We start from the raw sequence: 57671 nt of genomic DNA, 5'->3' as shown, positions 1-57671 counted from the left end.
CAACTCCCGCTCGCGGCCGACCACGCAGTCGGTCGCACGGTCCAGGCTCGCTGCCATGCCACCGTGGACCAACCAGGGGTTTTCGGACGGAGCAGCCATTGTTCACCGCACTTTCTTCGATGGCGCATGCCAGGCGGGCGCTGACGAACCCGGGTACTCCGAGCGTCTCCGACCGGCCCGGCGTCCGGGCCCCCGACCGGCGCCAGCCATTATGGTCATTTCCGTCGGGCAGCGGACTCGGGAAGCGCCGTGCCACACCGTGAACACCCGCGCCCTTGTGGGCCGTTCACATGCGACGCACCGGACCGGGAGGAGTGGGCGTGCGGGACACCGAATCCGTCATCGGCAGGTACAGCGAGCTCCGGGAAGTGGCGGACACGCTGCTGTCCACCGGCGCCTCGGCGCGTACCCTGCTGGTCATCGGCGGAGCCGGAACGGGCAAGACCGCCATGGTGGAGCAGGCCCGGCGAGCGGTGGTCGAACAAGGCGCCAGGGTCTTACCGTTACGCTGCCACGACGGTGAGAGCCCGCCCGGTGCGGCCGCCCTGGCCGATGGCGTCCACGGCGTGCTCACCAAGATCCACGACCGTCGGAGCCCGGTCCGCATCGGCGCCGTCCGCCGGATTCAGCGGCAAACCACCGGCCACGACGACGAGTTGACGCTGCTGTCCGCCCTGAGCGAGGTACTCGCAGACGCGGCCCGGCACACCCCCTTCGCGCTGGTCGTCGACGACGTCGAACGGTTGCCGTCGCCGACGGCCTCCGCCCTCGGCCTGCTGCTCCGCGTCTTCCGCCCGGTCGACGTGCCCATGGTGATGGCCGGTCGGCCGGCACACCCGGGAGACGGCGGCGCCGCGCAGCTGACGGCGGCGGCCGACCGGCTGCTCGAACTGCCGCCGCTGCGGCCCGCCGACATCAAGGCCCTCGTCGTACGGCGGCTCGGCCGGCCTGTCGAACCGGCGCTGGTGACGGCGGTGCTGGGTGCGCTGGGCCCGATGGCGGGCACCCCCGAGGCCGTATTGTCCGTGCTCGACTCGATGGACGAGCACGGCGACTTCCTGGAACTCGGCGGCCAGATGTGCCTGACAGCGCCGGAGCGAGCACTGCGACTCACCGCGGACGTGACCCAACTCGGCCGGCTCTGCTGGCCGGGCACGCCACCGGACGCCGCCACCCTGGACTCGGCGGCCGCGGTGGCCCGCAATCTCGCGCACACCGAGATACGGCTGGACGATCTGCGCCGGCTGAAACCCGGAGGCCCACGGCGGGCCGGCATCGTCGACCGAACGCTGAACTCGCTGGTCGGGGAGGGGATTTTGACCGCGGACGAGGACGGCCGGATGTCGTTCGCCGTTCCGGCACTGGCGGCGGCGCTGCGCACACTTCCCACCCACCACGAAGTGCGGTCGCTGCACGCCCTGATCACCACTTCGTTGACCGACCGGCTGGGTGCGGAGACCGCGGGGGGCGGCTATCCCCGCCTGGCCGATCACGTGACAGCCGCCGGGAGCCGGCTGGACGACGCCCTCGCGGTGGATCTGCTGCTGGCGGCGGCCCGTACCGATGCCAGGGCCGACTGGCCCCGATCGGTCCGCGCCTACTCCTCGGCGCTTCGGCGACTGGCGCCGCACGACCGCCGAACGCCCGGCGTGCTGCGCGAGTCCGCCGAGCTGAGCCTGCGCCATGGCGACCACCCCGGTGTGCTGGCGTTGAGCGAACCACTGTTCGCCTGCCTGGACGCGTCACCCGCCGAGCAGGACCGGGACAGTCTGGAATACGTCACCGAGGTGTGGGCTCTCTCGGCACTGCACGAGCACCGGTTGCCGTACGCCCCTGACCCCGGTCCCCAGGACCGCGATGTTCCGGAGCACACGCCCGCCGCGGCCGCGTTGGCCGGTCCCTACGGACTCGACTCGTACGGACGGCTCGGCCGGGTGACGGGCCACCCGGGTGGCGAGGCGCACCGTGTGCCGGCCGCCGACCCCGTCGCGGCCGGATCCGGGCCGCTGCCCTCACCGGCGGAACTGCGGCTGCTGGCCACCGCCGCGGGCAGCCGCGCCGACCTGCTGAAGGCGCTGCACGCCCTGCCGCCCGACCCCAACGGCGCGCAGACCCTGGACCGGCTGCGGAGCGCGGCCGCACACGCGGACCTGGCCGACGCCCTGGCCACCGTGCTCGGTGACCGCTATACGGGGGCCGGGAACAGCACCGCCGCCCGGTACCACTCCATGGTGCGCGACTACCTGAAGGGGGACTGGGACCAGGCCCTGGCCACCGCCCGCCGGATCGAGGCGCGGAGCCGGACCCGCGGCACGGCCGCCGCCGGCGCGCATGCCGCCCGGGCGCTGGCAGCCGAGATCCACTGCGCACGCGGGGAGTTGGGGCACGCCCGGGCATGGCTGGAGTTGATTCCCGACACCGTGTCCCACCCGCTCGTCGCCTGGGTGAAGATGGGTCTTCGGTACTGGTCGGGCCAGGTGGAGGAGGCACTGGAGGAGGCGCGCGAGGACGTGCGCCGGGCTCGCGGGAGCGGTCTGCTCTCGGGTGTCGAGAAGGTGCTGCTGCGGTACGTGTCATTCGCCATGCTGGAGAACATGCCCAAGGCCATGCGGGAGGCACTGGACGAACTGGAGGCGCTGCACGAGGAAGTGGGCTCCCCCATGACGCGCGAGGCGGTGCTCTGGGGCCATGGCCTGGTGCACGGCGACGTGGACAGCGCCGTTGCCGCCCTCCGGTTGATATCCCGACGGGGCGACGTCTACCTGGGCCTGCTCTGCCGTCTGTGTCTGGTGGAGATCGGCGACGACTCCGAACAGCGGCTCGCCGAGGCCTCGCACATCGCCCAGGCGCTGGGGATCGGGCGCGCCACCCGTACGACGCTCGGTCACATGGCACAGCGGCGGAGCATCGTGCTGCCGAGGCTGCGTCCGAGCAAGGAGGAGTTGAGCGAGGAAGAGGTCAGACTGACCGCGATGGTCAGCGACGGGGCGACCAACCGGCAGATCGCGGCGCGGCTCGCGTGGAGCGAGAAGACCGTGGAGCGGCGGCTGACGCAACTGTTCCAGCGCACCGGGTGCCGCTCCCGGGTGGAGCTGGCCGCGGCCTGGCTGGACGGCAGCCTCGCGGGCCGCGACCTGGTGCCGGACGGTGTGCACGGTGCAGCCGGGGGTTCCTTCCCCGATCCCGGCCGAGCGACGCCGGCCGGCCGGCAGTGACGTGGTGTGTGCGCGGCCGTGGCGCCCGGCGGATGCCTCCGGCCGGGCGTCCGGCGTCGTGGCCGCCGTGCGCTCCTTCCACCGCGCCCGGAGGGCCACCTCTCGATGATCGACGGGTCAGGACAAACGACCCGTGTGGGTGTCGATGAGCACACCGAGTCGGCCGGTGTCCAGGGAGCCGTCGGCGTTCACCTGGAAGCACCAGCCCGCGTCGCGGATGTAACCGAGCACCAGAAGCACATCCGTCCCGCGCAACGGGCTGTCCGCCCACCTCTCGTCGCGGAACTGGGCGGCGGTCACCACGAACAGCCGGCGGGCATGCGTCCCGGTGGGCGCCGCGCCGCTGCCCTTGTACATGTGCAAGGTCGGGGAGACCGGTGCCGGGACGGATCCGGACGGCAGGTTGTCCCCGCAGGTCAGCGCCTCGTCCCGGGTGGCCGCGGTGTACAGGCGGGCCGAGCGCGCGCCCAGTCCGTCGGTCACCGAGGGAGTGGCCGCCGAACCCACCAGGACGACCTTGGCGAGTAGCCCGACCGGTCCCGAGACGAGCTCGGTGATGAGGGCCTGAGCCAGCCGCAGGACATCGTCGTCGTCGCCGGTGAGGGCGATCACCCCTGGCAGCCGCGAGAGGTCGACCAGCACCCGGTCGCCTCTGTACAGGCCGAGGGTGACGGTGAGGGAGTACGGATGCGTGGGCCCGCCGGTCCCGTTGCCGGTCCGGCGCAGGCTCGACGACTCCACCGACCACTCCTTCCCCGAGACGTCCGCGGTCCACGGTGCGGGCGCGGGCGCGTCGGCACCGGCGAGCCGTAACGTCAGCAGCCGCCCCGAGTAGACGACGACGTGCACCTCGGGCAGCGGGCGCGCGCCGTGCGAGCGCCCCTCCGCCACGGCCCGCAGCCCCAGGGCGACCGTCTCAAGTGCCTTCCGCCTGTCGGCACCCGGCCCCGCGGCGCGGACCTGTCCGGAGGAGGAGATGCGTTTGCCCCGGGTCAGTGCGACAGCGGCGCCGAGCAGCACCAGGCCGAGCACCACGGACAGGACAATGGACGCGATCATGCGGCCATCCTTGTTGCTAGAAGTTGCCAGGAAGGATGCGCGGGGCGTGCGTCCGCGCGGTTGCGTATCCGGATGGTGTTCGTGCCCGCACCGGAAGGTTCTCGGGAACCGTCAGAACCGTGTCCTGGGTGCAGGTGCCGGGAATGACGAATTCCGTTTTGTGACGGCCACGGGCGGCACGGCATCCCGTAGACCGGACTGCGCTGTTCGGCAGCCACGCCCGACCGACAGTGAAATCCGCGAAGATCGGGCGCACGGGCTTCACTCCTGATGTACGTCGAATCGGTTCGAGTGCCTCGCGCCGCCACCCGTCGGGACGGGCCTGCACCGGTCGGCCTGTCGCACGCTCCGACAGTGACGAAGCGCCAGGAGCGCGCTTTCCACGACATGGTTGTGCGCTCTCCGCTTCCGGTGAAAGCCGAATCCGCGAACCTTGCCGATCTGTACAGAGAGGTCGTGGGGCCTTCTTCCGGGATGGCCACGGGCTTCCACGCCGAAGGCTGCCGGCGGCGACCAGGCAGGGGATCCACGACTCGTACAGCCGGTTCACAGGTGCGCGAGGGCCGGTCGGCCGCTCGTGCCAGATTTCCCTCTGTTAGCGGACGGCAGCGATTTGGCACGGATGTTCGGCCTCCCCGGGTGGCAGCATCGGCCTCCTAAACCCCACGGGCGATCTCAGTTGTGAGACGACCTCCGTCGTGAGTTGGGAGGGGGCGCATGCCTCAGCAAGTACTCATCGAGACCGTGCGCGTGGTGCTGCACGCACCCGCCCCCCTGATCGGCGCCGCACTGGCCGGCTTCGTCGCACTGGACCCGCGTCTGCGCGAGCTGCCGCGCGACAGGATCCGGGAGGCCGACGTGATCGTCGTCGCCGTGGACGTGGCGGACGCCTCCGCCCTGGACCTGCTCCGCAGCCTGTGCGACAAGCCCGGCGCACGCTTTCTCGTGGTGGTGGGCAAGCAGTGGCAGGCCGATGTGTCGGCGGCCCGGAACCGGGGCGTCCGCGCCGTCGTCTGGTGGGACTTCTGCAGCCCGGACGTCTTCGTCCGCTCTGTGCGCGCGGTGGCCGACAGCGACGAGAGCGGGCCCTCTTCCCAGCGCGTTCCGACCCGCCAGGTGCGGCACTCCGAGCGGGCGGAACAGAAAGTCGTCGCCTCCCGAAGCCGGTCCGCGTCCAAGCTGAGCGCGCGTGAGGTGGACGTGCTGCGCCTGATCGCCGAAGGGAAGCACTGCGACGAGATCGCGACGGAGCTCTCCTATTCCGAACGCACCGTGCGATACATCCTGTACGGAGCGATGAAGCGCATGCGGTCGCGCAACCGTGCCCACGCCGTCTCCCACGCCATACGGACCGGACTGATCTGAATCCGACGCCGTCAGGGCCGGCGCCCCCGAAGCCTCCCGACGGTACTGGGCAACTGTCCCGGTTTCACCGGGACATGAACCGGGACCGCAGGGCCGCCCCGCACTGCACACTGTTGGCATGCCTACGCGTGCGGTCGTCTGGGGCGGCGTGCTGTGCAGCGCCGCGTGTACCGGCTTCGCGCTCTGGGTGCTGACGCTGCCGAGAACGGAGCCGGGCGGGGTGTCGTCCGAGCCCGCCTATGTGATCTCCCTGGCCGTGGTAACCCTCGCGGAACTCGGCATCGGTTCGCTCCTGATCCTGTTGCGGCCCCGGAACCTGATCGGGTGGCTCTTCGCCGGCATGAACCTGGCGGCCGCCGTGGAACAGGCCCTGGTCGCGTACGGGGGCTACGGACTGGCCGAAGCCGATCCACCGTGGCCGGGCGCCACGCTCGCCGTCAACGTGGCGTCGGGTCTGTTCGTGCCGGGCTGGGTGGCCACCCCCACGCTGGTGATGGCCTTCTACCCGGAGGGGCGGCTCTCCGCCCCCTGGTGGCGGTGGCCCGTCGGGGGCGCCATCGCGGGAACCGTCGCGCTGACGTTCGTCGCGCCCTTCGATCCGGAGGTGCACGCCGATCTGTTTCCCGGTCTCACCGTGCCCCTGACGATGTCCCCCACCCTTCTCACCTGGCTGTCGTGGGGAGTGTGCCTGCCCGTCCTGGCGCTCTCCGCCCTGTCCATCTGGGTCGGCACGATCGTCCGGCTCCTACGGGCCCGGTCACCCGAGCGGCAACTCCTGGTCTGGCTGGTGTGCACGGAGGCACCGGCCATGACCGCCTCCTTCTACGCGTCGATGATCTCGAAAGAGCCGGTCTTCTCGGTCCTGCTCGCCTTCCCGGTCGTGGTCGCCGTGGCCGTGGGCGTCCTGCGCTACCGCCTCCTGGGCATAGAGCTCGTGCTGCGGCGCGGGCTGGTGTACGGGGTGCTCACCGCGGTGGTGATCGCCGTGTACCTGGTCGTGACCGTCCTGGTGGGTTCCGTGCTGGAGCGCGGTCTCCTGCCCGGAGTGGTGGCCGCGGCCCTGGTGGCGGTCGTACTGGCGCCGGTCCGGGACCGGTTGCAGCGGGCGGTGAACTGGCTCATCTACGGCGAGCGGCACGACCCGCTGCGGGCCATCGCCCGTCTCGGCGATCAGGTCGCGGTGGCCGGGGAGCGGGACCTGCTGCCCGCCGCGCTCACGGCCGTGATGCGGGCGGTGCGCGCTCCCGGTGCCGAGGTGCACGCACCCGGCGGGCGGAGCGTCGGCTGCCAGGGGACCATGTCCGCGACGGGGCCCGTACTGCCCTTACGGGTCGGGGGCCACGACCTGGGCACCCTGACGGTCGCCGATCGCCGGTCCGCGGGACCCTACGACGACGCCGACCTCCGGCTGCTGGCCGCACTGGCCCTGCAGATCGCCACGCTGCTGCGGGCGTTGGAGCTCACCGAGGCCCTGGAGGCGGAGCGCGATCGGGTGGTGACGGCCACCCATGCCGAACGCGACCGCATCCGGCACGATCTGCACGACGGTCTCGGCCCCTCGCTGTCCGGCATGGGGCTGGGGTTGCAGGCGCTGGCCGACGTGCTGGACACCGATGAGTCGACGCCCGCCGGGGCGCTGCTGTCGCGTATCCGCGAGGAGGCCACGACCGCCGTCGGTGAGATCCGCCGGATCATCGACGGGCTGCGCCCGGTCGTGCTGCACAGTCTGGGGCTGGCCGAGGCGGTCCGCCAGCACGCCAAGACGATCTCCGAGGCCGTGCCCGTCGAGGTCGAGATCGGTGAACTACCGCTCCTTTCCCCGGACGTGGAGGCCGCCGCCTATCGCATCGTGACCGAGTCCCTCAGCAACACCGCACAGCATGCCGGGGCCCGCCACGCCCAGGTGCGGATGGCGGCCGTCGACGACGCTCTGCACATCACGGTCACCGACGACGGCCACGGCATCACCGACCTGGCCACACCGGGCATCGGTCTGTCCTCCATGAACCGCCGTGCCCGGGCCCTGGGAGGCACCTTCCGTGTCACGTCCGCTCCCGGACGGACCACCGTCACCGCCACGCTGCCGCTGGAGACCGTATGACTGCCAATACCCCCATTCGGGTGGTTATCGCCGACGATCACCCCATGTTCCGGTACGGCCTGACGGCCGCGCTGGCCGCGTCCGACGAGGTCCAGGTCGTCGGGGAGGCCGCCGACGGGGACGAGTTGCAGCGGGTGGTGGACGAGGTCCGACCCGACATCGTGATCACCGATCTCGCCATGCCGGGGACCGACGGCGCCACCGCCACCCGCTCCCTGCTCGCCAGACACGCGGAGGTGGGCGTGCTGGTGCTGACGATGCACGAGGACGACGAGGCGCTGTTCGGCGCGTTGCGAGCGGGCGCCAGGGGCTATCTCCTCAAGGGCGCCGACCGTACGGAGATCATCCGTGCCGTTCTGGCGGTGGCCTCCGGGGACGCCGTCTACGGCGAGGCCGTGGCACGCCGCATCGTGGCGTTCTTCACCGGCGCCCACCAGCATTACGCGTCGCGGGTCTTCCCCGACCTGACCGAACGGGAGCTGGAAGTACTGGAGTTGGTGGCCGAGGGGCGCGGCAACCACGAGATCGCACGGCAGTTGTTCCTGGCCGAGAAGACCGTACGGAACCATGTGTCGGCCATCATCCTCAAGCTGGGCGTCCGCGACCGTGCCGCCGTGGTGGCCGTGGCGCGCGACGCGGGCCTCGGCACGACCGGGGGCCCGGGCGCCGGCCATGGCTGAGAGCGGCGGCCGGTGCCCTGTCCGGTCCCGGCTCCGCGGGCAAAACGCCGGGGAGTGTCAGGACTCCTGCCCCGGGACCGCCGGAAGCCCGCGAAGGCACCGTGGGGGCGTCCATCCACAGGCCCTGCGAAGGAGTACGACATGGCCTCAGGAACTTTCCAGTCGCTGCCCGTGCCGCCGACGGCACTCGACGGCCGGATCAGCGCGATCGTCCTGGACCCCGATGACACACCCGCCGACATCGTCAAGAACGGCACGCCCGTGACCGTCCAGACCGAGTGGCATCTGTCCGGCTTCCTGGTACCGCTGCTGGCCGGCAACTGGACGCTCAAGGTGAGCGTCGACGAGGTCGGCGGCCAGGACGACTACCCCTTCCCGAACCCGCCGCAGCCCATCCCGCTCAACGGGGGCCCGGACTACCGGCAGGACATCGTCCTCAGGAACCTCAGGGCGGGCCGCACCTACTCGCTGATCGCCTCCCTCGGCTACCAGAACCCGGCCGGCGCCTTCGCCGCACTCGGCGGTTACGTCAACGTCGGCACCGTCAACGTACTGCCCTGACGGTGCCCTTCTCGGGCCCTGGTCACCGGAACCACACGGGGTTGGATCCGGCGGCCGGGGCCCGCTCCTGTGTGCCGCCGCACCGGGCCCCACGGCTCCCGCGACCCGGAGACGACCGGCGGAAACCCCGCTTCCGCTCACCATCCCAGGAGTCCCGCTGAGCACTTGGACTGGAGGCTTCACTGGCCACGTGCCGCCCTGGGAAAGGGAGCACGCCATGTCTCAACAACAGCTGGGGCGCGGTTCGTTGAGACCCGGACCGCTCTGCGATCGCCGTGGTCAGCGGTCTGGGCACAACCGCCGCGGCCTGGCTGTCGGCGGCGCTGGTGCGGGCCCGTACGGCGGATCCCGACCGCCTCCCCGTCCGTGTGGTGACCACCGGGCTCTCCTTCGAACCCGGCCCGCTCCCCGAGGTGTGCGCGGCCGCGTACCGCACCCTCACCGAACAGGTCTCCGTGGTGGACGACCCCGTCAAGGGGCGGCTGACCGGCTGGCCGCACTCGCTCGGCGAGTCCGCGCAGCAGACCGCCCCGGTGCGCCCCACGTCGGTCGGCACAGCGTACGGACTGCACACCATGCTCGACCTCGGCATGCCCGAAGGGCGGCTCCGCACAGGTGAGTTGGTGGAGACGCTGTGGCGGCTGCGGCTGCCCGGCGGCGGCTGGTCGGCCCGTTCGCAGGGCGCGGAGGCACGGCCGGAGGTGACGGCGCTGGTGCTGGGCGCGCTGGCCCGCGCGGGCGCCGCACCGGAGCGCCTCGCCGAGGAAGTGGTCCGCTGCGAGTCCGATTTCACACCCGAACGGGGCCGTACGGGCGCGGAGTTGACGCATGTCGTGACGACGGTGCCGCGCGGGCTGTTGCGCGCGGCCCCCGGGTCGAGCACCCTGCCCGCGCTGAGAGACGCGCTCATCGGCGGCACGATCAACGATCCGCGTCGCCTGCACCGTCGCTGCTGGGGCTACCGGCTCGCCCCCTTCCACGGTTCGCCGTCCCCGCTGCACACCGCGCAGACCGTGGTGGCGCTGGACCGCACGGCCCGCGTCCTGGGCGAGGGCGGCAACGCCCGTGCCGCCCGCGAGGACGGACTCGAAGAGGCCTGGCGCGAGCGGCTGGACGGCGAACTGCCCGAGCAGGAACTTGTGCCGGCCGCTCGTGCGGTGATCGCCGAACTCGGCGCCCCCGAACGGCCGTTGGAACTGGCCGCCGAACTCGCCTCCGGGGAGGGCGAGCCAGAGGACCGCGCCCGGCTGTCGTACCGCCATGTCCTCGGCTTCGGCAAACTGCTGCCGGAGCCGACCGGTCCCGCGCGGCTACGGCTGACGCAGATGGCGGAGTACACGGCCGGCAGCACCTATGCGCTGCCCGCGCACACACCGCACCGGGCGCGGTGCGACACGCCCGAGCCGACGGTGACGCTGTTCCTGGAGACGGGAAGCGAACGGCCGTGCCACACCGATGTGTTCACGGCGGCGGGCCCGCACCCGGGAGCGGTGCCGAAGGTGCCGCTGGACGTGGCGGACTATCTCGCGGAGCTCAACTCCCTCGCGGAGCTGCTCAGAAGCTCATGACCCGGCGGCTCGGGCATGGTCGAGCGCCTGCCGCACGATGTCCAGGTTGTACTCGTCGATGTCGACGGTGGTCAGCTCGCCGGGGGCGAGCCAGGCGTGGGCCTGGTCCGGCTCGGGGCGGACGATGTGCCGGGAGAGGGGCCTGACCAGGAAGTTGTCCTGCCAGTTCGTGATCTCGCACCCCTGATACTCGCTGACGAAGGAGGACTCGCCGACCTTGCGAACGACCTCGCCGAGCAGCCCGGTCTCCTCCTTGTGCTCCCGCAGCACTCCGTCCTCGGGGCTCTCGCCCGGTTCCAGCTTTCCGCAGGGCACGCCCCACACCCGGGGCAGGAACCGCTCGGTCTCGCTGCGGCGCACGAGCAGAACACGTACCGTGCGGGACCCGAAAAACCGCCGCCTTCGGCCACCGAAGGCAACCTCTGCCCCGGCGACAACAAGCACAAGAGCCCATGGGCCCATGGGCTCACGGGCTCACGGGCTCACGGGCCGATGGCTGCCATGGCCCGTGAGCTCTTCCCAGGCTGGTCAGGCCACCTGTGGGGTGGGGCGCAGCGTCAGGGCCGGGACGTCGGTGGGGTGGGGGTACGCGGCTGACCGGTGCTGGAAGGAGAGGATCTTCGGGTTCTGGACCACGCCGTCGCGGATCTCGATGGCGTTTCTGACCGTGGCGTCGGCCTCCCAGGCGACGGGGCCGCTCAAGACCTTGCGGAGATAGGGAAGGAGCGCCTCGCTGATCTCCCATGTGGCCGAGTTCCACAGGTGGGACGGGCTGTGATCCACCGCGTAGTAGTGGCAGTCCGGCCCCACCGTGGGCATGGGCTCGCCGAAGGTGGTGGGACGGGCCCATTCGAAGCCCATGCCCGCGTCGCAGGAGACGTCGACGAAGAAGGTACCCGGCCGGAACAGGGCGAGTTCCTCGTCGGTGACGAACATCAGCGGCGCGTCGGTGTCCTGCCGGATGCAGTTGACGATGATGTCGAACCCGGCCAGATACTCCGCGAGCGGCACGGGACCGGCCGCGGTGAGTGCCCGAAGCCGCGACGGATCGTCATCCTGCTCCTCGAAGTGGCCCATCACGACGGACGGCATCGGTGAGGCCACGGCCGCCGCGGCGCGTTGGGTGAGCACCGTGACGTCGGACACCCCCATGGCGCCCAGGCCGGTGACCGCTCCGCGCGCCGTGGCGCCGAAGCTGATGACCACCGCACGCAGACGGCGGCCGTAACTGCCGGTCAGCCCACCGAGCTGCAGGGCGTGCAGCACCGAGCAGTAGCCCGCGAGTTCGTTGTTCTTGTGGAACACATGGACGCTGAAGGCACCCGTGGACGTCCAGTGGTTCATGGCCTCCCAGGCGACGAGGGTCAGCCTCCGGTCGATGCCGATCTGGGTCATCTTCTCGTCCTGCACACAGTGCGGCCATCCCCACAGCACCTGGCCCTCGCGCAGCTCGGCGATGTCCTCGTGCATCGGTTTGGGCAGCAGCATCACATCGCACTCGGCGAGAAGCCGTTCCCGGGAGCGCACGCCTCCGACGAGCGGTCGCAGAGCGTCGTCGCCGACGCCGAACCGTTCGCCGTAGCCTTCTTCAAGGAAGATCTTTTCGCGTAGGTCCGGGGCGATCCGGTCGAGGTGGCCGGGGTGCAGCGGCAGCCGGAACTCGTTCTCCTTGCGGGAGGAGGCAAGCACTCCCACGCTCATCAGGCTCATGCGCTTCCTTGTCATTTCACTCTTGTTCGTCGCGGATGTGTGAAGCGCAGGCTGCGTCCCGGAGTGCGCCGGTCGCGTCTACGGCCCGGCGCCCTGTACGGGGTGTCCGCGTCAGGAGCGGTCGGCCCGGTGTCTGCGCATGCGCTCGGCCAGCGGGAGGGGCGTCTCGTCCAGACCGGTGACCGACCCGCTCGCCAGCCGTGCGCACGTCCCGTGGCAGGCCAGCAGCTGCTTGTCGTCACGATGCGAGACCACTACCGCGTTCGCGTCCGCCTCGGGTGCGTTACGGAAGTCGGTACCGCAGATGAGGCAGGCCAGTCCGGAGAGCATCTCCGCGGTCGGTTCGGGGCGGCCCCGGCGGCGGCCGGAGATCGCGTCTTGTGAATACATGAGCTCCGCGTTCTCTTGATCGGTCATCGGTCATCGGTCATCGGTCATCGGTCATCGGTCATTGCTCATCGGTCATCGGTCATCGGACTGAAAGCGCGCGCGAGGTGCCGGAATGCCCGGAAACACCTTGTGAACCGAGAAATTCGCTACCACGGCGCGCGAAAAGCGATGCGGAACAACGGGGTGCGGAAGAACGGAGTGCGGAACAACAGCACACGAAAGCCGGCGTGACCGTACGAGGCAGAAGACATGGGGCGGCTCATTTCCGGTCGGACCACATGTGCTCCGGCCTTGCCGTTCCCCGAGAGCGACGCCGAAACGGATGACGGCATGCGAGGTGCGCTCGGTAGCACCACCGTACTCCCGTCCGCAGCCCGGAGCCGACCACGGGCGAGCCGCTGGGAGACCGGTGAGCGGACCCCGAGCCGGTCGGGAAACCCCCTCCTGCGGAGTTTCGCTAGATCATTGTTACGGTTCACCGGTGGCTGACTCTTCACGCGACACCGCCGAGGGCGCCGGCTGGGGTATCGACGAACGCGGCGTCTACAAGAATCTGATGCCGGATCGAGTCGAGAAGCTCTCGTGGCTCAGCCCGAGAACACTCTGGCAGGCTCGCAACGGTGTGCTGGCCTCCTGGTTCGGGGATCCCACGGGCCGGACCCGCGGCCGCTGGGTGAAGCAGCGGACGGACGCCGGGGCTCCCGCCGACATGGTGGTGCGGCGCGACGATCCGGACCGCTTCTCCTTCATGGTCCTCGGGGACACCGGGGAGGGGGACGACCCGCAGTACGCCGTCGTGCCCGGCTTCCTGGAGGTCAGCCAGGACACCAGGTTCGCGGTCGTCGCCAGCGACGTGATCTATCCGGTCGGCGCCGTCGGCGACTACGGGACGAAGTTCTTCCGCCCGTACCAGGACTACCAGGCACCGATCTACGCCGTTCCCGGCAACCACGACTGGTACGAGGATCTTCACGGCTTCATGCGCGTCTTCTGCGACGCGCCGCCCCTCGCGCGGGAGGCCACGCCCCGTCCGCCGACGCCCTCCTGGCTGCGGTCACTGCTGTGGCACAAGCCCCGCGTCACTGGCGAGCAACGTCTGGCCGAGGCCCTTGAGTTGCGCTCCGCACCTGCCCAACAGGCCGTCCAGCCGGGCCCGTACTGGGCGATCGACGCCGGACCAGTACGCCTCATAGGCATCGACACCGGTCTGCTGGGCACGCTGGACGCCGAACAGGGACGCTGGCTGCGCGAGGTGTCGCAGGGCGACCTCCCGAAGATCCTGATCACCGGCTCCCCGCTGTACGTGGACGGTGAACACCACCCCTGCCCCATCGAAGGCGGCGGTACCGTCGACGACATCGTCCGCGACCCGGACCACCACTATGTCGCGGCGATAGGCGGCGACATCCACAACTACCAGCGCTATCCGGTGCGGTTGAGCGGCGGCCGCACTCTGCAGTACGTGGTCTCGGGCGGCGGCGGGGCGTTCATGCATGCCACCCACACCATCCCGCGGGTCGACGTCGCCGGTGTCACCGAGGACGACTTCCGCTGCTATCCACTGCGCGGCGACTCCTTGGCCTTCTACAGCAGGCTCTACGGACGGCGGCTGCGGCTGCGCCGCTTCTTCACCCTCACCGCGGCGGAAGCGACAGCGGTCCTCGCCGGGCGTCTCGGCATCCCGCCGGCCCGGGCCCAGGCCGCCCCTGGTGCCCGGATCACATGGCGTACGCGTCTGGTGGCGAGCCTGTTGGGCGCCGGGCGCCGCCCGGACCGGCCCTCACGGTTCCGGCTGCCCGTGCGCAAGGTGTACACGCAGTTGTTCTCGCCGAGCTCGGCAACGTACAGCCCCCCGTTCTTCAAGTGCTTCCTGCGTCTGGACGTCACCCCCGAGACCGTCCGCCTGCGCTGCTTCTCGGCGACCGGCAACCGCAGACAGGAACTCGATCCGCCCGTCGAGGACGACGTCACCATTCCTCTGATCTGAGGGCCGGGGACGCGGAGCGGACCGGGTGCGGGGCGGGTCGGGTGCGGGGCGGGTCGGGTGCGGGGCGGGTCGGGTACGGACCTGGCGTCAAAGAGGGCGGCCGGTGTCTGCACGCTGAGCGGAGAAGTCCTCAAGACTGCGAAGATATGACAGGCCGGGGCGACCGGAGAGCTGCGTCTCGCCGACGACGGTGAACCCTGCGCGGGCCGGCACGGCCCGCGACGCCGCGTTGTCGAGGGTGGTCGCGGCCCGCAGGGTGGTCAGCCCGTACCCGTTGGCGGCAAGATCGCACAGCTCCCGCACGGCCCAGGTGGCCAGCCCCCTGCCCGCGGCACGCTCGGCAATCCGATACCCGAGTTCGGCGCCGCCGTCCGCCACGTCCACGAGGTTGACCCGGCCCAGCATCTCGCCCCCGACGCGGACCAGCACATGGAAGTAGCAGACCCCCGCCTCCTGCTCGGCAAGCAAAGCACGGAGCCGCTCGTCGAAATGGGCGAAGTAGGCCTCGCCCCGGTCAGGAATGGACGCGGCGAAGTAGGCCCGGTTCTCCCGCTCGAAGGCGAGGAGCGCGGCGGCATGGTCCGGACGGAGCAGCTGCAACTCGGGCATGGACGGGACTGTACGCAACCCACCCACACCCACACGCTGACCAGGCTCTCTTCACGCGGCAGAGGCCTCTGCACGTCAGGTCGCCTCTGCCACTGAGGTGTTCAGGCACCGGAGGCTGTCGGTGGGTGCGTCTAGTCTTTCGCGCATCGTCACAGTGGGGTGGACCGATGCGGGCCGCCGGACGCGCTGTGCCGGTTTTCGAACGGCGCAAGAGCACGGCGAAAGAGGCGGAGAACCAATGGGTTGGCTGGCAGCGGGTGACACCTACGAGATCGCTCTGGTGGAAGGCAGGGTGGTGGCCCGGTCCACGTCGGAGGCTTCCCCGGCAGGGCAGTTGAAAACCCTGCCGGCAGAGTTACGGGACCGTCCCGAGGTGATCGAACTGCAGCGGTTCGCCGAGTGGCTGGACTGGCACGCGGCAGGGTGCGCGGCGCAGGTCGACAACTGGATGGTGTCCTCGCTGCCGGTGCCGACCGTCCTGCTGGCCCGGGTCTGGCCCGACGAGGCGTGGCGGTCGGCACTGCGTGACCTCGTCGTGGTCGGCGACGGGCCGGACGAGGTCGGCTTTCTGCGGGACGCCGACGACCCGGGCGAACTGCGGGTGGTGAACCTGGACGGCGAGACCATCCGCCTCTCCCCGCACACGGTGACGATGCCGCACCCGGTCCTGCTTGCGGACCTTGAGGAACTCCGCTCGTTCGCGGCCGAGTTGGGCGTGGTCCAGGGCGTCGAACAGATCCACCGCGCCACCTGGCACAAGCCCGCCGAAATCGACGACGGCACCGACGCGATCACCGAATTCTCCGATGCAGAGTACGGCTCGTGGTTCCACCTCTCCGCCCGCGCCGCTTCGCTCGGCTACAAGGTCGCCGGCGGCTGCGTCACCAGCCGGATCCGGGACGCCGGGCAGGTTTTCACCGCATCGGTCGACATCGGCAACCCCTACTACGACGACGAGGGCCGGACCGGCCCCCTGACCTGGGGCGATGAACAGAGCCGCCGCCTCCGACCGGCCGACGTCGGCCCGGTGGCCTGGTCCGAAGGCATGCGCATGGCCGCGGCCCTCCACGCCGGCCGCACCGTGGCCGCGGACGGCGCCGCGTGAACGACACGACGGCCCGGACGGCAACACACTCCGGGACCGGGACCGGAGCCGGAGCCGGAGCCGGGCGACCGCGCAGGGCAGCGGCCGACGGAGGCACACGGATGAGCAAGGCCCCCGGGACGGGCCGCACGGCGAGGAGAGGCACGGAATCATGAACCACGCGGTGACAAACGACGCGACGGCCGGGGGCGGCGCGACGGCGGAGGCCGAGGAGTTGCTGCGCGCCGGTGCGGTACTGCCGCCGGGGACCACCGGGGGAGGCGATCGGGCCGTGCCCATGTTCACCCAGGCCTATCGGCACCCGGGCCTGGACGGCCGGGTCGTCGTACGACTGGTCGCCGCGGAACAGGGAGAGGGCTCGGGCACGGGTTTCCTCGGCCTCGAACCCGAAGGTGAGCCGGCGGAGGTCGGGCTCGGGCAGCCCCGGGCACTGGGCTTCCCGGAATGGGTGCTGGTCCATCGTCCCTCGGACGGCCACCTGGCCATGTCCCTGGTCGAGGAGATGACCAAGGTGGCGCGGACGGTGGGATCCAGGCCGAAGAAGGCGCGCGCCACCTACGAGTCGATCGGCGAACGGCTCGCGGGGTCCGTACCGCATTTCCTGCCGACCTTCTACGAGCAGGCGGGCCGGGTGTTCCTGGCCGCCGACGAGACCGCGTACGCGTCCCAGATGTTCGTCAACGCGCGCAAGGCGGAGACGGCGCACGCGCTGCCGTTCGACGAGGAGCGCATGGACGCGGTCTTCGTCGAGTTCGCCCTGGCCGAGGCCGTGCCGACGAAGATGCTCTCCAGCTACGCCAAGGGGCTGTTGTCCCGGGTTCCGGCCGCGACGGCGTTCCGGCACCTTCGCGGGCTCTTCGTGCGGCTCGCGGCGAACGGACTGCCTCCGTCGAGTCCGGGCGCGGGCGATCTGCGCAGACTGGCGAAGGCGGTCGCGGGCAAGAACGCGCTCGTGGAGGAGATCGCCCATCTGCGCGAGATGCTGCTGCTGCCCGGCACGGTCAAGGCACCGCTCGGCTGGTGGAAGACCCACCGGGCGGCCCTGCTGGAGCTGACCCGGCAGGAGCCCGCGTTCCGCGGCACCCTGCTGGGGCTGATGCCCTCGGAGTGGGAGAAGGAGGAACTGCCCCAGTGGCTGCATCTGCTGGAGGAGTCCGGTGCCACCGCCGGGCTCTGCGATGCCGCACTGCCCGCCGAAGTGCGTCCAGCCGACGGTACGGCCGGATGGACGCGAAGGTTCCTGCAGCTGTGCCGAGCCGAGGACAGGCACCTCGCTCCGGCGGAGCTGTATCCACTCGTGGACCGTATGGCCGACACACTGCGCACCGAACTGGACACCTCCGGCGGCACGTTGCCGCCCCCTGTCGGTGATGTGAACCTCCTCGACCAACTGCTGACCCTGGGCATACCGGTGGCGGAACCCGCGTCGCGCCGCAGGCTCAACCTGCGTTCGTGGGCAGCCTGCGACACCCGGCGCGATCTTGTCGCCCTCGAAGCCGACATCCGCTTCCGCCAGGCGTTCCGGAACGGCTGCCCCGAGGGCGAAGGGCCGGCCGAGACACGGACCGTCATCGCCTTGGCCGAGTCCCCCGGCGGACGATCGATGCTTGCCGAATGGGTGGGTGAGGTCAGCCGGAGGTACACCACCACGGAACTGCCCGGCCTCTCCGGATACTCCGGCGCCCTCAGAACGCTGAGCTGGCTGCCGGGAGAGGTTCTGGCGGTGGCCGAGAAGGCGGTACGAGAAGCGCTGAGCACCGGCATCGCCCCCGCGCTCGCCCGCAGTCTGCGCTCCGGGCTCCTCGACGAACTGGGCTGGCCCGCCTGGGAAGAAGCGCTCGGGACGCCCGAATCGCGGGATGCGGCGCCGGAACCACTCGTCGCCGATGCCTGGCCGTACCTCATCGTCCGGTCCGGCACAGAGGTCCGGGTGATCGGAGCGGAGGGCACGGTGCTCACGCACGAGCTGCGCCTCCCCGACGAAGTGATGCGCTGGCCCTGGGATGTGGACCAGCACTACGTGGACGGCGAGTTGTTCGTCTGGTGGCGTTCCACGCCCGACACGCAGGGCTACTGGCATCACACCGCCTCGCAGCGGCTGCCGGTCGAAAACTCCGTCTACTCCCGCATCAGCAAGACGGACGGACGTGACGGACCCAACGGGGACCTGACCCCCGTCTCGCTCCCGCTGCCCGGGGGCGGCCGGACCACCGGCGGCGGTGGGGTACTGCGCCGAGGGGACACCTTCGTTCCAGCGGCACGGCAGGTGATAAGCGACGGAATGTCGTACTGGGTGTGGGCCCAGGAGGAGACCGAGGACAGGCGTCGCGCCTGGCACGAGTACGACCCGCTCAGCGGCACGCTGGGGAACCCCGGGCTACCGGGCTGGTTCGGCGAGGGCGTCCGCACCGCCCCGGAGGGCAGCACTTTTGAGGCGGGCTGGCTGCTGCCCGCCCCCTCCGCCGTACCGGGTCCGATGTGCTCGCCGGTGAACGGCCTGCTCGGCTGGCGAGTGGTGACGCTGCCCGACGGCTCACGGCGGGGCGAGGACCTGGCGGGGCGCTCGGTCGTCGTGCCGCACGGAAGGGGTCGGAGCCCGCGGTACGCGCTGGAGTTCCCCGGCGCCGACCGGCCTCTGGCGGTGATCCAGGAGTACCACGGGATCAAGTTGCTCGACGCGAACGGCACGGTGATGGCCGAGGTCCCGCGGGACCATACCCCCGGAGCCTTCACCGCGGGCACTCCGCTGCTGCCGCCCCTGCGTTACTGGCACTTGCTCCAGCCCCGCGACCCGCAGGGCTCCGCGGCGCTCCGCCAGGTCGACGAGGACACCGCGGCGGCACTTCTGACGGCCGCCGTGGCGGAACGGCCGCGGTCCGCCGAAGACACCGAAGGCGCCGAGAAAGCCCGGATCGCCGAGAACCCCAAAAACCCCGAGGAAGCCGAGCACGCCGACAACCAAGGCGATCCGGAGAGGGAGCGAGCGGGAGCGGACGGCCGGGACCGGCTGCCCGGGCTGGTCCGCACGCTCCTGCCGCAGGTCGGCCATGAGGCGCTGCGCACGGGCATCGCGGAGGTGGTGCGGTACGCCGCCGACCAACAGCGCGTCCTGGACGCGGCGCGCGCTCGGCTCGACACGGTGCTCACGGGTGGTGTTCGGGAGGAGCAGCGGCCCGAGCTCAGCGACGGCGCGCTCACCGAGGCACTGCAGGGCCTCGGCCTCAACGGCCACCGGTACCTGGTGCACCGCAGGACGTACTACTACCTCGCATCGGCCCACAGGATCTTCCGGCTGCCGCGGCTGTTCGGGGCGGCGCTGCGGGGCCTCACCGAACCGGCCCCGGCGGGTCGTCTGCACCTCGCCCTGCCCGAGCAGGCCGCTTTGAGCGAGATGGACTGGCTGACCCTGCCCACGCTGCCCGCCCTGCTGGCTCTCCGGGCCGGCTCCGCGGCCACCGCGGAGAACCACCGGAAGGTGCTGGACACATTCCTCGCCGAACTGGACGCCCAGGAACTCGCGGTGCTGAACCCCGGCCACTGGCGCCGTGTCCAGTTGCGTCTGGACGACAGCCTGTTCCAGGGGCCCGACGCCGAGCGGGGCACGACCACGGCGACCGTGCTCCACCTCAACGGCGGCGCATTTCTCGTCTTTCCCAATGAATGGGACACAAACGTCGCCGGTGGCAGGGTGTACAGGGCGGTCTTCCACGATCCGGCCGGTCTGTTCGAGGCACCCGCTCCGTACACCCTGGTGTCCGCCGAGCCGTTCGTCCCCGAGCCGACACGTGCGCCCGGCTGGTTCGCGGCGTTCCGGGCCGAGCTCGCCGAGCGTGGCCCGGCGCCCTGGTCCCCGGCGGCCGCCGAGGAGTTCGCCCGGCTCACCGGGGTCACCCCGACCATGGCCCGGCTGGTGGTCGCCGGAGTGCCTCAGACCGACGACGAGCGCAAGCCCGTTCCCGCCGAGACGCTGAAGACCATCGGAGTGAAGTCGGCCGACGTGCGGGTGGCCAGAGACGCTCTGGGGTTCGGGGACTCCGGTGTCTGGCAGGCCGTCGTGGCGGCGCTGTTGCCCGCCGAGCCGTCCGGGCTGTGGACGGACGGCCCCGACGCGGCCGCGGCGGCAGAGGTCTGGAACCAGCGGGTGGGCCGACGGACGGCCGTCCCCGAGGAACTGCTTCACGACGCGGTCCGCACCGTACAGTCCCCCTGGGCACCGTCCGAGGCGCTGCGCGGGTTCCTCGACGTGGCCACCGAACCGCGGTTGAACCGTGACCTGAACTGGACGACCAGCGGCGCCTACTACGTCCGCCCCACCGAGAACACGCCCGGCTTCGACACCGGCGTCCTGAACGGTTCGGTGGCCCTGGCCGCATGGCTCGCCCACCGTCTCCCGTCCGGCGACCCGATCCGGGCCGTCCTTCCCGGGGTGCTGACCGTGGTACGCGACCGGCTGGCCAACCCGGGCCTGCTGATCAGCCTCGGCAGACAGGTCGGCCTGGAGGCCTTCCGGCTGGCTGCCGGGGACCCCACGGAGGCCGGCGACGACTTCGTGCGCTACGGCGCGGTCGTACTGAGCACCGAGGCCTCCGACCCCTTCGCCGCCGTCCGGTCCGCGCTGCTGGACCCGGCCGGGAGCGACCCCCACCTGGCGGCGCTGTTCCCCGGTGAACGGCCGACCGTCGGGGAGATCGCCCTCCGCCTCGTCCACGACCGGCGGTTCGCGCAGTTGCTCGCCGATCCCGGGAACCCGGTGGCGGGCGAGCGCGACGAGGACGGTCTGTGGTGGCCGCAGGATCCCGCCCGGTCCGTGCCCGACCTCGTCGGTGAAGTGGCCAAGCGGTACGGCGTCGGTGAGGACGCCGCCGTCATCTATCTGATGCTGCTCGCCCTGCCGGATCCCACCGACCACAACACCGCTCGCTGGACCGGCTGGACGAAGCAGCGGGGTGGCGCGGCCCGGCTCCGTGCCGCCCGCGTCGAACTCGCCACCACCGACCTCGTACTCGAAGGCAGCCGCACCAGAGCCGGACGCTCGCTGTTCCTGCCCGGCGGCTGGACCCACCTCGCGAAGCCGCATGTTCCGCTGGAGCGATGGAAACTGCCGATGTACGACCTGCTCGACGGCGAGGAAGCCGTCCTGGGTGTCGTCGTGCCCACCGCACCCGTCGCCGATCTCTACCGCGGGGCCTGGCAGCGAGTGCAGGACGGGGACGAACCCCGCCTGGAGGAACTTGAGGTACCGCGACCGCGAAAGGGTCGCCGCTGATCCTGGGCACGGGGGCGGGCGGAGGCGGGAGCGGGGCCGAGGGCTGGGGCGGCCGTCGTGGTGCGAACGACCGTCCGCGCCCGGCCTCTCCGCCCGCCGTGGGCTCCCGCCCGTCTGCTCCCGCCCGTCTCTGCCGACCCGGAACGGCTCCGGTCGGTCAGCCCGTAGCCCGTCAGTCGTTGCACGCGTTCGTCCAAGAGCCGTTCGGCCGGGCCGAGAGTACGAAAAGGGAACAACCATGCGTCACGGTCGGCCGGAACCCCGGGAAGCGGTGGCCGGGTTGGCCGCCTGCGCGCGGCCGTATCTGATCGGCGTACGGCACCACAGTCCCGCACTGGCGGTTGTCGTACCCCGGCTGCTGGATGCCGCGGCCGCCGAGGTGGTCTGTGTCGAACTACCGGCCGACTTCCAGACGTGGTTGCCGTACCTCTCGGATCCGCGCACCGTCGCCCCGGTGGCGCTGGCCGGTGCGCACGGGGACGGGCAGTTGCGCTTCTACCCCTTCGCCGACTTCTCCCCGGAACTGGCGGCGATCCGCTGGGCACGGGAACGAGGGGTGGAAGTGATCTGCTGCGATCTGCCCCTCGGGGCCCCGGGATGGTCGGCCGCCCCGGAGACCGAAACGGAACCCGACGCGAAACCCGACGTGGAGACCGGCGTGGAGACCGGCGTGGAGACCGGCGTGGAGACCGACGTGGAGACCGACGTGGAGACCGACGTGGAGACCGGTTCGGGGGCATCCGGAACCGCCTTCGCGGACGCTCTCCTCGCCGCCGGCACCGGTCCGGACGGGGACGACCTGTGGGACCGCGCCGTGGAGGCGCCCGCCCCCGGTAATACTCCCGAGGCCGTACGCCGCGCCGCCCTCGGTGTCGGCTGGGCACTGCGCCAGGACGAGCTGGCACGCGGTGGGGTTTCGGCCGCCGTCCTCGTCCGCGAGGCCCATATGCGCCGGGTCGTCGCCGCGGCCGGGGGGCGGCGGGTCGCTGCGGTGATCGGTGCCTTCCACGCCCCCGGTCTGGTCCCCGAAGGAGCGCCCCGGGCCACGGAGGCGGCCGTCGACGGCGCCGGGCCCGCGGAATCCGCCGGCGCCGCCCTGCCCACCGGCCACTCCCCGTCGGTCGTCACGTCACTCGTGCCGTATGCCTTCGCCTTGTTGGACTCACGTTCCGGCTACCCGGCCGGCATCCGTGACCCGCGCTGGCAGCAGGCGGTGCTCCATGCCGGTGGCGATCCCGGCCGGGTACGCGACGCCACCGCCCGCGTCATCACCGAACTGTGCCGTGCGATCCGCGCGGACGGGTACACCGCGGGTACGGGTGAGGCGATCGAGACCCTGCGGCTGGCCTGCGACCTCGCCACGCTGCGCGGCCTTCCCGCACCCGGCCGGAGTGAACTGCTGGAAGCGGTGACGTCCGTACTCGGCCGGGGGGAACCGCTCGGCCCTGTCCTGGAAACGGTGCTGGTCGGCACGGGCCGTGGCCGTACAGCCCCCGGCACACCCCGTTCCGGACTCGGCCCCTGGGTGGAGACGGAACTCGCCTCCCTGCGGCTGCCCGGTCCGAGCAGCCCCGCCCGCCAGGAGATCCGGCTCTCCCCGCTCCGCTCCGCCCTCGACGCCCGGCGCGAAATCCTGCTGCAGCGGCTCAAGGAGTGCGGGGTGGGGTACGCGGAGCAGGTCGAGGTGTCCGCCGTGGGGGACGGGAGTGCCCTCACCACGCGCTGGCGTGCGGCCTGGACCCCCTCGGTCGCCGCTCGGCTCGAACTGGTGGGCGTCAGAGGCGTCACCGCCGCCCAGGCGGCCGACGGCACCCTTCGGGAGAACCACCGCCGCGCGTCGGACGCGGGCGGAGCCACCCCGGCCCGGGTCATCGACGTCCTGGGGGCCGCGGCCCGGTGCGCCCTGCCGGACCTGGTCGGCGACTGCCTCACGGAGGCCGCGCGGGTCCTGCCCTCCGCCGCGACTCTGCCCGAACTCCTCGAATGCCTGGACCTGTTGGACTCGATACGCCACGAGCATCTGCCCGGCACCACGGAGCGAGTACGTGCCCGGGCGGCCGAACTCTCCGCCGCCCTTCTGGAAGCCGCCGTCCGCGCCTTGCCGGGGCTGGCCGGCAGCGATGAGAAGGCGGACGCGGTCGCCCTCGTGGCCCTGGCGATCAGGAGCGGTGAGGACCGGCTCGGCCTGCGCCTGGACAACGAGCTGTACGGACTCTCCCGTACCGGCTCCCCGCTCATCCAGGGCGCGGCCCTCGCCGCCCGGGTACTGCTCGAACTCGACAGCTCGGACCTGCTGGGCACGAGGCCCGCCGGCTGGGTCGACGCGGCGACGGGACCGGACTCCCGGCACCGGCTGGAGCGTCGGCTCACCGGGCTGCTCATCGCCGCCGGACCGCTGATCGAGTCCGCCCCCACCGCCCTCGATCCGCTGCTGGAGCGCATCGAGACCATCGGCGACCGGAGTTTCCTCGACCGGCTTCCCGCCCTGCGCGGCGGTTTTGAGGCGCTCACTCCGGCGGGACGGGGACGACTGCTCGCGGCCGTGACCGACCGTCTGGGCGATGGGCCCGACCTTCGGCTGACCGCCCCCGCCGCGCTGGTCGGCCGGTGGGCCGAGGCCGACAACGAGGGGCTTGCGACGCTGATCGCACTGGGCCTGGCGGACCTGGCGGGCCTGGTGACTCCTTCGCCACCGACGCTCTCCGAAGCGGACGCCGACACCGGGGCCGGGACCGGGACCGGGACCGGGACCGGGCCAGAGACCGGGACCGGGACCGGGGCAGAGACCGGAGCCAGGACCGGAGCCGAGACCGGTGAGGAGCCGCCGACCACGGTCGGGACCGCCAGGGGCGGACCGGCATCCGCCGGGAGCGTGCCGAGACGCGACCGCGGCCCGGGGCACGGGGCTCCACGGCTCGGCCCCGCCGACCGCTGGCGGCTACTGCTCGGCCGGGACACGGCGCAACTCTCCGCGGACCTGTTGCCCTACGCTCAGGCCCTCGATGAGTTGTTCGAGGGGGGCGGGAAAGAGACCGCGGCCGACGGCGAGGGGCAGGACGAGCGCACCGGTGGCGGCCTGGGACCGAGTTACCCCAGTGCCCGGCACTGGGCCGAGGAACTCCAGGCGCTCTTCGGCGCGGACATCCGGGAGGAAGTCCTGGGACGTGCCGTCGCGAGCGGCCGTACCGATGTGATCGCCCACCTCGACCCCGGCTCGGTACGCCCTTCGGTGGAGCTGCTGTCCGCCGTACTGTCGCTCGCCAGGGGGATGCCCGAGCAGCGACTGGCGAGTCTCAGGCCGCTCGTCAAACGGCTGGTCGAGGAACTCACCCGGGAACTCGCCACCCTGATGCGCCCCACACTGACCGGCCTCACCGTTCCGCGCCCCACCCGGCGCCCCGGCGGCCGGCTCGACCTGCCCCGTACGCTGCGGGCCAACCTCACCCACACCCGCCGTCTGGAGGACGGCAGAGTCGAGGTCATTCCCGAACGACCGGTCTTCCGAACCCGTACCGCACGGGAGAGCGACTGGCGGCTGATCCTCGTCGTCGATGTGTCCTCTTCCATGGAAGCCTCCGTCATCTGGTCGGCGCTCACCGCCGCCGTACTGGGCGGTGTGCCCATGCTCTCCACCCACTTCCTCACTTTCAGCACCCAAGTCGTCGACCTCACCGACCGGGTCGCCGATCCCCTCTCCCTGTTGCTGGAGGTGAAGGTCGGTGGTGGCACACATATCGCGGCAGGCCTCGCACATGCCCGCTCGTTGGTGAAGGTGCCGAGCCGCACCCTGATGGTGGTGGTCAGTGACTTCGAGGAGGGCTTCGCGGTCGACGGTCTGCTGAACGAGACCAGGACCCTGGTCTCCTCCGGTGTCCATCTGCTGGGCTGCGCGGCCCTGGACGGCGACGGAGCCCCCCGCTACTCGGTGCCGATCGCCCGGCAACTCGTCGCGGCCGGTATGCCCGTGGCCGCCCTCAGTCCCCTCTCGCTCGCCCGCTGGGTGGGCGAGCGCCTCCGCGGAGCACCCCGATGACCCGTTCCGGCACCAACACCCCACTCCCGCCGGTCGCACCGGAGGTGTTCGCCTCCGCGGTGGAGAGTCTCATCACCCGGCTCCGCGGCAGACTGGACACGGCGATCGAAGCCCTGGCCGCCGCACCCGTCACCGCCCAGGGCGGGACCTTCGGCATCCGCTGCGGCGAGGATGCTCTGGTGACCCTCTCCCCGGACCCGTCCGGCACGGTCACTGACGCCGAACAGGCCCGTTGCACCTGCCTGTTGGCACCGCGCTGCCTGCACCGGGCAGCGGTGCTGGGCGCCTGCCCGGTCGCCGTCGCGGAACCCGCCCGGCCCGTGGCATCCGCGCCACCCGTACCACCCTCACCGTCCGTACCACCCTCACCGTCCGCGCCGTCCGCGCCGTCCGGACCCTCGCTACCCGCTGAACCCGCCGGTGCCGTCCCACCCGCCGAATCGGGCCGGCCCACCCACACAGAGCCGCCCACCCACCCAGAGCGGCCCATCGCCCCAGACCAGCTCACCAATCCGTACCAACTCACCGCCCCGGACCAGCTCGCGGACCCAATCCCCGAGCCTGCCCGCGACTCGGCCGCCGTCCCCACGCGCCCCACTGTCTCTCAGATCCACGCGGCCTCCGGTCTCTGGACGGCGGCGGCAGCCGTACTCTCCGCCGGAACAACCGGTGCGGGAGCCGTTCTTCAGGCCCAGTTGCTGCGCGCCGCCCACACGGCACGCCTGGCGGGCCTCCACCGCGTGGAGGCCGCGGCCCTGAGCGTCGTGCGCCGCCTGCGCGAGGCGCGCGACCCGCACAGCCCTCACCACTCTCACAGCCCTGACAGCTCTCACAGCTCTCACAGCTCTCACAGCCCCGCCGAGCTGGTCTCCGCCCTGCGGGAACTCCTCCTCGTCACCCATCGGCTGAAGACCGGCGACCCCGACCCGACGCTGATCGGCACCGTCCGCCGCAACCACCGCCCCGACGGGGCGCTACGGCTCTACGGCGTCTGCCGCGAACCGGTGATCGGCGCCGAAGACCTCGGCGGAGTGGTCACCCATCTCCTCGACCACGACGGCCGCTGGTACACGCTCCGCGACGTCAAGCCGGGCGGCCCGGCCCGGGCCCGGCGAGCGGGTACCGCCAATGTCGCCATCCGGTCCTTCCTCACCAACCACTTTCAGCTGTCCCGTGGCGGCCTGATCATCTCCGGAGCGGCCGTCTCCCCGGACGGCCGCCTTCTTCCGGAAAGAGGTGTCCGTGCCACCTCCGCCGTCGGACGACCCTGGACCGAGTCCCCCTCGGCGAGGGTCTTCGCCCGCCCGCTCGCCGAGTCCACCAGCGGGCGGTTCACGGCGTCCCTCGCGGGTGACCCCGAAGGTGCCGGGCACGCCCGGCAACTGATCGGCTGTGATGTGGAGATCTCCGCGACCGACGGCGAGGATCTGCTGGTCCGTGAACTGCCCTGGCGAGGCGATTCGTCCACGGACGGACCGCCCGCCCCCGGTCCGTCGGTCCGGCTGGCCCCTGCCCACAGCCATCCCGCTCTCGCGCACACCGCCAATCTCCGGCAGCTGGGCGCGCACCCCGGCCTGCGGATCCGGGTCATCGGCCGCCTCGACCCCGACCGGGTCACAACCCTCCGCCCGCTCGCCGTCGGCCCGGTACCCGGCACCGAGGCGACACTGCGCCTCCCGGACGACTGGCAGGGCCGCGCAGACCTCGGCTACGACCTCCTCCGAAGCGACCACTTCCCGCCGGACATCCCCTGCCCGTCCCCGCCCATCCCCTCCTACGGCGCCGCCCCTTCAGCCGACTCGCCGCTCTGGCCCATCCACCGCCTGGTCGAACTGGCCGTCACCGGCGGACGCCGCGCCGCTGCCGAACCCGTGCGCGAAAACGATCACCGCGGCCACGCAGCCGTGTTGCGCCGCAACGGATTCGTCACCGGCGCGGACTTGATCACCACGCTCGGCGCCGTGGCCGCCCACCGCTCCCGCGATGTCTTCGGCCGCCTCCGCGAAGCCGATCCGGACCACTACACGACCCAGTGGCTCGCGACGGCCGTATATCTGGCCGCCACCGAAGCGGCCCTGAGCCACGGGACTTGGCACGGGCACCCCAGTCCCGCCTCCCCGCCCGTACGCCGTCCGAGCTCGTTGCCCTGAGACCCGGCCGAGCAGAAGACACCCATGTCGTCGGCAAACCCCTGGATCGACACTGCGCGGCGTCCGGCAGGCACTGCCATGCCTGCCGGGAACGTGACGTCATCGCGGGACGGTTCCCGCGGAGCCACACGGCTGCGCATCCCGAACTCTGCCCCGTTCAGAGCCTCCGGACGTCAGACCTGGAGTCGTCACGCCGCGCCCCTCACCCAAGGAACGACAACCGAACCCGACGGTGCAAATTGTCCCGGTTCGTATCCACGAGACACACCGACTGCCACGTCCCCAGTTCCAGTCTCCCGTCCAGCACCGGCAAGGTCGCGTGAGGCGGCACGATGGCGGGGAGTACGTGGTCGCGACCGTGGCCGGGGCTGCCGTGGCGGTGCTGCCAGCGGTTGTCCGCGGGGAGCAGGGAGTGCAGGGCGGCGAGGAGGTCGTCATCGCTTCCGGCGCCGGTCTCGATGACGGCGATTCCGGCAGTCGCATGCGGTACGAAGATGTTCAGCAGGCCGTCGCGACCGGCGGCCACCTCCAGGAGGAAGGCCTCGCAGTCGCGGGTGAGGTCGACGACCGTCTCGGCCGCACCGGTGGTGATGTTCAGGACGCGGGTGGTGAAGGCATCGGACATGCCCCAATTCTCACCCGCAAGGCGGGCCTGGCACCCCACCGACCGATCGCCCCGTGATACCGGAGGTCCATTCCGCGAGACACCATTGACCGGACATGGACGACCTGGCTACTTTCACCCGCATGTTGCGTTCAGCCATGCTCACCACGCGCGGTCACATCGACCTGCTGCGGGTGGCCTCCGCCGCGTGTCGCCGCGGCTGCTGACGTCCTTTCACTCTCCGTTTCACCGGGCACTCCCCCGTTTCACCGCGCGCTCCCCGTTTCACCGCGCTCTCGCTCCGCTCCACCCGCACGTCCGGGCTCACCCTGAGCTCCTGACGCGGCGGAGCCGCAGCGTGTTCCTCTCCGGCCGCTCTCCTCCCCGTGGAGCACTCATGAGCATCAGCCATGCCCCGCCCGGCTCCCCCGAGCCCGATATTTCGGGAATGCCACCGGCAATGTCCAGGAGTGGCGCACCCCAGCCGGCGCCGCCCGAACTCGTTCCGATCGTGCCCCTCTCCTCCCGCCGCACCCGCGTTCCCCGCTGGTTGCGCCGTACCTCCGGTCCGCTCCTGCTGCTCGCCCTCTGGCAACTCCTGAGCGGCACGGGTGTGTTGGCCTCCGACGTCCTCGCCTCGCCCGGCACCATCGCGCGGGTCGGCGCCCATCTCGTCGCCGACGGCTCACTGCCGAACGCCATGGGTGTCTCGCTGCAGCGCGTCGCGGTAGGACTGTTGCTCGGGACCGTCGTCGGGACCGGACTCGCCCTCGTCTCAGGGCTCTTCCGTATCGGCGAGGACCTGGTCGACGCGAGCGTCCAGATGCTGCGGACCGTGCCCTTCGTGGGGCTGATCCCGCTGTTCATCATCTGGTTCGGCATCGGCGAGGCCCCGAAGGTCGCGATCATCACGCTGGGCGTGTCCTTCCCCCTCTATCTGAACGTGTACGCCGGTATCCGCGGCGTCGACGCCCAGTTGATCGAGGCCGGGGAGTCGCTCGGACTCTCGCGGTGGGGGCTCGTCCGGCACGTCGTCCTGCCGGGCGCGCTGCCTGGGGCGATGACCGGGCTGCGCTACTCCCTCGGTATCGCCTGGCTCGCCCTCGTCTTCGCCGAGCAGATCAACGCGGACGCCGGCATCGGCTTCCTCATGGTGCAGGCCCGCGACTTCCTGCGGACCGATGTGATCGTGGTCTGCCTGATCGTCTACGCCTTCCTCGGCCTGCTCGCCGACTTCATCGTCCGCTCCCTCGAAAGGCTGCTTCTGCAATGGCGACCGACGTTCACGGGCCGATGACCCCCCAAAGGGGTGCCCCCCACCGGCAGAAGGCCACGACCGGCCGACAGGGCGACGCGACCGTCCCCGCCGCCTCCGCTTCCGCCTCCTCCGCCTCCTCCTCCTCCTCCTCCTCCTCCTCCTCCGCTTCTGCCGTACGAGTCCAGGGGCTGACCCGCTCCTTCGAGGGACGCGCGGTCATCGACAACCTCCGACTCGACGTGAAACCGGGCGAGTTCGTTGCTCTCCTCGGTCGCAGCGGCTGCGGCAAGTCCACCCTGCTGCGCATCCTCGCCGGGCTCGACCGCGACATCGACGGCACCGTCCTCGTCCCTCGGCGCAAGGCCGTCGCGTTCCAGGCACCGCGGCTGATGCCCTGGAAGAAGGTGTGGCGCAACGTCCTGCTGGGCCTCCCCGGCAAGCCCGAACGCGCCGTCGCCGAACAGGCGTTGACCGAGGTCGGTCTCACCCACCGCTCGAACGCCTGGCCCAAGACGCTCTCCGGCGGCGAGGCCCAACGCGCCTCGCTGGCCCGTGCCTTGGTCCGCGAACCCGATCTGCTGCTGCTCGACGAACCGTTCGGCGCTCTCGACGCCCTCACCCGCATCAAGGCACAGCGGCTCGTCGGCGAACTGTGGCAGCGGCGCGGCTGCGCCGTGCTGCTGGTCACGCACGATGTCGAGGAGGCCGTCCTGCTCGCCGACCGGGTTCTCGTGATGGACGACGGTGTCATCGCCCATGAAACAACGGTCGACCTGGACCGGCCCCGCGACCTCACCGACCCCCGCTTCGCCGAACTGCGCGCCGGCCTCCTGGAGCGCCTGGGCGTCGACACCGCCGCCTGAACTCCCCCACCTCACACCCCAGCCGCCTTCCCGCACCCCCTTTCCTCTCACTCGCCTTCGCCCTCTCCTCTCTCGCCTTCGCCCTCGCTCCTCTCACCTTCGCCGCTGTCTTCACCCGAACCAAGCGAACGGAATCGCCATGCGCCGAAACCTCGTCCCCGTCGCCCTACTCCTCCCCCTGACCCTGCTCCTGGCCGCCTGCGGCGGCAACTCGGCTGCCGACACCGCGGGAGCCGGAACCGACGGCAAGGGTTCCCTCACGCTCAACGTCGGGGACCAGAAGGGTGGTTCCGAAGCGGTGCTGCGGGCCGCCGGAGAGCTCAAGGACCTCGACTACAAGATCAAGTGGTCGACGTTCACGTCCGGTCCGCCGCTGCTGGAGGCGGTCAACGCCAAGGCGGTCGACATCGGCGGTGTCGGCAACACCCCGCCCGTCTTCGCCGCCGGCGCGGGCTCGAAGATCGCGGTGGTAGCCGCCTGGCACGGCACGTCCAAGGGCGAGGCCATCCTCGTACCGAGGAACTCGTCGTTGAACAGGCCCCAGGAGCTCAAGGGCAAATCCATCGCCGTGGCGCAGGGTTCCTCCGCGCACTATCAGCTGATCGCCTCGCTCAAGGAGGCCGGGCTGACGCTGGGCGACGTCAAGGTCAAGTATCTGCAGCCGGCCGACGCACTGGCCGCGTTCACCAGCGGCAAGGTGGACGCATGGGCGGTGTGGGACCCGTACACCTCGCAGGTGCTCGCGGCCAAGCAGGGCCGGATCCTGGCGGACGGCGACGGGGTGGTCAACGGGCTCACCTTCCAGGTGGCGGCTCCGGGTGCGCTGAAGGACACGAAGAAGGCCGCGGCCGTCAAGGACTATCTGCAGCGGCTGCGGCGCGCCCAGGACTGGGTGTATCAGCATCCGGACGCGTGGGCCAAGGTGTGGGCGAAGGACACCGGGCTGCCGTACGAGGTGGCGCTGGCCTCGGTGAAACGGACCAATGCCAGTCGGATCCCGGTCGCCGTGGACAAGCCGCTCATAGCCTCGGAACAGCGCATCGCGGACACCTTCACCGAGCTGAAGCTCATTCCCGGCAAGGTCGACTTCGCCGCCTTCGTGGACACCCGCTTCAACGGCAGCCTGCCGCCCTCCACCTCCACCCCTCGCGTCTACAAGGACTCCTGATGACCGTCCATCTGCACTGGTTCCTGCCGACCGGCGGCGACGGCCGCACCCTGGTCGACCGGCACGCGTACGCCTCGAACCGCACCGGCGCGGCGCGGCCCGTCAGCGGGGTACGCCCGCCCGACATCGACTACCTCGCCCAAATTGCCAAAGCTGCCGAGCAGTTGGGCTTCGAGGCGGTCCTCACCCCGACCGGCACATGGTGCGAGGACGCCTGGCTGACGACGGTGGCGCTCGCCCAGCACACGGAACGGCTGAAGTTCCTCGTGGCGTTCCGGCCCGGCGTCGTCTCGCCGACACTCGCGGCGCAGATGGCGGCGACGTATCAGCGGATCACCCGGGGGCGGCTGCTGCTGAACGTCGTCACCGGCGGCGACTCCACGGAGCAGCGCCGCTTCGGCGACCATCTCGGACACGATCAGCGGTACGCGCGGACGGACGAGTTCCTGTCCGTCGTACGCGGGGTGTGGAGCGGGCAGCCGTACGACTTCGAAGGCGCCCACTACCAGGTCGAGGGCGGGCTGACCGCCGTGCCGCCCGACCCGCTGCCGGAGATCTTCTTCGGCGGTTCGTCGTCCGCCGCGGGGCCGGTCGCCGCCCGGCACGCCGATGTGTATCTGACCTGGGGCGAGCCTCCGGCGCAGGTCAAGGAGAAGATCGACTGGATTCGGGCACTGGCCGAGCGCGAGGGACGCTCCGTCCGGTTCGGGATTCGACTGCACACCATCTCGCGCGACTCCTCGGCCGAGGCCTGGTCCACGGCCGACCGGCTGCTCGGCGACCTGGACCCGGACACGATCGCGGCCGCGCAGTCGGCGCTCGGGCGCAGTGAGTCGGTGGGACAGCAACGCATGCTGGCCCTGCACGGCGGCTCCAGCGACCGGCTGGAGATCTCGCCGAACCTGTGGGCCGGGGTGGGTCTCGTCCGGGGCGGCGCGGGCACCGCCCTCGTCGGCAGCCACACCGAGGTCGCCGACCGGATCGAGGAGTACCACGCGCTGGGCATCGAGCACTTCGTGCTCTCCGGGTACCCCCATCTGGAGGAGGCCTACTGGTTCGGGGAGGGGGTGATCCCGGATCTGGCGGCTCGGGGGCTGCTGCCGGGGCCTGCGACGGCGGGGCGCGGCGCACCGATTCTGGTCGCGAGCGGTCGCTGAGGGACAGGCCCCGGGTCGGGTGGCTCACAGGAGCCACCCCGTCGGGAAGATCCCGCATCCCGGTCGAGTTAGTGGAAGCGTGAACAACACCGGGGCGCAGGCGCGCGAAGTCCGCGAGGTCGATGTCGTCGTCATAGGCGCTGGGCAGGCAGGACTGTCCAGCGCCTATCACCTGCGGCGCACCGGATTCGAGCCGGATCGGGACTTCGTGGTCCTGGATCACGCACCGCGTCCGGGCGGCGCCTGGCAGTTCCGGTGGCCCTCGCTGACGTACGGCAAGGTGCACGGAATGCACTCGCTGCCCGGGATGGAACTGGAGAACGCAGACGCGACGCGCCCGTCCTCCGAGGTCATCCCGGAGTACTTCGACACCTACGAACGCACCTTCGATCTGCGGGTACGGCGGCCCGTCGACGTGAAGGCCGTCCGGGAGGGGGACGACGGACGGCTGCTCGTCGAAACCACCAACGGTTCCGAGACCACCAACGGTTCCGAGACCACCAACGGCGCCGAGACCACCGCGGGCTACGGAGCCTCCGAGCACTCTGAGGCCTTGGCGGGTTCCGAAGCCCTCGCTGGTTCCGGCGCCCTCGACATCACGTGGTCGACGCGGGCGCTGATCAATGCCACCGGCACCTGGGACCGGCCGTTCTGGCCGCGCTATCCCGGCCAGGAGACCTTCCTGGGGCGGCAGCTGCACACGGCGCAGTACCCCGGGCCCGAAGCGTTCGCCGGGCAGCGGGTGATCGTCGTGGGCGGCGGTGCGTCCGGCACCCAGCATCTGATGGAGATCGCCCCGTACGCGGCCGCGACCACCTGGGTGACGCGACGGCCGCCCGTGTTCCGCGAGGGGCCGTTCACGGAGGACGTCGGGCGCTCGGCCGTCGCGCTCGTGGAGGAACGGGTCCGGCAGGGGCTGCCGCCCAAGAGCGTCGTGTCGGTGACCGGACTACCGCTGAACGACGCGATCCGACAGGCGCTGGCCGACGGTGTGCTGGACCGGCAGCCGATGTTCGACCGGATCACCCCGAACGGCGTGGAGTGGGCCGACGGGCGTCACGTCGACGCGGACGTCATCCTGTGGGCGACCGGCTTTCGCGCCGCCCTCGACCATCTGACGCCGCTGCGGCTGCGCGAACCGGGCGGCGGCATCCGCGTCGAGGGAACACGCGCGCTCGCCGATCCGCGGATCCACCTCGTCGGGTACGGGCCTTCGGCCAGCACGATCGGCGCCAATCGGGCCGGGCGCGCGGCGGTACGGGACATCGGACGGCTGCTGGCGGGAGTGCCTGTCGGCGCGTGATGCCCCGTGGGCCGGGTCGGGCAACAGGCTCAGCGCGCGGGCGAGACCGAGATCGAGATCGAAGACAATGACGATGCCGATGCCGATGCCGAAGATGCGGACGAGGACGAGGAGGAGGAGAACGAGGACGCCGACGAAGGCGAGGCCGAGGACGAGGGCGGGAGCGAAGCGCTCTTCTGGATCTGGTTGAACTCGGCGACGTTCCTCTGCTGTTCCTCGTAGCTGGCCGTGAAGCGGGTGTCGCCCGGCTTGACCGTGACGAAGTACAGCCAGTCGCCCGGGGTGGGATTGAGCGCGGCGCGCATCGCGTCCTCGCCGGGGTTGGCGATCGGCGTGGGCGGCAGTCCCATGCGCTGGTACGAGTTGTAGGGACTCTCGACCTTCGTGTCGTCCGTGGTCGTGGTCAGCGTGGCGCGGTTCAGCACGTAGTTGATGGTGGAGTCCATCTGCAGCGGCATGCCCCGCTCCAGGCGGTTGAAGATGACCCGGGCCACCTTGCCCATGTCGGTCTTGGTGGCGGCCTCGGCCTGGATGATGCTCGCGATGGTGACCGCCTGATAGATGTTCATCGCGTTGCGCTGGGCCCCCGCGGTGGTCGGGCTGCCGTAGAACTTCTTGTTCGCGGTGCTGACCATGGACGACAGCAGGGACTCCGGGGTCGCCTTGTCGTCTAGTGGATATGTCGCCGGGAACAGGTAGCCCTCGGGGTTGCCCTCCGCGTCGTTGGGCAACTTGAGGTTGGCCTTGACCAGGGACTTCTTGGTGGAGCCCGGGGGCAGGGCGAGGGCTTTGTCGACGGCCTCGAAGACCTGGCCGGCGCGCCAGCCCTCCGGGATCACGAGGGACGTGGGCCGCGCCTCCTGGCCGCCCAGGGTCAGCAGCGGCACCGCCACGGCGGTGGCCGCCACGACGGCTCCGGTCGCGATGAGGGCGACCCGGCCCCGGCTCGTCAGTCGAATCGTTCTCCGTGGCGGAGTGTTCATCTGCATGCGGGCACGGTAACCCGCTAACGCCTACAAACCCGGCATATCGTCATCTTGTCGGCTCCAGTTGGGCGTCCTGGCCGGTCCGCCGCGGACGAGCGTTCCGACCGGCCGACTCCTGGTCGGCCGGTTCCATCTGGGCGTCCCGGCGCACCAGGGCCGCATATCGCCCGTCCCGCTCCAACAACTCCTCGTGCGTGCCGCGTTCGACCGCGCGGCCGGAGTCCAGGACCACGATCTGGTCGGCGCCCCGAATGGTGGACAGCCGGTGCGCGATGGTGAGCGTGGTCCGGTTGGCGGACAGGGCGTCGATGGCCTGCTGGACGGCGTGCTCCGTGCGGGTGTCCAGGGCGCTGGTCGCCTCGTCGAGGATGAGCACCGGAGGATCGCGCAGAATCGTACGGGCGATGGCCAGGCGCTGCTTCTCGCCGCCGGAGAACCGGTGGCCGCGCTCGCCCACGACCGTGTCGTACCCGTCGGGCAGCGACGCGATGTGGTCGTGGATCTGGGCCGCCCGGGCCGCCGCCTGCAACTCCTCGTCGGTCGCGTCCGGCCTGGCGAAGCGCAGGTTCTCCGCGACCGAGGCGTGGAAGAGGTACGTCTCCTGGGAGACTACGCCGATCGCGCGCGCGAGCGTGTCGAAGTCCAGGTCGCGCACGTCGACCCCGTCCAGTGTGACGCGACCGCCCGTGACGTCGTACAGCCGTGGCACCAGATAGCTGAGCGTGGACTTGCCGGAGCCGGTCGGGCCGACCACGGCGAGGCTGCCGCCGGCAGGAACGGTGATGTCGATGCCGTCGAGGATCGAGCCGCTCTTGTCGTCGTAGTGGAACTCGACGTCCTCGAAGCGGATCTCACCCTTGACCTGGTCGAGGTGGACCGGTTGCTCCGGCTCGGTGATGTCGATCGGCAGGTCGAGGTACTCGAAGATGCGCTGGAAGAGCGCGAGCGAGGTCTGGATCTGGACGCCGGTGGACATCAGGCTGACGGCGGGGCGGAACAGACCCTGCTGGAGCGAGACGAAGGCGACGAGCGTGCCGAGTGAGACGGACGGGCCGCCGAACTGGAGGGCCATGCCCGCGGCCCAGTAGATGACGGCCGGCATGGCGGCCATCACGATGCCGATGACGGACATGCGCCAGCGGCCCGCCATGTTCGACTTCACCTCAAGGTCGACCAGGCTGTCGGACTCGGCCTCGAACGCCTTTGTGAGCGAATCGCCGCGGCCCATCGTACGGCCGAGCAGGATGCCGCTGACGGAGAGCGACTCGGTGACGGTGGCGGCCATCGCGGCCATCTGCTTCTGCCGCTGGGTGGCTATCTTCTTGCGCTCGTTGCCGACGCGACGGCTGATCCACACGAAGACCGGCAGCAGGAGCAGCGAGACGATGGTGAGCCGCCAGTCCAGCGCGACCATCGCGACGATCGTGGCGACGACGCTGGTCAGGTTCGAGACCAGCGAGGTGGCGGTGGAGGTCACGGTCGCCTGCATGCCGCCGATGTCATTGGCGATCCGGGACTGGACCTCGCCGGTGCGGGTCCGGGTGAAGAAGGCGAGCGACATGCGCTGCAGCCGCCCGTAGACGGCGGTGCGCAGGTCGTGCATGACGCGCTGACCGACGGTGGTGGAGATCAGGGTCTGCAGTACGCCGAAGATGCTGGTGACGACCGCGCTGACGATCATGCCGAGCGCGAGCAGGCTCAGCAGACCGGTGCGGCCCTGTGGGATCGCGACGTCCAGGGTCTCCTTCAGGAGGAAGGGGGTCGCGACGGTGACGAGGGACGACGCGCCGACCAGCAGGCCGACGATCGCGAGGCGGCCGCGGTAGGGCCGGAAGAGTTTCAGGATGCGACGCACCTGCCGTGGCTGTTCGCCCTCGGCGGGTGACGGGGTCCAGGTGGTTTGGTCGGGACGCATGGGCTCCTACGGGAGGTGAGGGGACGATTACGGAAGTGCCGGTCACTGAAACAACGAAACACCGAAACGACACGAAGGCCAGACGGCGGGACGGCGAGACGGCCGGACGGGACGAACGGAACGTCTGGACGGCGATAACAACGACCGGCGGAGCATAGCTCATTGTTACCTATACTCACAATGAACCGCATCCTGTTATTGTTCCCGTATGACCACCCCAGATGCCGACGGCCTGCTCGCCGAGCAGCTGCTGCGGCTGACCCGCCGTGTGCACCGCATCCAGAAGCGCCATCTGGAGCAGCGCGGGCTGGGCATCACCCCGGCCCAGTCCCGGCTGCTGCGCACCCTCGCGCACTACAGCTCACCGCCGCGCATGGCCGATCTCGCCGAACGCCTGGAGGTCGTACCGCGGGCCGTGACCACGCTGGTCGACGGCCTGGAGGCAAGCGGGAAGGTACGCCGGGCCCCGGATCCCACCAACCGGCGGGTGATCCGGATCGAGGTCACGGACGAGGGGCGCAAGGCACTGCGGGAACTGCGCGGCGCGCGCCGGTCGGCAGCGGAGGAGATCCTGGCTCCCTTGACGGACGACCAGCGCGAGGTGCTCGGCGGGCTGCTGGACACGCTGGTGGACGGTATGCCCAGGCTGGAGCACCGCTGCTGAAGGGGTGCGGTGGGCGGGCGTGTGGTGCGGCGTTGCGGTGATCACTCCGAGACGATGACCCGTCCGAGTGGGAAGTCGCCCCGGTTCGGCAACCCGCCTCCGCAGGTCGGCAACGGTTCTCCCAGGTCGGCCAGCCGCCCCCGGATGCAGGCTCCTTGGTCGGCCGGGCGGGGACTTCGCCCCTGGTCGACTCGGGCCCCGGCTGCACGGACACAGCAGTCGGCGGCTCCTCAGCCCGCGGCCCTTCCGTAGGTGGCTCTTCCGTAGGTGGCTCTTCCGTAGGTGGCTCTTCCGTAGGTGGCTCTTCCGTAGGTGGCTCTTCCGTAGGTGGCTCTTCCGTAGGTGCCCCTTCCCCCCGCGGCTGATCGTCCTCCTCCACGAACGCGATCTCGCCGTCCAGCATCTTCTTCGCCCGGTCCATGTCGAGCGCGCCTTCCCAGCGGGACACCGCGAAGACGGCGCCGCAGTTGCCGAGGAGGTTGGTGGCGACGCGCATCGAGTCCATGATGCGGTCCACCTCCAGGAGCAGGGCGACGGCTCCGGCGGGGACGGCCCCGAGCGAGGACGCGGTCGCCGACAGGGCCAGGAAGGCCGATCCCGGCACGCCCGCCATGCCCTTGCTGGTCAGCATGAGCACCGGGACCACGGGTGATCTGCTGCCCCAGGCTCAGGTCCACGCCCACGGCCTGGGCGATGAAGAGGGTGCCGATGGAGAGGTGGATCGAGGCGCCGTCGAGGTTGAAGGAGTACCCGGTGGGCAGCACCAGCCCGACCGCGTCGTCGCGACAGCCCGCCTGGCGCAGCCTCTGCATCATGCGGGGCATGACCGTCTCGCTGGAGGCGGTACCGAGCGCGAGCAGCATCTCCTCACGGGTGTAGCGGACGAACTTCCAGAGGCTGAGCCCGGTGACCGTCTTCGGGGCGACGGCAAGCAGCGCGAGGAACAGCAGCGCCACGGCGTAGCACAGGATGATCAGCTTGCCGTACGTCTTGATGACGCCGAGCCCGTACTCCCCCACCAGAGGGACCATCGCGCCGAACACCGCGAGCGGGGCGAGCTTCATGATGAAGCCGACGATCGCGAAGACGACGTCCTGGACCTGCCCGATGGCGGGCAGCACCTTGGGCACCTCGGTGTTGCCGAGGTGGAGCAGCGCCGCGCCCACCAGGCAGGCGAGGACGAGGACTTGGAGCAGGGAGTTCTCGGCGAAGGCGCCGACAGCGCTCTGCGGCAGCGCGTTCAGGATGAATTCACTGGTCGACGGGAGCGAGCCGCCACCGGTCTTGCCGTCGACGGCCGAGGCGTCGAGTTTCGACGGGTCGGCGTGCATGCCCGAGCCCGGGCTGACGACGTTCGCCGCGACCAGGCCGAGGAGCGACGCGGCGGTGGACGCGACCTCGAACCAGATCAGGGCCTTGAGCCCGATCCGGCCGAAGGCCTTCAGGTCACCGGCCTTGGTGATGCCGACGACGACCACGCAGAAGACGAGCGGTGAGATGACCGCCTTGATGAGACGTACGAAACCGTCGCCGAGCGGCTGGAAGGTCGTGGCCGTGTCGGGCCACAACCTTCCGACGACGATTCCGAGCACGAGCGCGCAGGCGACCTGCGCGAACAGTGAGGTACGCAGTACGTGTGCGACGCGTCGCGGGGACGGTACAGACGGCGGCACGGGCACTCCTCCGAGGTGACTTCCGCCATACGGAAATCTCCTTCCGTAGCGATCACTATTGAGGAGTTGCCGATGCCGCCGGATACCTCTGCGTCACGTCCACGTAGATCCTGCAACAGACGTGCCGTTGCCCATCACTGGTCCCAGCGGTCCCAAATCATTGGTCCCCAACGATCCCAATGATCCCAACGGCCCCAGTGGGTTCAGCAGTTGCTGCGGTCGTCCGTCAGCGTTCCCTGCACAGTGACCAGCTCGCGGTCATAGCAACCGTCCGAGCCGTGCAGCCGGTAGCGCTCGCTCGTCGTGCCGACCGCGTGCCGTTGGTCGCGCGGCACGATCGTCGTATACGTCGCGTCGCCGACGTAGGTGTCCTCGAACCGTGACCACGCGGTGCGCAGTCCGCCGCGCGTCTCGTCGACCGCCGCCCGGTCGCCGAGCGTCAGGACGGTCCGCAACCGGTCGTCCGTGCCGAGCGTCGTGGTCCCGTCCATCGCGTACGTCCGGTGGGTGCGCGTCGTCCTGGCCGGTCCGCGCCCGTCGACGGTGACCGTTTCGACGTCCGTCCAGGTGGCCTTCAGTCCGTCCATGTTCTCGCCGTCGGTCCAGCGGTGCACGGAGGTGTTCGCGAGCGTGCGCCGGACAGTGGTCCGCACCCGACCGTGCGAGGTGTCGACGTATCCGGCCGTCGTCAGCCGGTGTCCGCCCTCGGTGTCGAGACGTTCTTCCGCGCCGGGCGTGTACACCGCGGAGTTGGCGAGATCACCGGCCGTGACCTGGGTGAGCGCACCGCTCACCCGCGCGCGCTTCGCGTCCTGCCAGACGAGGACGTTGACCGGAGCGCTCCAGCCGGTCTGCCCCTCGGGAACGCCCACGACGGAGACGTCCACCCGGTGCGGACGGCCGTCGTTGAGGACACCGGCATAGGGCGTCAGGTCGTATTCGATCGGCTTGACGTCGAAGGCGCGCGGGCCCGGGATCACGTACCAGAGGAAGGGGTTGGACCAGCCGCCGGTCCACACGGTCGGAAACGGCTCGGCGATGCCCGCGAGCCGACCGTCGACCTTGATCTGCACCTCGCGGTAGGGGCCGTTGTCCGCCTTGCAGGAGTACGGAGCCGGGTCCGGCACCGTCAGATACCAGAACTCCTCGCAGCCGCCGCCGGAGCCGGTGGCGTACACCTCGGCGACGATGCGCTCGCTGTTGCGCGGGGTGGTCAGGGTGCCGTCCTGGAGGGTGAGGACGCGGTCGGGGGTCGCGGCGGGCTTCGCGGTCCTCGCCTGCGCGAAGAAGGTGAGCGTCACCTTCACGTCGAGGACTCCGGTGTATGTGTCGTCGACGACGTTCCCGATGAGCATCTCGACGTCGCCGTCGCGGCGGAACGTGTCGCTGTAACGCGTCACGTCCTTCTCGACGGACCACTCGATGCCGTCGGGCGAGGGCTCCGGGGTGGAGGTCCGCAGAATCTCCACCCCGCCGACGTGCAGATAGCCGAGCCGGTCGTACTGCCGGCCCTTGACCTTGCCGTCGAGTCGCAGGACGACCTTGCTCCAGCGATCACCACAGCCGCTCGGCGGCGTGTACGTGCCGCGGTACGGCGTGAAGTCACGGAACTGCGCCTCGGCGAGCGTCACTTCACAGGACTTGGTGGCGGGTTTCGATATCGGCGGGGCGGCGGTCAGGGGGTCGTGCCAGTCGGTGCCGAACTCGGCGGGCGCCGACTCGCCGGGCGCCGACTCGGAAGGTGCGAGGGCGGTCCTGGTGGCGGCCGTCGGCGGTGCCGCCGCGGCCGGGCCCACTCCCAGTAAGCCACTCGCCGCCAGGGTCACTCCGGCAAGCATGGACATGACTATCTGTCTTCTCATGTGCGGTGTTCTACGGGGGAGTCGGCCCGCCCCGCAATGGGCCCTCCCACCGCAACGGACTCCCACCGGACGAGAGACCCGTCTCACAAGGGACACCCGGGGACACTCGGACACCCCTCATCGCGGTGCACCCCGATCGGTCGCGATGGCTAGGCCTTCAGATCCGCCCTGTCCCCCATCACCACCACAGGGTGTTGATTCGGGTCGAGCGTCCGCAGCAGATACGCCATGGCCGACTTCGACACGCTCACACACGCCGACGTACCGCTGCCGTGGTCCATATGCAGCCAGATACCACCACCCTTCGACTCGCCGAGGGGGCGATCCGGGTCGTCCGGCGGGGTGCCCACGCGGCGGTTGTAATTGATGGCAATGACGTGGTCGAAGTCGTACCAGTGCGACTTGGCCCAGCCATGGGGGCCTGATAGCTCTCCGAACGGTCGTACGGGAGCAGGGCGCCCGGGTCGGCGAGCACTCCGCCCGCGTCGGTGAGCGTGAACACCCCGACGGGACTGCGCTTGTCGTCCTCGTGATGGTCGGTGGTCCAGCCCTTCACCCCGTTGTGCGCGGGCCAGGTACGTCGCGCCTCCCCATGCGAACCGGACTTCGTGGACAACTTCGTGTACAGGACCACCGTCGAGTCGGCGGAGTTTCCTGGCCGCGCCGTAGACCGCCACCACCTGGCGCGAGTCGGACGGGATCCGCGTCTGTAGCCGGTGGCCGACCGCCGGGATCCGTGCGAGGACGACCGGGCGCGCCGCAGCGCGCTCGGCCCCGGCACTGGTTCCGCCCCGCCCCTTCACCGCACCGTTGGCCCCACCCGAACCACCGCAGCCCGACAGGAACACCACAAGGACACCGCACGCCGCCACGGTGAGCCCCGTACGTATCGCACCCTCTTTTCGCATGCGGCACATAACCTCATCGCTTATCGGACAAATACTCCATACCCCTCGACTTCTCGGTCACACGTCACCTTTCCGGGCATACGTGCGACAGCGCGGCCCCGGCGGTGGTGGGCCCCCCAAGACCCTGACCGCAGTCCGGGGACACGTCTGCGCCGGGGACGACGGCCCCCGATGGACGGCCCGGGGCCCACCGGGCCGGGAGGCCCTGAGACCGAGGCCAAAAGTCCTGGCACCGAGGCCGGAGGCGGCGCCCCCCGAACTGGGCGGCCTGGTGCCGGGGCTCGGCAACCGCGAGGGCCGGGGAGCGGAGGCCGCGCGCCCTCAGAGCTGTGACAGGACCGTGGTGGCCGAGCCGAATCCACCTCCCCCGAAGAAAAACCGCTTGCTTCCGGCTACACCGCGACGCGAACCTGTCACGGTTTGCTGCCGATCCCCGCGGTCGGCCGGTCGCCGGACTATCACGGCTTCCCCACCCCCTGACCCCACCCCTTACACGAGCCACTGGGACGTCATGCAGATCCAAGACCTTCCCTATCCCGACCCAGGTGTGCCGGACGCACGCTCGGGTCCCCGATTCCTGTGGTGGCTCGGCCGGAATCAGCTCGGCGGCCAGCTCAAGGCCCTCGCTTGGGGGCTGCTGCACTTCGTGGCCGTCTCCGGGCTGCCGTTCTGCGTCGGGCTCGCCATCCAGGCCGTCGTCGACCACTCCGGCGCCCGACTTGCCCTGACCGGCGGGCTGCTGGCGCTGTGCGGTGTCTGCATCGCGCTCGGCGACACCATGCTGCACCGGGCCGCGGTCACCAACTGGATCACCGCCGCCGCACGCGTCCAGCAGCTGCTGGCCCACAAGACCGCCCAGTTGGGCTCCGCGCTCACCCGGCGCGTCGCCGCAGGCGAGGTCGTCGCGGTCTCCACCGGCGATGTCGAGAAGATCGGCTGGTTCGTGGAGGCCCTGTCGCGGTTCATGGCGGCCGCGCTGACCGTCGTACTGGTCTGTGTCGCCCTGGTCGTCTACCAGCCGGCGCTCGGCGTACTCGTCGCCGTGGGCGTGCCCGTCCTGGCCCTCGCCGTGCTGCCGCTGCTGCCCCGTGCCACCCGGCGCGCGGACTTCCAGCGTGAGAAGGCCGGGCGTGCCACCGAACTGGCCTCGGACACCGTCGCGGGCCTGCGCGTGCTGCGCGGCATCGGCGGCGAGGAACTGTTCCTCGACCGCTACCGCAGCGCCTCCCAGGAGGTCCGCCGGGCGGCCGTGCGCAGTGCCCGGATGTGGTCGCTGATCTCGGCCATTCAAGTGCTGTTGCCCGGTCTGCTGATGATCGCCGTCATCTGGCACGGTGTGCACCTGGCCCGCGACGGCCGGATCACGGTCGGCGAACTGGTCACCGTGTACAGCGCGGTCATGCTGCTCACCTATCCGCTGCGGCACTTCGAGGAAATCGCCATGGCGTACTCCTTCTCGCGCCCGTCCGCCAAACGCGCCGCCCGGGTGCTGTCCCTCGAACGGGCCATGGACAGCGACGGATCACTCTCGGCCGGGGCGCCGGAGGGCGATCTGTACGACCCCGCGACCGGACTGCTCGCACCCGCCGGACGGCTCACCGCCGTGGTGTGCGGCGACCCGGACGCGGCTGGGCTGCTGGCCGAGCGGCTGGGCGGACACCCTTCCGAGGAGAGCGAAGAGAGCACCTCGGTGCTCCTCGGGGGCGTACCGCTGGACGAACTGCCCCTGGACTCCTCCCGTACCGCCGTCCTGGTCCAGGACAAGGACCCGGTGCTGCTGTCCGGCTCGCTGCGCGAACTGCTCGACGTGCCCGCCTCCGGCGAGGTGAGTGCCGCCGAGGCACTCGCCGCCGCGCAGTGCGGCGACGTCCTGGACGCTCTCGCCCAGGGGTCGTTGGACGCCGAGGACCCGATGGACGCCCGTATCACCGAACGGGGACGCTCCCTGTCGGGTGGCCAGCGCCAGCGTCTGGCACTGGCCCGGTCGCTGATCACGGACCCCGAGGTGCTGGTCCTGGACGAGCCGACGTCCGCCGTCGACTCGCACACCGAGGCCCGGATCGCCGACGGTGTCCGCGCCCTGCGCACCGGACGTACGACCGTCGTCTTCACCTCCTCGCCACTGCTCCTGGACCACGCGGACCGGGTCGTGCTGGTGCATGAGGGTGAGGTCGCGGCGGTCGGCGTGCACCGCGAGCTGGTGCACAGCGAGCCCCGGTACCGGGCCGTGGTCACCCGGGAAACCGACGAAGAGGCCGCTGGCGGCGCCGGCCGCCACGAGCTCGCCGCGTTCGACAGGCTCGACAAGCTCGACGAGACCGACCATCTCGACGAGCTCGGCACGATCGACGAACTGGAAGAAATCGAGGAGACGGCATGATCGGCCTGGCGCCACCGGCGTACGACCCGGCGGCCCCGACGACGGCGAACACCTTGCCCGTCGGCGCCCCCGCGACCGTACGCGCCTACGTGACCGAACTCTTCCAACGGCACCGCCGGGCCTTTCTGCTGCTCATCGCCGTCAACACCGCGGCCGTGGTGGCCTCGATGGCCGGGCCCTATCTGCTGGGCTCGATCGTCGAGCGGCTCTCCGACCACGCTCAGGAGCTCCACCTGGAGCGCACCGCCGTACTGTTCGTCGTCGCACTCGTCGTCCAGGCCGTGTTCGTGCGCGAAGTGCGGCTGCGCGGGGCTGTGCTCGGCGAGCGGATGCTGGCCGACCTGCGCGAGGACTTCCTCGTACGGTCGGTCGGGCTGCCGCCCGGCGTCCTGGAGCGGGCCGGCACGGGCGACCTGCTCTCCCGCATCACCACGGACATCGACCGGCTCGCCAACGCGATGCGCGAAGCCGTGCCGCAGCTCGCCATCGGCGTGGTGTGGGTGGCGCTGCTGCTCGGCGGACTCGCCGTGACCGCGCCGCCGCTCGCCCCGGCCGTCCTGGTGGCCGTGCCCGTCCTGGTGGTCGGCTGCCGCTGGTACTTCAAGCGAGCACCGTCCGCCTACCGCTCGGAGGCCGCCGGCTACGCCGCCGTCGCCGCCGTCCTCGCCGAGACCGTGGACGCCGGGCGCACCGTCGAGGCCCATCGCCTGGGTCGGCGCCGCATCGACCTGTCGGAGCGCCGGATCAAGGAGTGGACGGCCTGGGAGCGCTACACGCTCTGGCTCCGTTCGGTGCTCTTCCCGGTCATCAACGTCACGCACACCGCCGTCCTCTGCTCGGTCCTGATGATCGGCGGCGTCTTCGTCCTGCAGGGCTGGATCGGGGTCGGTCAGCTGACGACGGGTGCGCTCATCGCGCAGATGCTCGTCGACCCGGTGGGCCTGATCCTGCGCTGGTACGACGAGCTCCAGGTAGCCCAGGTCTCGCTGGCCCGGCTGGTCGGCGTCCGGGACATCGAGCCGGCCGCCGGCGATCCGGAGGTCGTCCCGGACGGGCGTGACGTGCACGCGGACGAGGTGCGCTTCGGCTACCGCGCCGGAGTGGACGTGCTGCGCGAGGTCTCCCTGCGGGTCGCGCCGGGCACCCGGCTCGCGCTCGTCGGCCCGTCCGGCGCGGGCAAGTCCACACTGGGCAGGCTGCTCGCCGGGATCTACGCACCCCGGGACGGCCGCGTCACCCTCGGCGGTGCCGAACTGTCCCGGATGCCCGCCGAGGCGGTCCGCTCCCACGTGGCCCTCGTCAACCAGGAGCACCACGTCTTCGTGGGCTCCCTGCGCGACAACCTGCTGCTCGCCCGATCGGGAGCGAAGGACGCCGAGCTGTGGGCGGCGCTCGGCGCGGTCGACGCGGACGGCTGGGCACGGGCACTGGACGAGGGGCTGGACACCGAGGTCGGCTCGGGCGGGCTGGCGCTCACCCCGGCCCAGGCCCAGCAGATCGCACTGGCCCGGCTGGTCCTCGCCGATCCGCACACACTGGTCCTGGACGAGGCGACCTCGCTGCTCGACCCCCGCGCGGCCCGGCATCTGGAACGCTCGCTGGCGCGTGTCCTCGACGGTCGCACCGTCGTCGCCATCGCCCACCGGCTGCACACCGCCCACGACGCGGACGTCATCGCCGTCGTGGAGAACGGTCGGATCAGTGAGCTCGGCAGTCACGACCAGCTGGTCGCGGCGGACGGCGCCTACGCGGCGCTGTGGAGGTCCTGGCACGGGTGAGCGAGCCCTGCCAGTACGACCCGCTCCGGCGCCCGGGAGCGGTCGGGCCGACGCCCGGGGCCGCCCTCCGTGGGCGGCCCCGTCCCACGTCGGACCGTGTGGCGTTGCGCGGTGCCGAACGGGGGTGGAAGGCTGGATGTCGGCACCGGCTCGGGGAACGCCCGGCAACCACCCGGTTCGCGCAGGGCACGTCCTGTGTCCGGTGGCGCGCGCGCCCGCCGTCGAGCGCGGTGGAACCGGGCTCGCCCGCATCATCTGGAGGTACCCGTGGACAGCTCCGACGGATGGGGGGACGACGTCTACCAGCCCGACGGATCCGAGGTACAGGACGACGCGGGGCTGCTCGACGCCGAGGACACACTGCTCGCCGACGGCGTCGGTGACCCGCTCGACCGGGGCTGGTCCCCGCCTGAGCGGCCGTGGGCGGTGGAGCACTCCGGGGTGACCGCCGCGGAGCGTCGGCAGGGCGAGACCCTGGACCAACGTCTCGCGGAGGAGATGCCCGACATCACCGAACTGGACGGGGACGGCATCGGCGACTGCCAGGGCACCGACGGCGAGCCCTTGGACAACGAGGTGGGCGCCACCCGCTCCGGCCGTCTCGTCGCTCCCGATGAAGGGGCGCACGAGGACGAGGAGAGCGGACTGATCGCCACCGACATCGGCATCGACGGCGCCGCGGCCTCGGCCGAGGAGGCCGCGATGCACATCGTCGACGAGGACACCCGGTCCGGCTGACCGGCCCCCGCACCTCTCCCCCAAGGAGCACCCATGCAGCAGGACAAGCACCCCGAATACCGCCCCGTCGTCTTCCGCGACCGGGCCGCGGGCTACGCCTTCCTCACCCGGTCCACCGCGACCAGCGACCAGACCATCGACTGGGACGACGGCGAGACCTACCCCGTCGTCGACGTCGAGATCTCCTCGGAAAGCCACCCGTTCTACACGGGCAAGGCCCGCACCGTGGACTCGGAGGGCCGCATCGCCCAGTTCGAGAGGCGGTACGGGGGTGCGGGACAGGAAGCGGGCAAGGACGCGACGGCCTGAGCCGCTGCCCCGCTCGCTCAGATGACGTTGAGCGCCGCCGCGCAGCCCACCCCGCCCAGCAGCATGAAGACCGGCATCAGGACCTTGAGCTCCACCCAGCTGCCGGCGCGGAAGCGCATGGCCTTGGGCGGGCCGATCGGGTACCAGCGCTTGCGGCCGATCGGGATGGGCCACAGGACCGGGCAGCCGGACACCGTCAGTGCGTCGCCTATGTCGTGCACCAGGGCGCCCAGGACGATCGGCAGACCGAGCCACAGGTACTCCTGGCCCGGCGCGGTGAACAGCCAGTCCGAACCGTTGCCCGGCTTGTCCAGGACTCCGGCGAGGATCCAGGCGCTGGTCGCGGCCAGCAGCCAGACCAGGACGTCGCTGCTGGAGCCGCGGGCGGCCCGCCACAGCAGGCCCTCGATCGCGAGCACCATGTGCACGAAGAGAATGGCCAGGACCGCCCAGCGGCCACCGGCGATCGCCAGGACCGCGGTACCCGCGCCGATCATCACCGCCCACAGCCAGGTGTGCGTCAGCGTGCGGTGGCCGCCTGAGCGCCGTGGGTCGCCCGGCTTGCGGGTCGACTTGTAGACGGCGTACGAGAGCTTGTCGACGATCTCGCACAGGGCACGGGAGACGGGTCCGAAGGCCCGCGAGATGGTGGCCGCCTTGTGGTCCAGGTCCGGGGCGAGCGCCGCTCCGGCGCAGATCAGGGCGCCAACGAGGAGGACGGGCCACGGCATGGTGTGGCCGGCCGCGGCGGCCGCCGCTCCGACGCCGAGCCAGGCCGCGGCTCCCGACAGTGAGTGTGCTGGTCCCATCATGACCGTTTCCCGCCCCATTCTTCTTGTGCCGCTGCCCAGTTGCCTGCGTGCGCCGGCGCCTCGTCGGCGCCACAGCGTAGCGTTCGTGATCTTCGGACGAGCATCCGATTCCCCCATCGGGTGGGTTGACAGGCAAGATGGGGGCGTGACCCTTATCGATCAGCTGCCGCAGACCGCAGATCCCGACGCCCTCTACGAAGCCTTCGAGTCGTGGGCCCAGGAACGCGGTCTCACGCTCTACCCCCACCAGGAGGAGGCGCTGATCGAGGTGGTCTCGGGTGCGAACGTGATCGTCTCGACGCCCACCGGCTCGGGCAAGAGCATGATCGCGGCGGGTGCGCACTTCGCGGCGCTCGCCCGTGACGAGGTCACCTTCTACACAGCGCCGATCAAGGCGCTCGTCTCGGAGAAGTTCTTCGAGCTGTGCAAGATGTTCGGCACCGAGAACGTCGGCATGCTGACCGGCGACGCCTCCGTGAACGCCGACGCCCCCGTCATCTGCTGCACCGCCGAGGTGCTGGCGTCCATCGCGCTGCGGGACGGCAAGCACGCCGACGTCGGCCAGGTCGTCATGGACGAGTTCCACTTCTACGCGGAGGCCGACCGCGGCTGGGCGTGGCAGATCCCGATCCTCGAACTGCCGCAGGCGCAGTTCATCCTGATGTCGGCGACGCTCGGCGACGTCTCCATGTTCGAGAAGGACCTCACCCGGCGCACCGGCCGCCCCACGTCGGTGGTCCGCTCGGCGACCCGGCCGGTGCCCCTCTCCTACGAGTACGTGGTGACCCCGCTGACGGAGACGCTCACCGAGCTGCTCGCGACCAAGCAGGCCCCTGTCTACATCGTGCACTTCACGCAGGCGCAGGCCGTGGAGCGAGCACAGGCGCTGATGAGCATCAACATGTGCACGCGGGCGGAGAAGGACCAGATCGCCGAGCTGATCGGCAACTTCCGCTTCACCACCAAGTTCGGCCAGAACCTGTCCCGCTACGTGCGCCACGGCATCGGCGTGCACCACGCGGGCATGCTGCCCAAGTACCGACGGCTGGTGGAGAAGCTGGCACAGGCCGGTCTCCTGAAGGTCATCTGCGGCACGGACACCCTCGGGGTCGGCGTCAACGTCCCCATCCGCACCGTGCTGTTCACGGCGCTGACGAAGTACGACGGCAACCGGGTGCGGACTCTTCGGGCGCGCGAGTTCCACCAGATCGCCGGCCGCGCCGGGCGGGCGGGCTTCGACACGGCGGGCTTCGTCGTGGCCCAGGCGCCCGAGCACGTCATCGAGAACGAGAAGGCGCTCGCCAAGGCGGGCGACGATCCGAAGAAGCGCCGCAAGGTGGTGCGCAAGAAGGCGCCCGAGGGCTTCGTCGGCTGGACGGACAACACCTTCGAGAGGCTCATCGTCTCCGAGCCCGAGCCGCTCACCTCGCGCTTCCGGGTCACCCACACGATGCTCCTCTCGGTGATCGCCCGGCCCGGCAACGCCTTCGAGGCGATGCGTCACCTGCTGGAGGACAACCACGAGCCGCGCAAGCAGCAGCTGCGGCACATCCGGCGGGCGATCGCGATCTACCGCTCGCTCCTCGACGGCGGCATCGTGGAGAAGCTCGACGAGCCGGACGCCACGGGCCGTATCGTGCGCCTCACCGTCGATCTGCAGCAGGACTTCGCGCTCAACCAGCCGCTGTCGACCTTCGCGCTCGCCGCGTTCGAGCTTCTGGACCCCGAGTCCCCCTCGTACGCACTGGACATGGTGTCCGTCGTGGAGTCCACGCTGGACGACCCGCGGCAGATCCTCGCGGCCCAGCAGAACAAGGCGCGCGGCGAAGCGGTGGCCGCGATGAAGGCGGACGGCGTCGAGTACGAGGACCGCATGGAGCGGCTTCAGGACGTGTCGTACCCCAAGCCGATGGAGGAGTTGCTCTTCCACGCCTACAACACCTACCGCAAGAGCCATCCGTGGGTCGGCGACCATCCCCTGTCGCCGAAGTCCGTCATCCGTGACATGTACGAACGGGCCATGACCTTCACCGAGTTCGTCTCCTTCTACGAGCTCGCCCGCACTGAGGGCATCGTCCTGCGATACCTGGCGAGTGCCTACAAGGCGCTCGAACACACCGTGCCGGACGACCTCAAGTCCGAGGACCTGGAGGACCTGATCGCCTGGCTGGGTGAGATGGTGCGCCAGGTCGACTCCAGCCTCCTCGACGAGTGGGAGCAACTCGCCAACCCCGAGGAGATGACGGCCGAGGAGGCGCAGGAGAAGGCCGACCAGGTCAAGCCGGTCAGCGCGAACGCCCGCGCCTTCCGCGTCCTCGTCCGCAACGCCATGTTCCGCCGCGTCGAACTCGCCGCGCTCGACAACGTCGACGAGCTCGGCGAGATGGATGCCGACTCCGGCTGGGACGCCGATGCCTGGGGCGAGGCGATGGACAAGTACTGGGACGAGTACGAGGACCTCGGCACCGGCCCCGACGCCCGCGGCCCCAAACTGCTGTCGATCGTGGAAGAGCCGCAGAACCGCCTGTGGCGCGTCCGTCAGACCTTCGCCGACCCGAACGGCGACCATGACTGGGGCATCAGCGCGGAGGTCGACCTCACGGCCTCCGACGCGGAGGGCCGTGCCATCGTCAAGGTCACCGACGTCGGCCAGTTGTGAGCACAGGAGAACCCCATCCATGACGAACCCAGCCGAGAGACTCGTCGACCTGCTCGACCTGGAGCAGATCGAGGTCAACATCTTCCGCGGCCGCAGCCCCGACGAGTCACTGCAGCGGGTCTTCGGCGGCCAGGTGGCGGGCCAGGCGCTGGTCGCCGCCGGGCGCACCACGGAGGACGACTGGCCGGTGCACTCGCTGCACGCGTACTTCCTGCGCCCGGGTCGGCCGGGCGTGCCGATCGTGTACCAGGTCGAACGGGTCCGGGACGGGCGGTCGTTCACCACCCGCCGCGTCACCGCCGTGCAGCAGGGCCGCACGATCTTCAATCTGACCGCCTCCTTTCACAAGCCTGAGATGGGGAGCTTCGAACACCAACTGCCGCCGGCCCGCGAGATCCCCCATCCGGAAACGCTGCCGAACATGTCGCAGGAGATCACGGAGCATCTGGGCACGCTTCCCGAGTCGTTGCAGCGGATGGCCCGACGCCAGCCGTTCGACATCCGCTATGTCGACCGGCTCCGCTGGACGCCCGAGGAGATCAAGGACGCCGAACCGCGCAGCGCGGTGTGGATGCGCGCCGTCGGGCCACTGGGCGACGACCCGCTCGTGCACACCTGCGCCCTCACCTACGCGAGCGACATGACCCTCCTGGACGCCGTCCGCATCCCGGTGGAACCGCTGTGGGGTCCGCGAGGCTTCGACATGGCCTCGCTCGACCACGCGATGTGGTTCCACCGGCCGTTCCGCGCGGACGAATGGTTCCTCTACGACCAGGAGTCACCGGTCGCCACGGGCGGACGTGGGCTGGCCCGCGGGCGCATCTACGACCTGAACGGACGTCTGCTGGTCTCGGTCGTCCAGGAAGGACTCTTCCGCGCCCTCTAGGGCAGTGCCTACCCGTGCTCTGAGGACACTCCAAGAAGCTGCGGAAAAGGGCCGGCCCGTCAGGAGCTTCTGCGGCGCAGCCATCCGAACAGACTCCGCGGCCGCGCGGGCTCCGCGGTCGGGGGCCGGTCGTCGAGTGCGGCGGTGTCCGGCCGCGAGGCCGCCGGGGGTGAGGCAATCAGTGGTGAGAGCGGTGTCGGCGGGACTGGTGCCGGTGAGGCCTGCGGCGTCGGACGGGGTGCGGGCCGGAGCTCTCGGGCTTCGGCGAGCGTCTGGCCCAAATCGGCCCGGAGCCAGCTGATCTCGTCGGGGTCCTGTGCTGTCATGATCCGGGTGACGAGGTGCTCGGCGGCAGAGTCCGGCGCGCCGTGGGAGGTCCGCTCGGGCCGGAAGCGGTTCAGACAGGCGCGCTCGTAAGGATCCCTGACGATCTCCGCCACCTGGATGGGGTCGAGCAGGGATGCCACGATCGCTGCCCGCGCCCAGGGGTCCTCGGTCTGCCGCAGCAGGAATCCCATGTGCCGCCCCCGCCAGTTGCGCGGACGGAGATCCAGGCCGGCCTCCAACTGATCCCGGAGTCCTTCGGGCGTACGCCCCTTCAGCAGCGTCGTGTTCCGCTCGTCGGCCGCGAACTGCTTGAGCTCCTCGGCCAGATACAACCAGACCACGGCCCGGTAGCGGTTGAGGTAGAACTTCACGGGCACCACCAGCCCCAGGCGCGCCAAGCGCGTGAACCTGGCGCTCGTCACTCCCATGAGTGCGCCGCCCTCCGTGGTGCCGACGGCCTTGACGCGCTCCCGCAGTGCCTCGGGAAAGCCGTCCTCGGAGCGCACCCGGTCGAGCTCCGCGCAAGTGACGCGACGTCCACCTCCCCCCTCGTCGGGAACGGTTCGGACGCATCCGAGGTGCAGGGCGAGGTCGAACTCGCCGCGCTTGAGCTCCAGTTCTCGCGCGGCACGGCTGAGCGACCACGTCGCGGGTCGCGAGACGGCGGACTGCTTGGCGGTCAACTGCGTACCAACTGATCGCGTAACGGCTGATCGCGTAACGGCTGACTGCATATCGGCCGGCTGCAGATCGGTCGGCTGCGTAACGGTGTTGCCGGACATGACGGTTCTCCCCCGTGGAGCGAGGTGCTCGCGCTGGCGTGCGCTTGCTTCGAGAAAAACCGTAGCCGGTGCGGCGGATATCGTGGCGAGCCTGTGGATAACTTCGACCGTGGCGACGTATCCGCAGGTCAGGGCTCTATGGAGGGTGAGCGTTCCGGCTGGCGTACGTCCACGCCGAGGTGTTCGCCGACACGGTTCACGAGCAGCGTCATCTCGTAGGCGACCTGTCCGATGTCGGCCTCAGCGGCGCTGAGGACACACAGACAGCTACCGGCGCCCGCCGCGGTGACGAAGAGCACCGCGTCGTCGAACTCAATCATGGTCTGGCGGACATGGCCCGCACCGAAGTGCCGCCCGGACCCCTTGGCCAGGCTGTGCAGACCCGACGACACCGCCGCCAGATGCTCGGCGTCCTCACGCCGAAGTCCCGTGCTCGCCCCCGTCACCAGCCCGTCGTTGGACAGCACTAAGGCGTGCCGTACGTGTTCGACGCGCTCGGTCAGGTCATCGAGCAACCAGCCGAGTTCCCTGTTCTGCGCCATGATCCGTCTCCCCGTGATGTTTTCCCCCTGGCTGGAGGATCCGACCAGCCAGCCTTCCCCACTGCTCCCCTCCGGGCAAGGAGGATGGCGGCATGGCAAAGAAGATGACCGACGAGCAATGGCGAGCCTTCGTCTCGCACGGCACACGCACCGGAAAGCTGTCGACCGTCCGGGCCGACGGGAGTCCGCATGTGGCGCCGGTCTGGTTTCTGCTGGACGGCGAAGACGTGCTGTTCAATACGGCAAAGGAGAGTGTCAAGGGACGGAATCTGGCCCACGACGGCCGAGTCGCCCTCTGCGTGGACGACGATCGGCCGCCGTTCGACTTCGTGGTACTCGAAGGTCGTGCCGAGCTGTCGGAGGATCTGGACGCGATGCGTCACTGGGCCGCTCGGATCGGCGCTCGCTACATGGGCGAGGAGCGCGCCGAGGAGCTCGGACAGCGCAACGGGGTCCCGGGTGAACTCCTCGTACGCGTAAGGATCGAGAAAGTGGTGGCGTACGCCTCGATGGCGGACTAGATCTCTTCCTGAACGGCCTCGGCCGATTTCTCCGTGGCCTCACCCGACGGAGTCGAGCAGCCGGGCGGTGTGCACCCGCCCGGCGTACTCGACGAGCCGGATCAGTACTTCCTTCCCGGAGTCACGGTCCCGTGCGTCGCAGAGCACCACGGGTGTACCCCGGTCGAGGTCAAGGGCTCGGGACACGTCCTGGGCACCGTAGGCGCGAGCGCCCGCGAAGCAGTTGACCGCCACCACGAACGGGATGTGCCGGTGCTCGAAGTAGTCCACCGCGGGGAAGCAGTCCTCCAGCCTTCGGGTGTCCGCGAGGACGACAGCGCCCAGCGCGCCCTGCGACAGCTCGTCCCACAGGAACCAGAACCGGTCCTGCCCCGGTGTACCGAAGAGGTAGAGGGACAGACCTGAGCGGATGGTGATGCGTCCGAAGTCCATGGCGACGGTCGTCGTGACCTTCTGGTCGACGCCGTCGGTGTCGTCCACCGACTGACCCGCCTCGCTCAGCAGTTCCTCGGTGCGCAGCGGCCTGATCTCGCTGACCGCGCCCACCAGGGTGGTCTTGCCCACGCCGAACCCGCCGGCGACCAGTATCTTCAGCGCCAGGGCGGTCGTCTCGCCGTCCGAGGCGTCGGAGTTCTCGGAGACCATCGATCACTTCTCTCGGGAGTGCCGGCAGCGCTCGGCGTGGGCCGAACGGTGCGGAGCGTGCGTTGGTACATGTGTGCGGGTGGGTGGAGTCGCGTGGTTCATCTAGAGCGCCCTCAGTCCCTCGATCACCTCGCGGAGGATCCGCTCGTCGGGCAGTTGCGCGGGCGGCACCGGACGGCTGACCGTGACGCAGCCCATCTCCAACAGATCACCGAGCAGCACTCTGACCACGCCCACCGGCAGGTCCGCGTCCGCCGCGAGTTCGGCCACCGATTGGGTCTCGATGCGGCACAGGCCGACGAGGGTGCGGTGTTCCGGTCCGAGCAGGGTGTCGTCGGCTCCGGGTGCGTCCTTGTCCAGGGTGACCAGGGCGATCAGGTCGAAACGCACCCCGGTGGGGCCCGGTTTGGTACGGCCGCCGGTCATCGCGTAGGGGCGGACAAGCGGTCCCGCCTCGTTGTCGTACCACTGGCTGCCCGGCATGTCCTCGGTCATCTGTACCGCCCGCCCTCGGTCATCCGGCGGCGGGCGGCCGCGCGGCGACGCGCGTCGGCGTGCAGAGATGTTCGCCGACGCGCTTGACCAGCCGCGCCATCTCGTACGCCACCAGGCCGATGTCGGCCGTGACGGCGGTGAGGACGGCCAGGCACGAGCCGTCGCCCGCTGCCGCCACGAACAGGAAGCCGTCGTCCATCTCCACCATCGTCTGGCGTACGCCCCCGGCGCCGAAGTGGCGACCGGCGCCCTTGGCCAGGCTGTGGAAGCCGGAGGCGACGGCAGCCAGGTGTTCGGCGTCCTCGCGCCTGAGGCCGGTGGAGGCTCCCACCGCGAGTCCGTCGTTCGACAGCACCACCACGTGCCGCACTTCGGCGACACGCACCACCAAGTCGTCCAGCAGCCAGTCGAGTTCGCCGGATCGCTGGTCGGCCCTCATGCTCGGGTCCTGGATCATGCGGAATCTCCTTCGCTGCTGTCGCTGCCCGCATCGGGTCCTGAAGTCGCGACGCGACCGGGAATCCTGCCGCCGCCGCGCACCCAGCCGTCCCGGTAGGCCGCCATACGGTCCCGTACGAGTTCGGGAGTACGCGCGTCGTCGTGCCGGGGAGCCGCCGCTTGAACCGGATCCTCGGACCGCTGTTCGCGTAGTTGGGGCGCCAGGCTCGCCTGCCGTACGCGCCGTGGGAGGTCGTCGGACCCTTCGGAATCGTCCGGAGGGCGATGCAGCCGCAAGGTGGTGACTCCAGGGGGCGGGGTTGGGGGCGAACCGTTCACGGGAGGTTCGAGCGAGTCGTTCACCGGGGATTCGACCGACTCGTTCGCGGACGGTTCGGCAGCGGACTGCGCGAGGGGTACGAGCGCGGGCCGCTCGGTGGGCGCCTGAACGGAATCCTGCTCCGGGACGGCCGACACGCGCGCGTACTCGCGTTCCGCGGGCTTCTCCTGGTCGGACTTACGGGGCGAACGTTCCGCCGCGCCTCCGTGCAGCAACGCCGTCGGCAGCAGGACCACGGCGGTGGTGCCGCCGTAGGGCGAGGTCCGCAAGTGCACCTTGACGCCATGCCGGGCCGCGAGCCTGCTGACCACGAAGAGACCGAGCCGGTCGCTGTCGAACAGGTCAAGTGCCTCGGACTGCTCGATACGCCGATTGGCCTCGTCGAGCGTCTCCTTGCCCATGCCGAGCCCCCGGTCCTCGACCTCCACGGCGTAGCCGTTGCCGACCGGCTCTCCAGTGATCCTGACCCGGGTGTGCGGCGGTGAGAACTGGGCGGCGTTCTCCACGACTTCCGCCAGGAGGTGCGTGAGGTCGGCCACCGCGGCGCCGATGACCGATGCCTCGGGGAGCTGTCGTACCTCCACGCGCGCGTAGTCCTCGACTTCGGACACGGCGGCCCGGACCACGTTCGTCAGCGAGACCGGCATACGCCAGGCTCGGCCGGGCGCGGCGCCGGAGAGAATGATCAGACTCTCCGCGTGGCGCCGCATCCGGGTGGTGAGGTGGTCGAGCCGGAAGAGGTCACTCAGTTCGTTCGGATCCTCGGAACGGCGCTCCATGCTGTCCAGCAGACTCAGTTGGCGGTGCACGAGGACCTGGCTGCGCCGGGCGAGATTGACGAAGACCCCGGAGATTCCGCTGGCCAGCTCCGCGCGCTCGACGGCGGCCCGCAGCGCGGCGCGGTGCACGGTGCCCAGAGCCTCCGCGACCTGTCCGGTCTCGTCCTCCGAGGGCGGCCCGGGCGGGGCCTCGGCACGGACGTCGAGCTCCTCTCCCGCGCGCAGCCTGCGCATGGCCTCGGGGAGTTTGCGGCGCGCGATCTCAAGAGCGCTGTTGCGCAGGCTCACCAGCTCGACGACAAGGCCGCGTCCGATGCGTACGGAGATGACGAGCGACGCGGCGACGGCGGCGAGGCCGAACACGACGGCGGCACCGGCGGGTGTCAGCAGACCGCGGGTCAAGGGGTCGGCCCGGTCCGCGACACCGCGGCCGGCCGTTGCCTCGATGGTGCGCATGGCGTCCCGCACGCGCGCGTGGGCGGTGTTCCAGCCGGCCTCGGGTGCGGCGTCGATGGCGTTGCCGCCGGGCCGGGAGGCGAGCACCTTGTCCTCGACGGCACGTACGTCGGCGTACGCGCTCCCCGCCACGAGGTCGTGCCAGGAGGTCTGTTCGGGCCCGCGCAGATCCGCGACAGCGGCGTCGGTCAGAGTGCGGCGGGTGGCGACCGCTCCGGTGAACAGCCGCAGTCGCTCACCGTCGAGGGCGCGGGCGATCCGGGCGCCGGACAGCACCGCGTCCTCCTGGGCGAGTGCCTCCCCCGCCCGGGAGAATTCGAGGAGTACGCGCGCGTCGGACCCCAGGTCGGCGTCCTGGATGCCGGTGAGCGCACCACCTACCGCGAAGGCCGTCGAAATCGTCCTGGTGTACTGCCCGTACGCCTCGTCCCATCCGCTACGGCGCTCCAGTACGGCGGTGCGCAGACTCCGCAGGTGCTCGGCCGTGGCGACGAAGGCGTCGAGTCGCCCGGCCACTCCGGCGGGCAGATCGGCGCCGTCGGCGACGGTGTTGCGGTCGCCCAGTCGCAGCTTCGCCACCGCGCGGTCGGTGCGCTCCGCCAGCGTCCTGAGACCGCCCTGCTC

General features: G+C 70.7%; 42 protein-coding genes and 2 pseudogenes (2 of these 44 only partly in view). 25 read left to right on the top strand and 19 right to left on the bottom strand.

Annotated features, from left to right (window positions below; genetic code table 11):
- On the bottom strand, nucleotides 1-57 hold the 5' portion of the coding sequence (locus tag RV986_RS45610; protein ID WP_475922973.1) for a helix-turn-helix transcriptional regulator. It extends 3081 nt beyond the left edge of the window; the window shows 57 of its 3138 coding nt (coding positions 1-57); it begins with the start codon at nucleotides 55-57; the stop codon falls past the left edge of the window.
- Between the two features lie 263 nt (nucleotides 58-320).
- Between RV986_RS45610 and RV986_RS45605 the strand changes: the two genes are divergently transcribed.
- Nucleotides 321-3215 (top strand): helix-turn-helix transcriptional regulator, encoded by a 2895-nt coding sequence (locus RV986_RS45605; protein ID WP_475922972.1) that lies wholly within the window; start codon nucleotides 321-323, stop codon nucleotides 3213-3215.
- Between the two features lie 117 nt (nucleotides 3216-3332).
- On the opposite strand, the gene RV986_RS45600 is transcribed toward RV986_RS45605, so the two are convergent.
- Nucleotides 3333-4274: a hypothetical protein gene (locus RV986_RS45600; RefSeq protein ID WP_475922971.1), complete on the bottom strand. Its 942-nt coding sequence runs from the start codon at nucleotides 4272-4274 to the stop codon at nucleotides 3333-3335.
- 717 nt (nucleotides 4275-4991) lie between these two features.
- Here RV986_RS45600 and RV986_RS45595 point away from each other — a divergent pair.
- From RV986_RS45595 to RV986_RS45575, 5 genes are all read left to right on the top strand, one after another.
- Nucleotides 4992-5639, top strand: a complete 648-nt coding sequence (locus RV986_RS45595) for a helix-turn-helix transcriptional regulator (RefSeq protein WP_475922970.1) — start codon at nucleotides 4992-4994, stop codon at nucleotides 5637-5639.
- A gap of 118 nt (nucleotides 5640-5757) precedes the next feature.
- On the top strand, nucleotides 5758-7740 hold the full coding sequence (locus RV986_RS45590; RefSeq protein ID WP_475922969.1) for a sensor histidine kinase: 1983 nt from the start codon (nucleotides 5758-5760) through the stop codon (nucleotides 7738-7740).
- Nucleotides 7737-8420 (top strand): response regulator transcription factor, encoded by a 684-nt coding sequence (locus RV986_RS45585; RefSeq protein WP_475922968.1) that lies wholly within the window; start codon nucleotides 7737-7739, stop codon nucleotides 8418-8420. Before RV986_RS45590 ends, RV986_RS45585 begins: the two co-directional genes overlap by 4 nt.
- A gap of 141 nt (nucleotides 8421-8561) precedes the next feature.
- Nucleotides 8562-8981 carry a hypothetical protein gene (locus tag RV986_RS45580; protein WP_475922967.1) on the top strand — a complete coding sequence of 140 codons (420 nt, stop codon included), beginning with the start codon at nucleotides 8562-8564 and terminating at the stop codon, nucleotides 8979-8981.
- A 1109-nt stretch (nucleotides 8982-10090) separates the two neighbouring features.
- Nucleotides 10091-10549, top strand: a complete 459-nt coding sequence (locus tag RV986_RS45575) for a hypothetical protein (protein WP_475924667.1) — start codon at nucleotides 10091-10093, stop codon at nucleotides 10547-10549.
- On the opposite strand, the gene RV986_RS45570 is transcribed toward RV986_RS45575, so the two are convergent.
- From RV986_RS45570 to RV986_RS45560, 3 genes are all read right to left on the bottom strand, one after another.
- On the bottom strand, nucleotides 10544-10909 hold the full coding sequence (locus tag RV986_RS45570) for an NUDIX hydrolase (protein ID WP_475922966.1): 366 nt from the start codon (nucleotides 10907-10909) through the stop codon (nucleotides 10544-10546). The genes RV986_RS45575 and RV986_RS45570 overlap by 6 nt on opposite strands.
- Nucleotides 10910-11077: 168 nt before the next feature.
- Complete coding sequence (locus RV986_RS45565; RefSeq protein WP_475922965.1) at nucleotides 11078-12259, bottom strand: N(5)-(carboxyethyl)ornithine synthase; 1182 nt, start codon at nucleotides 12257-12259, stop codon at nucleotides 11078-11080.
- A 111-nt stretch (nucleotides 12260-12370) separates the two neighbouring features.
- Complete coding sequence (locus RV986_RS45560; RefSeq protein WP_475922964.1) at nucleotides 12371-12676, bottom strand: hypothetical protein; 306 nt, start codon at nucleotides 12674-12676, stop codon at nucleotides 12371-12373.
- A gap of 454 nt (nucleotides 12677-13130) precedes the next feature.
- On the opposite strand from RV986_RS45560, the gene RV986_RS45555 reads away from it, so the two are divergent.
- Nucleotides 13131-14636: a metallophosphoesterase family protein gene (locus RV986_RS45555; RefSeq protein ID WP_475922963.1), complete on the top strand. Its 1506-nt coding sequence runs from the start codon at nucleotides 13131-13133 to the stop codon at nucleotides 14634-14636.
- Between the two features lie 87 nt (nucleotides 14637-14723).
- Here the strand turns inward: RV986_RS45555 and RV986_RS45550 are convergent, their stop codons facing one another.
- Complete coding sequence (locus RV986_RS45550; protein ID WP_475922962.1) at nucleotides 14724-15245, bottom strand: GNAT family N-acetyltransferase; 522 nt, start codon at nucleotides 15243-15245, stop codon at nucleotides 14724-14726.
- 238 nt (nucleotides 15246-15483) lie between these two features.
- On the opposite strand from RV986_RS45550, the gene RV986_RS45545 reads away from it, so the two are divergent.
- The 4 genes from RV986_RS45545 to RV986_RS45530 all read left to right on the top strand — a co-directional run bounded on the left by RV986_RS45545 (nucleotide 15484) and on the right by RV986_RS45530 (nucleotide 27799).
- Nucleotides 15484-16350: a DUF4132 domain-containing protein gene (locus RV986_RS45545; RefSeq protein ID WP_475922961.1), complete on the top strand. Its 867-nt coding sequence runs from the start codon at nucleotides 15484-15486 to the stop codon at nucleotides 16348-16350.
- A gap of 151 nt (nucleotides 16351-16501) precedes the next feature.
- On the top strand, nucleotides 16502-21616 hold the full coding sequence (locus RV986_RS45540; RefSeq protein ID WP_475922960.1) for a DNA-binding protein: 5115 nt from the start codon (nucleotides 16502-16504) through the stop codon (nucleotides 21614-21616).
- A gap of 238 nt (nucleotides 21617-21854) precedes the next feature.
- Complete coding sequence (locus RV986_RS45535) at nucleotides 21855-25649, top strand: DUF5682 family protein (RefSeq protein WP_475922959.1); 3795 nt, start codon at nucleotides 21855-21857, stop codon at nucleotides 25647-25649.
- Entirely contained in the window at nucleotides 25646-27799 is a 2154-nt protein-coding gene (locus tag RV986_RS45530) for an SWIM zinc finger family protein (RefSeq protein ID WP_475922958.1), read from the top strand. The genes RV986_RS45535 and RV986_RS45530 overlap by 4 nt, the downstream gene beginning before the upstream one ends.
- Nucleotides 27800-28001: 202 nt before the next feature.
- On the opposite strand, the gene RV986_RS45525 is transcribed toward RV986_RS45530, so the two are convergent.
- The gene (locus RV986_RS45525) at nucleotides 28002-28424 is read right to left on the bottom strand and encodes a secondary thiamine-phosphate synthase enzyme YjbQ (RefSeq protein WP_475922957.1); all 423 of its coding nucleotides are present in this window, start codon (nucleotides 28422-28424) and stop codon (nucleotides 28002-28004) included.
- A gap of 95 nt (nucleotides 28425-28519) precedes the next feature.
- Between RV986_RS45525 and RV986_RS45520 the strand changes: the two genes are divergently transcribed.
- The 6 genes from RV986_RS45520 to RV986_RS45495 all read left to right on the top strand — a co-directional run bounded on the left by RV986_RS45520 (nucleotide 28520) and on the right by RV986_RS45495 (nucleotide 34152).
- On the top strand, nucleotides 28520-28630 hold the full coding sequence (locus tag RV986_RS45520; RefSeq protein ID WP_475922956.1) for a putative leader peptide: 111 nt from the start codon (nucleotides 28520-28522) through the stop codon (nucleotides 28628-28630).
- A gap of 170 nt (nucleotides 28631-28800) precedes the next feature.
- Complete coding sequence (locus tag RV986_RS45515) at nucleotides 28801-29700, top strand: ABC transporter permease (protein ID WP_475922955.1); 900 nt, start codon at nucleotides 28801-28803, stop codon at nucleotides 29698-29700.
- Entirely contained in the window at nucleotides 29673-30524 is an 852-nt protein-coding gene (locus tag RV986_RS45510) for an ABC transporter ATP-binding protein (RefSeq protein ID WP_475922954.1), read from the top strand. The genes RV986_RS45515 and RV986_RS45510 overlap by 28 nt, the downstream gene beginning before the upstream one ends.
- Before the next feature lie 139 nt (nucleotides 30525-30663).
- Entirely contained in the window at nucleotides 30664-31692 is a 1029-nt protein-coding gene (locus RV986_RS45505) for an ABC transporter substrate-binding protein (protein ID WP_475922953.1), read from the top strand.
- The gene (locus RV986_RS45500; protein ID WP_475922952.1) at nucleotides 31692-32849 is read left to right on the top strand and encodes an LLM class flavin-dependent oxidoreductase; all 1158 of its coding nucleotides are present in this window, start codon (nucleotides 31692-31694) and stop codon (nucleotides 32847-32849) included. Before RV986_RS45505 ends, RV986_RS45500 begins: the two co-directional genes overlap by 1 nt.
- A 79-nt stretch (nucleotides 32850-32928) precedes the next feature.
- Nucleotides 32929-34152 carry an NAD(P)-binding domain-containing protein gene (locus RV986_RS45495; protein WP_475922951.1) on the top strand — a complete coding sequence of 408 codons (1224 nt, stop codon included), beginning with the start codon at nucleotides 32929-32931 and terminating at the stop codon, nucleotides 34150-34152.
- A 29-nt stretch (nucleotides 34153-34181) separates the two neighbouring features.
- On the opposite strand, the gene mltG is transcribed toward RV986_RS45495, so the two are convergent.
- On the bottom strand, nucleotides 34182-35141 hold the full coding sequence (mltG, locus tag RV986_RS45490; RefSeq protein ID WP_475922950.1) for an endolytic transglycosylase MltG: 960 nt from the start codon (nucleotides 35139-35141) through the stop codon (nucleotides 34182-34184).
- A gap of 43 nt (nucleotides 35142-35184) precedes the next feature.
- Complete coding sequence (locus tag RV986_RS45485) at nucleotides 35185-37053, bottom strand: ABC transporter ATP-binding protein (RefSeq protein ID WP_475922949.1); 1869 nt, start codon at nucleotides 37051-37053, stop codon at nucleotides 35185-35187.
- A gap of 208 nt (nucleotides 37054-37261) precedes the next feature.
- On the opposite strand from RV986_RS45485, the gene RV986_RS45480 reads away from it, so the two are divergent.
- On the top strand, nucleotides 37262-37717 hold the full coding sequence (locus tag RV986_RS45480; RefSeq protein ID WP_475922948.1) for a MarR family winged helix-turn-helix transcriptional regulator: 456 nt from the start codon (nucleotides 37262-37264) through the stop codon (nucleotides 37715-37717).
- A gap of 363 nt (nucleotides 37718-38080) precedes the next feature.
- Here the strand turns inward: RV986_RS45480 and RV986_RS45475 are convergent.
- The 3 genes and pseudogenes from RV986_RS45475 to RV986_RS45465 all read right to left on the bottom strand — a co-directional run.
- A pseudogene (locus tag RV986_RS45475) lies at nucleotides 38081-39390 on the bottom strand (cation:dicarboxylate symporter family transporter); the annotation flags it as partial.
- A gap of 203 nt (nucleotides 39391-39593) precedes the next feature.
- The gene (locus RV986_RS45470; RefSeq protein ID WP_475922947.1) at nucleotides 39594-41252 is read right to left on the bottom strand and encodes a peptide-N4-asparagine amidase; all 1659 of its coding nucleotides are present in this window, start codon (nucleotides 41250-41252) and stop codon (nucleotides 39594-39596) included.
- Nucleotides 41253-41401: 149 nt separating this feature from the next.
- Nucleotides 41402-42160: pseudogene (locus RV986_RS45465) on the bottom strand (L,D-transpeptidase family protein).
- A 511-nt stretch (nucleotides 42161-42671) separates the two neighbouring features.
- Here RV986_RS45465 and RV986_RS45460 point away from each other — a divergent pair.
- The 4 genes from RV986_RS45460 to RV986_RS45445 all read left to right on the top strand — a co-directional run bounded on the left by RV986_RS45460 (nucleotide 42672) and on the right by RV986_RS45445 (nucleotide 47365).
- Nucleotides 42672-44540, top strand: coding sequence for an ABC transporter transmembrane domain-containing protein (locus RV986_RS45460; protein ID WP_475922946.1), 1869 nt, complete (start codon nucleotides 42672-42674; stop codon nucleotides 44538-44540).
- Complete coding sequence (locus RV986_RS45455) at nucleotides 44537-46318, top strand: ABC transporter ATP-binding protein (protein WP_475922945.1); 1782 nt, start codon at nucleotides 44537-44539, stop codon at nucleotides 46316-46318. The genes RV986_RS45460 and RV986_RS45455 overlap by 4 nt, the downstream gene beginning before the upstream one ends.
- A gap of 267 nt (nucleotides 46319-46585) precedes the next feature.
- The gene (locus RV986_RS45450; RefSeq protein WP_475922944.1) at nucleotides 46586-47056 is read left to right on the top strand and encodes a DUF5709 domain-containing protein; all 471 of its coding nucleotides are present in this window, start codon (nucleotides 46586-46588) and stop codon (nucleotides 47054-47056) included.
- 33 nt (nucleotides 47057-47089) lie between these two features.
- Nucleotides 47090-47365 (top strand): type B 50S ribosomal protein L31, encoded by a 276-nt coding sequence (locus RV986_RS45445; protein WP_475922943.1) that lies wholly within the window; start codon nucleotides 47090-47092, stop codon nucleotides 47363-47365.
- 17 nt (nucleotides 47366-47382) lie between these two features.
- Here RV986_RS45445 and RV986_RS45440 read toward each other — a convergent pair whose 3' ends face one another.
- A complete protein-coding gene (locus tag RV986_RS45440) occupies nucleotides 47383-48177 on the bottom strand; it encodes a metal-dependent hydrolase (protein WP_475922942.1) in 795 nt (264 codons plus the stop codon).
- 145 nt (nucleotides 48178-48322) lie between these two features.
- Here RV986_RS45440 and RV986_RS45435 point away from each other — a divergent pair, with 145 nt between their 5' ends.
- Together RV986_RS45435 and RV986_RS45430 are read left to right on the top strand one after the other, a co-directional pair.
- Nucleotides 48323-50836, top strand: a complete 2514-nt coding sequence (locus tag RV986_RS45435; protein WP_475922941.1) for a DEAD/DEAH box helicase — start codon at nucleotides 48323-48325, stop codon at nucleotides 50834-50836.
- A gap of 19 nt (nucleotides 50837-50855) precedes the next feature.
- The gene (locus tag RV986_RS45430) at nucleotides 50856-51722 is read left to right on the top strand and encodes an acyl-CoA thioesterase (protein ID WP_475922940.1); all 867 of its coding nucleotides are present in this window, start codon (nucleotides 50856-50858) and stop codon (nucleotides 51720-51722) included.
- Nucleotides 51723-51781: 59 nt separating this feature from the next.
- Here the strand turns inward: RV986_RS45430 and RV986_RS45425 are convergent, their stop codons facing one another.
- Together RV986_RS45425 and RV986_RS45420 are read right to left on the bottom strand one after the other, a co-directional pair.
- The gene (locus RV986_RS45425; RefSeq protein WP_475922939.1) at nucleotides 51782-52831 is read right to left on the bottom strand and encodes a DUF6397 family protein; all 1050 of its coding nucleotides are present in this window, start codon (nucleotides 52829-52831) and stop codon (nucleotides 51782-51784) included.
- A gap of 128 nt (nucleotides 52832-52959) precedes the next feature.
- Nucleotides 52960-53373, bottom strand: a complete 414-nt coding sequence (locus RV986_RS45420) for a roadblock/LC7 domain-containing protein (protein ID WP_475922938.1) — start codon at nucleotides 53371-53373, stop codon at nucleotides 52960-52962.
- A 92-nt stretch (nucleotides 53374-53465) separates the two neighbouring features.
- Here RV986_RS45420 and RV986_RS45415 point away from each other — a divergent pair, with 92 nt between their 5' ends.
- On the top strand, nucleotides 53466-53894 hold the full coding sequence (locus tag RV986_RS45415; protein ID WP_475922937.1) for a PPOX class F420-dependent oxidoreductase: 429 nt from the start codon (nucleotides 53466-53468) through the stop codon (nucleotides 53892-53894).
- A 39-nt stretch (nucleotides 53895-53933) separates the two neighbouring features.
- On the opposite strand, the gene RV986_RS45410 is transcribed toward RV986_RS45415, so the two are convergent.
- The 4 genes from RV986_RS45410 to RV986_RS45395 all read right to left on the bottom strand — a co-directional run.
- The gene (locus tag RV986_RS45410) at nucleotides 53934-54539 is read right to left on the bottom strand and encodes a GTP-binding protein (protein WP_475922936.1); all 606 of its coding nucleotides are present in this window, start codon (nucleotides 54537-54539) and stop codon (nucleotides 53934-53936) included.
- A gap of 102 nt (nucleotides 54540-54641) precedes the next feature.
- Nucleotides 54642-55034 carry a DUF742 domain-containing protein gene (locus RV986_RS45405; protein WP_475922935.1) on the bottom strand — a complete coding sequence of 131 codons (393 nt, stop codon included), beginning with the start codon at nucleotides 55032-55034 and terminating at the stop codon, nucleotides 54642-54644.
- Between the two features lie 19 nt (nucleotides 55035-55053).
- Entirely contained in the window at nucleotides 55054-55491 is a 438-nt protein-coding gene (locus RV986_RS45400) for a roadblock/LC7 domain-containing protein (RefSeq protein ID WP_475922934.1), read from the bottom strand.
- Nucleotides 55488-57671 carry the 3' portion of a sensor histidine kinase gene (locus RV986_RS45395; protein WP_475922933.1) on the bottom strand. It continues 399 nt past the right edge of the window, so only the last 2184 of its 2583 coding nucleotides appear in the window; its start codon lies off the right edge, out of view; it ends in the stop codon at nucleotides 55488-55490. The genes RV986_RS45400 and RV986_RS45395 overlap by 4 nt, the downstream gene beginning before the upstream one ends.

The sequence above is a fragment of the Streptomyces sp. RLA012 genome (assembly GCF_056270325.1).
Note: the sequence above shows the minus strand (reverse complement) of the source record. Positions and strands in the feature narration are given on the sequence as shown.

Coding starts and splice junctions, on each gene's coding strand:
- RV986_RS45510 (WP_475922954.1), top strand. CDS start 29,673: ATGGCGACCGACGTTCACGGGCCGATGACCCCCCAAAGGGGTGCCCCC.
- RV986_RS45530 (WP_475922958.1), top strand. CDS start 25,646: ATGACCCGTTCCGGCACCAACACCCCACTCCCGCCGGTCGCACCGGAG.
- RV986_RS45595 (WP_475922970.1), top strand. CDS start 4,992: ATGCCTCAGCAAGTACTCATCGAGACCGTGCGCGTGGTGCTGCACGCA.
- RV986_RS45535 (WP_475922959.1), top strand. CDS start 21,855: ATGCGTCACGGTCGGCCGGAACCCCGGGAAGCGGTGGCCGGGTTGGCC.
- RV986_RS45405 (WP_475922935.1), bottom strand. CDS start 55,034: ATGACCGAGGACATGCCGGGCAGCCAGTGGTACGACAACGAGGCGGGA.
- RV986_RS45430 (WP_475922940.1), top strand. CDS start 50,856: ATGACGAACCCAGCCGAGAGACTCGTCGACCTGCTCGACCTGGAGCAG.
- RV986_RS45520 (WP_475922956.1), top strand. CDS start 28,520: ATGGACGACCTGGCTACTTTCACCCGCATGTTGCGTTCAGCCATGCTC.
- mltG (WP_475922950.1), bottom strand. CDS start 35,141: ATGCAGATGAACACTCCGCCACGGAGAACGATTCGACTGACGAGCCGG.
- RV986_RS45590 (WP_475922969.1), top strand. CDS start 5,758: ATGCCTACGCGTGCGGTCGTCTGGGGCGGCGTGCTGTGCAGCGCCGCG.
- RV986_RS45505 (WP_475922953.1), top strand. CDS start 30,664: ATGCGCCGAAACCTCGTCCCCGTCGCCCTACTCCTCCCCCTGACCCTG.
- RV986_RS45460 (WP_475922946.1), top strand. CDS start 42,672: ATGCAGATCCAAGACCTTCCCTATCCCGACCCAGGTGTGCCGGACGCA.
- RV986_RS45420 (WP_475922938.1), bottom strand. CDS start 53,373: ATGGCGCAGAACAGGGAACTCGGCTGGTTGCTCGATGACCTGACCGAG.
- RV986_RS45480 (WP_475922948.1), top strand. CDS start 37,262: ATGACCACCCCAGATGCCGACGGCCTGCTCGCCGAGCAGCTGCTGCGG.
- RV986_RS45600 (WP_475922971.1), bottom strand. CDS start 4,274: ATGATCGCGTCCATTGTCCTGTCCGTGGTGCTCGGCCTGGTGCTGCTC.
- RV986_RS45455 (WP_475922945.1), top strand. CDS start 44,537: ATGATCGGCCTGGCGCCACCGGCGTACGACCCGGCGGCCCCGACGACG.
- RV986_RS45515 (WP_475922955.1), top strand. CDS start 28,801: ATGAGCATCAGCCATGCCCCGCCCGGCTCCCCCGAGCCCGATATTTCG.
- RV986_RS45445 (WP_475922943.1), top strand. CDS start 47,090: ATGCAGCAGGACAAGCACCCCGAATACCGCCCCGTCGTCTTCCGCGAC.
- RV986_RS45440 (WP_475922942.1), bottom strand. CDS start 48,177: ATGATGGGACCAGCACACTCACTGTCGGGAGCCGCGGCCTGGCTCGGC.
- RV986_RS45470 (WP_475922947.1), bottom strand. CDS start 41,252: ATGAGAAGACAGATAGTCATGTCCATGCTTGCCGGAGTGACCCTGGCG.
- RV986_RS45485 (WP_475922949.1), bottom strand. CDS start 37,053: ATGCGTCCCGACCAAACCACCTGGACCCCGTCACCCGCCGAGGGCGAA.
- RV986_RS45425 (WP_475922939.1), bottom strand. CDS start 52,831: ATGTCCGGCAACACCGTTACGCAGCCGACCGATCTGCAGCCGGCCGAT.
- RV986_RS45410 (WP_475922936.1), bottom strand. CDS start 54,539: ATGGTCTCCGAGAACTCCGACGCCTCGGACGGCGAGACGACCGCCCTG.
- RV986_RS45560 (WP_475922964.1), bottom strand. CDS start 12,676: ATGACCGATCAAGAGAACGCGGAGCTCATGTATTCACAAGACGCGATC.
- RV986_RS45585 (WP_475922968.1), top strand. CDS start 7,737: ATGACTGCCAATACCCCCATTCGGGTGGTTATCGCCGACGATCACCCC.
- RV986_RS45565 (WP_475922965.1), bottom strand. CDS start 12,259: ATGAGCCTGATGAGCGTGGGAGTGCTTGCCTCCTCCCGCAAGGAGAAC.
- RV986_RS45545 (WP_475922961.1), top strand. CDS start 15,484: ATGGGTTGGCTGGCAGCGGGTGACACCTACGAGATCGCTCTGGTGGAA.
- RV986_RS45550 (WP_475922962.1), bottom strand. CDS start 15,245: ATGCCCGAGTTGCAGCTGCTCCGTCCGGACCATGCCGCCGCGCTCCTC.
- RV986_RS45580 (WP_475922967.1), top strand. CDS start 8,562: ATGGCCTCAGGAACTTTCCAGTCGCTGCCCGTGCCGCCGACGGCACTC.
- RV986_RS45400 (WP_475922934.1), bottom strand. CDS start 55,491: ATGATCCAGGACCCGAGCATGAGGGCCGACCAGCGATCCGGCGAACTC.
- RV986_RS45525 (WP_475922957.1), bottom strand. CDS start 28,424: ATGTCCGATGCCTTCACCACCCGCGTCCTGAACATCACCACCGGTGCG.
- RV986_RS45415 (WP_475922937.1), top strand. CDS start 53,466: ATGGCAAAGAAGATGACCGACGAGCAATGGCGAGCCTTCGTCTCGCAC.
- RV986_RS45500 (WP_475922952.1), top strand. CDS start 31,692: ATGACCGTCCATCTGCACTGGTTCCTGCCGACCGGCGGCGACGGCCGC.
- RV986_RS45540 (WP_475922960.1), top strand. CDS start 16,502: ATGAACCACGCGGTGACAAACGACGCGACGGCCGGGGGCGGCGCGACG.